The organism is Pseudomonas sp. Irchel 3E20, assembly GCF_900187645.1.
Taxonomy (GTDB): Bacteria; Pseudomonadota; Gammaproteobacteria; order Pseudomonadales; family Pseudomonadaceae; genus Aquipseudomonas.
On record NZ_FYEE01000001.1, the window covers coordinates 57,672 to 114,775 of the forward strand.

At 58.0% G+C, this 57,104-nt stretch carries 49 protein-coding genes, 2 tRNA genes and 1 other RNA gene (2 of these 52 cut by a window edge); 31 read left to right on the top strand and 21 right to left on the bottom strand.

Going from position 1 to position 57,104, the window contains the following annotated elements:
- The 4 genes from CKW13_RS00215 to CKW13_RS00230 form a co-directional block, all read left to right on the top strand.
- A protein-coding gene (locus CKW13_RS00215; protein WP_095105815.1) for an ATP-NAD kinase family protein crosses the window boundary here: on the top strand, positions 1-181 show its final stretch. It extends 986 nt beyond the left edge of the window; 181 of the gene's 1,167 nt are visible here — the last part of the coding sequence; its start codon lies off the left edge, out of view; its stop codon occupies positions 179-181.
- Positions 182-217: 36 nt separating this feature from the next.
- Positions 218-1,621, top strand: coding sequence for an aminomethyl-transferring glycine dehydrogenase subunit GcvPA (gcvPA, locus tag CKW13_RS00220; RefSeq protein WP_095105817.1), 1,404 nt, complete (start codon positions 218-220; stop codon positions 1,619-1,621).
- On the top strand, positions 1,618-3,174 hold the full coding sequence (gene gcvPB, locus CKW13_RS00225; RefSeq protein ID WP_095105820.1) for an aminomethyl-transferring glycine dehydrogenase subunit GcvPB: 1,557 nt from the start codon (positions 1,618-1,620) through the stop codon (positions 3,172-3,174). The genes gcvPA and gcvPB overlap by 4 nt, the downstream gene beginning before the upstream one ends.
- 123 nt (positions 3,175-3,297) lie before the next feature.
- Positions 3,298-4,920, top strand: a complete 1,623-nt coding sequence (locus CKW13_RS00230) for an acyl-CoA synthetase (RefSeq protein ID WP_095105823.1) — start codon at positions 3,298-3,300, stop codon at positions 4,918-4,920.
- Positions 4,921-5,460: 540 nt separating this feature from the next.
- Here the strand turns inward: CKW13_RS00230 and CKW13_RS00235 are convergent.
- A complete protein-coding gene (locus CKW13_RS00235) occupies positions 5,461-5,898 on the bottom strand; it encodes a nuclear transport factor 2 family protein (protein WP_176465019.1) in 438 nt (145 codons plus the stop codon).
- A gap of 687 nt (positions 5,899-6,585) precedes the next feature.
- Between CKW13_RS00235 and CKW13_RS00240 the strand changes: the two genes are divergently transcribed.
- Both CKW13_RS00240 and mobI read left to right on the top strand, forming a co-directional pair.
- Entirely contained in the window at positions 6,586-7,320 is a 735-nt protein-coding gene (locus tag CKW13_RS00240; RefSeq protein ID WP_305886491.1) for an alpha/beta fold hydrolase, read from the top strand.
- A 426-nt stretch (positions 7,321-7,746) separates the two neighbouring features.
- Positions 7,747-8,208 carry a conjugative transfer protein MobI(A/C) gene (gene mobI, locus CKW13_RS00245; protein ID WP_023446194.1) on the top strand — a complete coding sequence of 154 codons (462 nt, stop codon included), beginning with the start codon at positions 7,747-7,749 and terminating at the stop codon, positions 8,206-8,208.
- Between the two features lie 386 nt (positions 8,209-8,594).
- Here mobI and CKW13_RS00250 read toward each other — a convergent pair whose 3' ends face one another.
- Entirely contained in the window at positions 8,595-8,954 is a 360-nt protein-coding gene (locus CKW13_RS00250) for a hypothetical protein (protein ID WP_095105827.1), read from the bottom strand.
- A gap of 542 nt (positions 8,955-9,496) precedes the next feature.
- Entirely contained in the window at positions 9,497-10,465 is a 969-nt protein-coding gene (locus tag CKW13_RS00255; RefSeq protein ID WP_095105829.1) for an integrase, read from the bottom strand.
- 226 nt (positions 10,466-10,691) lie between these two features.
- Here CKW13_RS00255 and CKW13_RS00260 point away from each other — a divergent pair, with 226 nt between their 5' ends.
- Positions 10,692-11,276: a recombinase family protein gene (locus CKW13_RS00260; RefSeq protein ID WP_095105831.1), complete on the top strand. Its 585-nt coding sequence runs from the start codon at positions 10,692-10,694 to the stop codon at positions 11,274-11,276.
- A 185-nt stretch (positions 11,277-11,461) separates the two neighbouring features.
- Here the strand turns inward: CKW13_RS00260 and CKW13_RS00265 are convergent, their stop codons facing one another.
- From CKW13_RS00265 to CKW13_RS00330, 14 genes are all read right to left on the bottom strand, one after another.
- Positions 11,462-11,947, bottom strand: coding sequence for a hypothetical protein (locus CKW13_RS00265; protein WP_095105833.1), 486 nt, complete (start codon positions 11,945-11,947; stop codon positions 11,462-11,464).
- On the bottom strand, positions 11,944-12,651 hold the full coding sequence (locus CKW13_RS00270) for a DUF3800 domain-containing protein (RefSeq protein ID WP_095105835.1): 708 nt from the start codon (positions 12,649-12,651) through the stop codon (positions 11,944-11,946). The genes CKW13_RS00265 and CKW13_RS00270 overlap by 4 nt, the downstream gene beginning before the upstream one ends.
- Positions 12,648-14,321 (bottom strand): hypothetical protein, encoded by a 1,674-nt coding sequence (locus CKW13_RS24110; RefSeq protein WP_122586295.1) that lies wholly within the window; start codon positions 14,319-14,321, stop codon positions 12,648-12,650. The genes CKW13_RS00270 and CKW13_RS24110 overlap by 4 nt, the downstream gene beginning before the upstream one ends.
- Positions 14,302-16,518, bottom strand: coding sequence for an RNA-directed DNA polymerase (locus CKW13_RS00280; RefSeq protein ID WP_176465020.1), 2,217 nt, complete (start codon positions 16,516-16,518; stop codon positions 14,302-14,304). Before CKW13_RS00280 ends, CKW13_RS24110 begins: the two co-directional genes overlap by 20 nt.
- Positions 16,519-16,958: 440 nt before the next feature.
- Positions 16,959-17,549, bottom strand: a complete 591-nt coding sequence (locus CKW13_RS00285; RefSeq protein WP_256576482.1) for a helix-turn-helix domain-containing protein — start codon at positions 17,547-17,549, stop codon at positions 16,959-16,961.
- A complete protein-coding gene (locus CKW13_RS00290) occupies positions 17,542-17,781 on the bottom strand; it encodes an AlpA family transcriptional regulator (RefSeq protein ID WP_034115130.1) in 240 nt (79 codons plus the stop codon). The genes CKW13_RS00285 and CKW13_RS00290 overlap by 8 nt, the downstream gene beginning before the upstream one ends.
- A 451-nt stretch (positions 17,782-18,232) precedes the next feature.
- Complete coding sequence (locus CKW13_RS00295; protein ID WP_095105844.1) at positions 18,233-19,438, bottom strand: integrase arm-type DNA-binding domain-containing protein; 1,206 nt, start codon at positions 19,436-19,438, stop codon at positions 18,233-18,235.
- A gap of 173 nt (positions 19,439-19,611) precedes the next feature.
- Positions 19,612-20,005, bottom strand: a transfer-messenger RNA (tmRNA) gene (gene ssrA / locus CKW13_RS00300).
- Positions 20,006-20,107: 102 nt separating this feature from the next.
- On the bottom strand, positions 20,108-20,380 hold the full coding sequence (locus CKW13_RS00305) for a hypothetical protein (protein WP_095105846.1): 273 nt from the start codon (positions 20,378-20,380) through the stop codon (positions 20,108-20,110).
- 190 nt (positions 20,381-20,570) lie between these two features.
- Positions 20,571-23,381: an FAD-binding and (Fe-S)-binding domain-containing protein gene (locus CKW13_RS00310; RefSeq protein WP_095105847.1), complete on the bottom strand. Its 2,811-nt coding sequence runs from the start codon at positions 23,379-23,381 to the stop codon at positions 20,571-20,573.
- Entirely contained in the window at positions 23,378-24,049 is a 672-nt protein-coding gene (locus tag CKW13_RS00315; protein WP_095105849.1) for a lactate utilization protein, read from the bottom strand. Before CKW13_RS00315 ends, CKW13_RS00310 begins: the two co-directional genes overlap by 4 nt.
- Positions 24,049-25,503 (bottom strand): LutB/LldF family L-lactate oxidation iron-sulfur protein, encoded by a 1,455-nt coding sequence (locus CKW13_RS00320; protein WP_095105851.1) that lies wholly within the window; start codon positions 25,501-25,503, stop codon positions 24,049-24,051. Before CKW13_RS00320 ends, CKW13_RS00315 begins: the two co-directional genes overlap by 1 nt.
- Positions 25,500-26,324, bottom strand: a complete 825-nt coding sequence (locus tag CKW13_RS00325; protein ID WP_095105852.1) for a (Fe-S)-binding protein — start codon at positions 26,322-26,324, stop codon at positions 25,500-25,502. Before CKW13_RS00325 ends, CKW13_RS00320 begins: the two co-directional genes overlap by 4 nt.
- Before the next feature lie 154 nt (positions 26,325-26,478).
- Positions 26,479-28,173 carry a lactate permease LctP family transporter gene (locus CKW13_RS00330; RefSeq protein WP_095105854.1) on the bottom strand — a complete coding sequence of 565 codons (1,695 nt, stop codon included), beginning with the start codon at positions 28,171-28,173 and terminating at the stop codon, positions 26,479-26,481.
- Positions 28,174-28,435: 262 nt separating this feature from the next.
- Here CKW13_RS00330 and CKW13_RS00335 point away from each other — a divergent pair, with 262 nt between their 5' ends.
- Positions 28,436-29,206, top strand: coding sequence for a GntR family transcriptional regulator (locus CKW13_RS00335; RefSeq protein ID WP_095105856.1), 771 nt, complete (start codon positions 28,436-28,438; stop codon positions 29,204-29,206).
- A gap of 45 nt (positions 29,207-29,251) precedes the next feature.
- On the opposite strand, the gene smpB is transcribed toward CKW13_RS00335, so the two are convergent.
- The gene (smpB, locus tag CKW13_RS00340; RefSeq protein ID WP_095105858.1) at positions 29,252-29,734 is read right to left on the bottom strand and encodes an SsrA-binding protein SmpB; all 483 of its coding nucleotides are present in this window, start codon (positions 29,732-29,734) and stop codon (positions 29,252-29,254) included.
- A 115-nt stretch (positions 29,735-29,849) separates the two neighbouring features.
- Between smpB and CKW13_RS00345 the strand changes: the two genes are divergently transcribed.
- Genes CKW13_RS00345 through CKW13_RS00355 form a run of 3 tightly spaced genes read left to right on the top strand, consistent with a single transcriptional unit; the run spans position 29,850 to position 32,002 of the window.
- The gene (locus CKW13_RS00345) at positions 29,850-31,253 is read left to right on the top strand and encodes a sodium-dependent transporter (protein WP_095105860.1); all 1,404 of its coding nucleotides are present in this window, start codon (positions 29,850-29,852) and stop codon (positions 31,251-31,253) included.
- Positions 31,254-31,260: 7 nt separating this feature from the next.
- Positions 31,261-31,695 (top strand): type II toxin-antitoxin system RatA family toxin, encoded by a 435-nt coding sequence (locus tag CKW13_RS00350; protein ID WP_095105862.1) that lies wholly within the window; start codon positions 31,261-31,263, stop codon positions 31,693-31,695.
- Positions 31,688-32,002 (top strand): RnfH family protein, encoded by a 315-nt coding sequence (locus CKW13_RS00355; protein ID WP_095105864.1) that lies wholly within the window; start codon positions 31,688-31,690, stop codon positions 32,000-32,002. The genes CKW13_RS00350 and CKW13_RS00355 overlap by 8 nt, the downstream gene beginning before the upstream one ends.
- 55 nt (positions 32,003-32,057) lie before the next feature.
- Here the strand turns inward: CKW13_RS00355 and CKW13_RS00360 are convergent, their stop codons facing one another.
- Positions 32,058-32,585: an outer membrane protein assembly factor BamE gene (locus tag CKW13_RS00360; protein ID WP_095105866.1), complete on the bottom strand. Its 528-nt coding sequence runs from the start codon at positions 32,583-32,585 to the stop codon at positions 32,058-32,060.
- A 97-nt stretch (positions 32,586-32,682) separates the two neighbouring features.
- On the opposite strand from CKW13_RS00360, the gene fur reads away from it, so the two are divergent.
- The gene (gene fur / locus CKW13_RS00365; protein WP_003197684.1) at positions 32,683-33,087 is read left to right on the top strand and encodes a ferric iron uptake transcriptional regulator; all 405 of its coding nucleotides are present in this window, start codon (positions 32,683-32,685) and stop codon (positions 33,085-33,087) included.
- Between the two features lie 72 nt (positions 33,088-33,159).
- On the opposite strand, the gene recN is transcribed toward fur, so the two are convergent.
- Positions 33,160-34,833, bottom strand: coding sequence for a DNA repair protein RecN (gene recN / locus CKW13_RS00370; protein ID WP_095105868.1), 1,674 nt, complete (start codon positions 34,831-34,833; stop codon positions 33,160-33,162).
- Positions 34,834-35,081: 248 nt separating this feature from the next.
- Here recN and grpE point away from each other — a divergent pair, with 248 nt between their 5' ends.
- The 8 genes from grpE to CKW13_RS00410 all read left to right on the top strand — a co-directional run bounded on the left by grpE (position 35,082) and on the right by CKW13_RS00410 (position 45,603).
- Positions 35,082-35,651 carry a nucleotide exchange factor GrpE gene (grpE, locus tag CKW13_RS00375; RefSeq protein ID WP_095105870.1) on the top strand — a complete coding sequence of 190 codons (570 nt, stop codon included), beginning with the start codon at positions 35,082-35,084 and terminating at the stop codon, positions 35,649-35,651.
- A 102-nt stretch (positions 35,652-35,753) separates the two neighbouring features.
- Positions 35,754-37,673, top strand: a complete 1,920-nt coding sequence (dnaK, locus tag CKW13_RS00380; RefSeq protein ID WP_095105872.1) for a molecular chaperone DnaK — start codon at positions 35,754-35,756, stop codon at positions 37,671-37,673.
- Between the two features lie 323 nt (positions 37,674-37,996).
- Positions 37,997-39,121, top strand: a complete 1,125-nt coding sequence (dnaJ, locus tag CKW13_RS00385) for a molecular chaperone DnaJ (protein ID WP_095105874.1) — start codon at positions 37,997-37,999, stop codon at positions 39,119-39,121.
- Positions 39,122-39,131: 10 nt separating this feature from the next.
- Positions 39,132-39,938 carry a 4-hydroxy-tetrahydrodipicolinate reductase gene (gene dapB / locus CKW13_RS00390; RefSeq protein ID WP_095105876.1) on the top strand — a complete coding sequence of 269 codons (807 nt, stop codon included), beginning with the start codon at positions 39,132-39,134 and terminating at the stop codon, positions 39,936-39,938.
- Between the two features lie 259 nt (positions 39,939-40,197).
- Complete coding sequence (gene carA / locus CKW13_RS00395) at positions 40,198-41,334, top strand: glutamine-hydrolyzing carbamoyl-phosphate synthase small subunit (protein ID WP_095105878.1); 1,137 nt, start codon at positions 40,198-40,200, stop codon at positions 41,332-41,334.
- 135 nt (positions 41,335-41,469) lie between these two features.
- Entirely contained in the window at positions 41,470-44,691 is a 3,222-nt protein-coding gene (gene carB, locus CKW13_RS00400) for a carbamoyl-phosphate synthase large subunit (RefSeq protein ID WP_095105880.1), read from the top strand.
- A 2-nt stretch (positions 44,692-44,693) separates the two neighbouring features.
- Entirely contained in the window at positions 44,694-45,170 is a 477-nt protein-coding gene (gene greA, locus CKW13_RS00405) for a transcription elongation factor GreA (RefSeq protein WP_095106997.1), read from the top strand.
- 28 nt (positions 45,171-45,198) lie between these two features.
- Positions 45,199-45,603, top strand: coding sequence for an MFS transporter (locus CKW13_RS00410; RefSeq protein WP_095105882.1), 405 nt, complete (start codon positions 45,199-45,201; stop codon positions 45,601-45,603).
- Positions 45,604-45,610: 7 nt separating this feature from the next.
- On the opposite strand, the gene CKW13_RS00415 is transcribed toward CKW13_RS00410, so the two are convergent.
- Positions 45,611-45,919 (bottom strand): YhbY family RNA-binding protein, encoded by a 309-nt coding sequence (locus CKW13_RS00415; RefSeq protein ID WP_095105884.1) that lies wholly within the window; start codon positions 45,917-45,919, stop codon positions 45,611-45,613.
- 106 nt (positions 45,920-46,025) lie between these two features.
- Here CKW13_RS00415 and rlmE point away from each other — a divergent pair, with 106 nt between their 5' ends.
- The 11 genes from rlmE to infB form a co-directional block, all read left to right on the top strand.
- Positions 46,026-46,676 carry a 23S rRNA (uridine(2552)-2'-O)-methyltransferase RlmE gene (gene rlmE / locus CKW13_RS00420; protein WP_095105886.1) on the top strand — a complete coding sequence of 217 codons (651 nt, stop codon included), beginning with the start codon at positions 46,026-46,028 and terminating at the stop codon, positions 46,674-46,676.
- Between the two features lie 191 nt (positions 46,677-46,867).
- Positions 46,868-48,778 (top strand): ATP-dependent zinc metalloprotease FtsH, encoded by a 1,911-nt coding sequence (gene ftsH, locus CKW13_RS00425; protein ID WP_095105888.1) that lies wholly within the window; start codon positions 46,868-46,870, stop codon positions 48,776-48,778.
- 8 nt (positions 48,779-48,786) lie between these two features.
- Positions 48,787-49,638: a dihydropteroate synthase gene (gene folP, locus CKW13_RS00430; protein WP_095105890.1), complete on the top strand. Its 852-nt coding sequence runs from the start codon at positions 48,787-48,789 to the stop codon at positions 49,636-49,638.
- Positions 49,639-49,654: 16 nt separating this feature from the next.
- On the top strand, positions 49,655-50,992 hold the full coding sequence (glmM, locus tag CKW13_RS00435; protein ID WP_095105892.1) for a phosphoglucosamine mutase: 1,338 nt from the start codon (positions 49,655-49,657) through the stop codon (positions 50,990-50,992).
- Positions 50,993-51,058: 66 nt separating this feature from the next.
- Positions 51,059-51,814, top strand: coding sequence for a triose-phosphate isomerase (gene tpiA / locus CKW13_RS00440; RefSeq protein WP_095105894.1), 756 nt, complete (start codon positions 51,059-51,061; stop codon positions 51,812-51,814).
- 4 nt (positions 51,815-51,818) lie between these two features.
- Positions 51,819-52,202: a preprotein translocase subunit SecG gene (gene secG, locus CKW13_RS00445; protein ID WP_095105896.1), complete on the top strand. Its 384-nt coding sequence runs from the start codon at positions 51,819-51,821 to the stop codon at positions 52,200-52,202.
- Between the two features lie 28 nt (positions 52,203-52,230).
- Positions 52,231-52,316: transfer RNA gene (locus tag CKW13_RS00450), tRNA-Leu, on the top strand.
- A gap of 96 nt (positions 52,317-52,412) precedes the next feature.
- Positions 52,413-52,489, top strand: a tRNA-Met gene (locus tag CKW13_RS00455).
- A gap of 140 nt (positions 52,490-52,629) precedes the next feature.
- The gene (gene rimP, locus CKW13_RS00460; protein ID WP_176465021.1) at positions 52,630-53,088 is read left to right on the top strand and encodes a ribosome maturation factor RimP; all 459 of its coding nucleotides are present in this window, start codon (positions 52,630-52,632) and stop codon (positions 53,086-53,088) included.
- Positions 53,089-53,135: 47 nt separating this feature from the next.
- Positions 53,136-54,617, top strand: coding sequence for a transcription termination factor NusA (gene nusA / locus CKW13_RS00465; protein WP_095105900.1), 1,482 nt, complete (start codon positions 53,136-53,138; stop codon positions 54,615-54,617).
- Between the two features lie 27 nt (positions 54,618-54,644).
- Positions 54,645-57,104: the 5' portion of a translation initiation factor IF-2 gene (gene infB / locus CKW13_RS00470; RefSeq protein WP_095105902.1), read on the top strand. It continues 57 nt past the right edge of the window; 2,460 of the gene's 2,517 nt are visible here — the first part of the coding sequence; it begins with the start codon at positions 54,645-54,647; its stop codon lies beyond the right edge, outside the window.

Below are 57,104 nucleotides of genomic sequence, written 5' to 3' on the forward strand. Positions count from 1 at the left end.
GATCCGCCGCACCGGGCGCGAAAGCATCATCGTGATCACCTCGATGGACAAGCTCATTTCCCTCGACGCCGGCTGCTTGCGCGTCGACACCGGTGACGCTGAAGTCGACGCCATGCTCAGTGGCCATATACGCGTGCACACAGGACCCGACCGGTCCGTCTTTTTCAGGGTTCGATCCTGATCATTTGTTCCATCCGAAAAAACGAGGATAACCCCCATGAGTAATCATGTCGCCCACCCCTACATGGCGAACTCTGTTCCCGCACTCAAGCAGGAGATGCTCGACTCGATCGGTGTCGACAGCATCGAGGATCTGTTCCAGCAAATTCCCGAAGGCCATCGCCTGCAACGTCCGATCAACCTGCCGCCGGCACTGAACGAGAGCGAGCTGCGTCGGCACCTGGTCAGTACCCTGTCGAAGAACAAAACGTGCGAGCAAAACCTTAACTTCCTGGGCGCCGGCTGCTGGCAGCACCACGTCCCGGCAGCGTGCGACGAGGTGGTACGCCGCAACGAGTGGCTGACGTCGGTATTCGGCGAGCCAAGCTCCGACCATGGCCGCAACCAAGCCTGGTTTGAATTCTGCAGCCAGCTCGGCGAGCTGCTGAACATGGACCTGGTGGGTCTGCCGGTGCGCAGCTGGGGCTGCGCCGCGGGCCACGCCATTCGCATGGCCACGCGCATCACCGGGCGCAACGAGGTGGCGGTGGTCCGCGTCATTGACCCGGAGCGGCTTTCGATCATTCGCAACTACTGCGAACCGGTCGACATGCCGAGCCAAATCGTCGTACGCCTCGTCGACTATGTCCCGGCAACCGGCTTGCTCGATCTTGATCACCTTCGCGCCTCGATCGGTGCGCAAACGGCTGCCGTTTATTTCGAAACGCCGTCCTACTTCGGTGTGATCGAACAGCAAGGCGCCGAGATTGCCGCCATTGCCCATGCGGCTGGCGCCGAAGTGATTGTCGGTGTCGACCCGATCTCGCTGGGCGTGCTGGCCGCGCCGATCGATTTCGGAGCGGACATCGTGGTCGGCACCACGCAGCCGCTCGGGGTACATATGAATTGCGGTGGCGGCGTCAGCGGCTTCATTGCCACCCGCGATGAAGAACTCTACGCCCACCAGTACCCGACGCTGTTCATCAGCATCGCCGAAACCACCAAGCCCGGCGAATACGGTTTTGGCCTCAGCCTGTTCGAGCAATCGTCCTACGGCCTGCGTGACAAGGGTAACGATTGGACCGGCCACTCGGTTTACATGTGGGCCATCGCCAATGCCGTGTACATGGCAATGATGGGGCCCCAGGGCTTTGAAGACGTGGGCAATGTCATCCTGCAACGGGCTCACTATGCCGCGAAACTGCTGACCGAAATTCCAGGCGTGCGCGTGACGTTTCCAAGCGGTTTCTTCAAGGAATTCGTGGTGAATTTCGACGCGACCGGACTCAGCGTGAAGGACATCAACAAGCGGCTTCTCGCGGCCGGTATCTTCGGCGGCAAAGACCTGACACAGGACTTCCCGGAGCTGGGCGCTAGCGCCCTTTACTGCGTCACCGAGATTCACACCCAGGCAGACCTTGAGCGTCTGACCGCCGCACTCAAAAAGGTAATCGCACAATGAACACAACACTCAAGGAATACCACGCTCCCGTCTGGAGCGAACCGGTCATTCTGGAGATGGGCTACCCCGGCCGTCGCGGAGTGATTTTTTCTGACGTGGAAGCCGAGGTGCAAGCCGCTATCGGCAGTGCCGACGGCTTGATCCCCGCGAACATGCGCCGCACGCGCAAACCGGCGTTGCCGGAAATGTCCGAGCCCGAGGTGCTGTACCACTACCTGCGTTTGTCGCAACAGACCCTGGGCATGATGAACATCAGTCTGTTCGGAACCTGCACCATGAAGTACAACGCGCAGATCAACGAGGCGATGGCCTGGCGCCCGGAAGTCACTCACGTACATCCGTATCAGGACGAAGATACCCTGCAAGGTGCGCTGGAAGTGGTGCATGGCATGGACACGATCCTGCGTGAATTGTCCGGGATGGATCAGTTCATTTTCCAGGCGGGTGGCGGTGCCGACGCGGCTTACACCAACTGCGCCGTGACCCGTGCCTACCACGCCTCCCGTGACGAACTGGCGCAGCGTGACGAGATCATCACCACGATCCAGACTCACCCGAGCAGTGCGGCGACTGCCGCTGCGGCCGGGTTCAAGGTGATCACGTTGATGATCGAGGAGAACGGTTACCCGTCGCTGGAATCCCTCAAAGCCGCCGTGTCTAATCGCACCGCAGCGCTGATGGTGAACAATCCCGATGACATGGGCGTCTACAATCCGGAAATCCGCGAGTGGGTGCGGGTGGTGCACGAGGCGGGTGGTCTGTGCTTCTACGACCACGCTAACTTCAACGGCGCGATGACCAAGATCCGTGCCCGCGAACTCGGTTTCGATGCGTGCATGTTCATGTTGCACAAGACTTTTGGCGCACCGAAAAGCGGGGTCGGCGGCCCGGCGGTGGGTGCATATGGTTGTTCGGCGGAACTGGCGCCGTTCCTGCCGGCGCCGGTGGTGGCGTTCGACGGTGAGCGCTACAGCCTTGATTACGATCGGCCGCAGAGCGCCGGCAAGATACGTGAATTCTGGGGCAACGTTCCCGTCATCCTCAAGGCCTACGCGTGGTCGCGCGCCATGGGCGCGGAAGGCATGGCCGAAGCGTCCGATATCTCGGTTCTGGCCAACAACTACATGGAAAAAGGTTTGCTGGCGATACGCGGCGTAACCCGTTCACACCCCGAGGCCACAAGTCCGCGGATGGAGATGACGCGCTACAGCCTTGAGCAACTCAAGGAAGACACCGGTGTCGACGTTCACGACGTGCAGAATCGCATGAGCGATTTCGGCATTGATCCGATGTGGAGCAGCCATCACCCGTGGTTGGTGCCGGAGCCTTTTACGCCCGAAGCGGGCGAGATGTATGGCAAGGAGGCGCTGGATACCTGGATCGCCGTGCTCGCGCACATTTCCGATGAGGCCTACTCGAACCCGGAGATCGTCAAGACGTCGCCGCATAACCAGGCGATCCACCGGTTGAAGGTCGAACCGCTGGAAGACCCGCTACGCTGGGCGATGACCTGGCGCTCGTACCTGCGCAAAAACAACAAGCAGACTGCCTGAGCCGTTGCAGCGTCCCCGTCGATGAGGCGGGGACGTTATCGAAACCTGATCAGAGCTAACAATCAGCCATCGGAGGTTGCCAGCATCGCTACACGACTGGCGACTTCCCCACAGGAAAACGTCATGTCGATTTTCGAAACGGGCCTGGCGCCCTCGTCAGTCAACCATATTGCCCTCTCGCCGCTGAGCTTCATCGAGCGTACGGCCTCTGTCTACGGTCAGTATCCGGCGGTGGTCCACGGCGCTGTAAGGCGCAACTGGCAACAAACCTATGAACGCTGCCGACGCCTGGCCAGCGCGCTCAGTGGGCGAGGCATCGGCAAGGGCGATACGGTGGCGGTCATGCTGCCCAACATCCCGGCGATGCTCGAAGCGCACTTCGGTGTGCCGATGATCGGCGCGGTTCTCAATACCCTGAATATACGCCTGGATGCGCAGGCCATTGCCTTCATGCTGGAGCACGGCGAGGCCAAAGTGTTGATCACCGACCGTGAGTTCCACGCGGCGATCCGTGAGGCCTTGAGCGGACTTTCCAATCCGCCGCTGGTGGTGGATGTGAACGATCCGGAGTACGGCGAAGGCAGTGCCGTCAGCGCGCTGGACTACGAAGCGTTCCTCGCTGAGGGCGACCCGCAGTTCGCCTGGCAATGGCCCGAGGACGAGTGGCAAGCTATTTCCCTCAGCTACACCTCCGGCACCACCGGTAACCCCAAGGGCGTGATTTATCACCACCGTGGCGCCTACCTCAATTCCTTGGGCAATCAGATGACCTGGGCCATGGGCAACCACCCGGTGTACCTCTGGACGTTGCCGATGTTCCACTGCAATGGTTGGTGCTATCCGTGGACCGTCACCGCGTTGGCCGGGACTCATGTGTTCCTGCGTCGGGTCGACCCGCAAAAAATTCTCACACTGATTCACGAGCACCAGGTCAGCCATTTGTGTGGTGCGCCGATTGTCCTCAATGCGCTGGTCAACCTGCCGGACTCGGTCAAGACCGCCATCGATCATCCGGTCAATGCCATGGTGGCGGGCGCGGCGCCACCGGCCAAGGTCATTGGTGCGGTCGAGCAAATGGGCATCAAGATCACGCACGTCTATGGCCTGACCGAGGTTTACGGCCCGGTGACGGTTTGCGCCTGGTATGCGCACTGGGATGAGCAGCCGCTGAACGAGCGCGCGAAGATCAAGTCACGCCAGGGCGTACGCTACCCGACCCTCGAAGGGCTGATGGTCGCCGACCCGCAAACCCTGGAACCCGTGCCTTGCGACGGCACCAGCATGGGTGAGATTTTCATGCGCGGTAATACGGTAATGAAGGGTTATCTGAAAAACGCCGAAGCTACAGCCGAAGCCTTCAAGGGCGGCTGGTTCCATACCGGCGACCTGGCGGTTCGGCACCCCGACGGCTATGTCGAAATCAAGGATCGCCTCAAGGACATCATCATCTCGGGCGGCGAGAACATTTCCACCATCGAAGTCGAAGACGTCCTCTATCGCCACCCGGCGGTACTGGAAGCGGCAGTGGTTGCGCGCCCGGATGACAAATGGGGCGAAACACCCTGCGCGTTTATCACGCTTAAAGTCGGGCATGAGGACACGCGCGAGGCCGACGTCATTCAGTTCTGCCGTGAGCATCTGGCGGGTTTCAAGCTACCCAAAACCGTGGTGTTCGGCGAGTTACCGAAAACCTCGACGGGCAAGATTCAGAAGTATTTGCTGCGCGACTCGGCGAAGGCACTCTGACAAGAGCGCCCCTTGGAAACACCTGCGTGGATCGTATGTTGCACATAGGCGGGATCAGCCCACCCCCGTTATGGCAACGGAGGAGGGCCGGGGACATGCCGACTCGGTCCACAGGGTTCCACCGAGTGTCCGGAACATCCCGCTATCGTTCACTAGCAATCAGGTGACGCCACTGGTAGACCTTGTTGTGGTCGAGCAGGGGATGTCGGTAATTCGCGGAGTTCATTGGACTCCGTAGCGTCAGGCGCGCCGGCATCCTTTTGCATCAAGGTATCGCAGGCAAAAAAATCGGCGGGTCGACAATGCTTCTCGAGAGAAGCATTGTCGAGATGAAAGGCATATGTTCTGAAAAAAGGCATCTGTGGCCTCCGGTGCAATCCCGATGGCGGGTTGATAAACAGGGGCGGGAAATCAAGATCGGTAATTGATTGACCCGTTGGCTGCAATCCATTCGATTGATGACGACTGAGGACAGCGATCAACAACGGACTGGCTGCATCAAAGGGCTTGGGGACGTTTTGGACCGGCAGATCTGGCTGACTACAGCCGGGCAACTTTCTGCGGTTCGCTACCGCCCCAATACAGCCAAGTCCAGCCGTCAACATTGCGCTGAAAGACCCCGGTCGCAACATATTGGACGATCGTTGGCTCTTCGTTTTCAATCGTGTGACCGTCGATGCGGATCTGTGCCCAGGCAATGTCTCCGCGCATCCAGGACACCACGAGCCGTGGTTCCCAGCGGATGTTTAAGGTGGTCACCCAAGTCACTCCATGCTGCACTGCCTCGGCCCCCATGAAGTACTCGTCCAGGCCGGAGCCGGCGATCGCGACGTCCGGATCGGCGAAGTACTTGGCGACGTCCGAGCCAGGGGTGGAAAACCCCTGCAGAACCTTCGTGATAAACGCATTGAGAGATTCCCGGGTTGCCGTGTCGGTAATCATGGACGGCGACTGGTATCCAGCGAGACTGTCGATCATAAATACTCCTGATTGCTTGCGCGTTGGGTGGGGTTGTCTTCGGTTGACGATGTCTGTCCGTGCGGCAGGTAGTTCATACGCGCCGTATGTGTTTATATTATTTGGCATACGTTCCGCATGTCAAGTTGCATGCATGCCGTATGTCTCTGCGTAAACCGCAGCCGGGGAAGGTGGGAAGTGGATGGAGCAAAGTGTTCAGAACCAGCAGAAGGTTGAACGCGATCAGTCTCGCAATGACAAAAAATGCATCCAGCAGCTTGAACGTGAACTGCTGTGCAGTGCCTTGAGCGTGATCGAACGGCAAGCTATCGTGACGCTGTGCAACAGCCCGGCGTACGCCCATTTACATCGAAGATATTTACAGCCGCAAGGCCGTGGGTTGGGAGGTTTACGAAGGCCTTCTGCGCTCAGCTAAGAGATTCAGAACATCGCTGGTCAGTTTTCTTCCAACTCTGGCTCGTCGCCAGATGACTCGATGAGTGCCTGGGCGCTGGCCATATTGGTTTCCAGTTCGTCCAGAGCTTCCTGGTGCTCCTCTCAAGTGGCAGAGTTTCCAGTTCCAGCGGGATTCAAGAGTGAATTCAAAACCATAGACGGCGTCAAGCTCCACTATGTGAAGGGCGGTTCCGGGCCTTTGGTTACCTGGTCCACGGATTTGGTCAAGCCTGGTATGAGTGGCACAGCTTGATGCCCGAACTGGCGAAGACTCACACCGTAGTTGCGGTGGATTTGCCGGGCCTGGGCGAGTCGGAACCGCCCAAGACCAGTTACACCGGCACTGACGTCTCGAAATATCTGTTCGCCCTCGCGACTCAGCTAAGCGGCAACCAGCCGTTTGACTTGGTTGCGCATGACATCGGTATCTGGAACACCTATCCCATGGCAGTAAACCACCAAAGTCAGATAAGGAAACTGGTGTACATGGAGGCACCGATTCCCGACAAGCGCATTTACGATTTCCCGGCATTCTCACCACAGGGTGAGTCGCTGGTCTGGCATTTCAGCTTCTTTGCCGCTGGCAACCAATTGGCCGAAAAGTTGATCACAGGGCATGAAAAGTTGTTCCTCTCGCACTTCATCAAAGAACACGCGACCAACAAGGAGGCCTTTACGCCTGAGCTGCTCGATCTTTACGCCAAGTCATACGCCAAGCCCCATACACTGAACGCGTCGTTCGAATACTACCGAGCGCTTAACCAATCGGTCACTGAAAACGTCGAGCTGTCAAAGACTCCCCTGAACATGCCCGTACTGGCAATCGGCGGTGGAGGGCACGGTGGAATGGGGCAACTTCAAGTGGATCAGATGAAGGAGTACGCGACCAATGTAGAAGGCCAAGTCTTGCCCAATTGTGGGCACTGGTTGCCGGAGGAGTGCTCCGCTGAATTGAATCCTCTGGTGGTCAAATTCTTGAAAAACTGACGGATGTTCTTGATGCGTAAGGTGGCTGCTATTTGAAACGCGGTGGCCACCGATGTGAGCTGAGTCCGGGGCTTGGCCAATGTCGGCTTTTGGCCGATTTCTGCCTGTCGTAACTGGCAGAAGTCGGCCAGTTGCAGCTAGGCAGGGTTACACGCCCGCTCGCTATCATCTGCTTTTAACATGTTGATCCTGTTCCGCTCAGGGTAAAGGCTGTCGTCGTCATTTATTGTGCATCCTTTGCACGTTATGTTTTTCTGCGACTGACATGTCGTCATCCGTCGATCATCTGACGCGAGGTAGGATGACAGTGTGAGCCAGTCCACCCATTTTCGGTAGATTTCAGACGGTAGAACGGTCTGAAATCGAATTCCGGGGGCTCAGCGATCGGTCACCATTTTGGCTCTTACAGCGAAGAGAGCCTTGGTCATGAGTAAAGAAGCACAAACGATAGTCACCCTGCTGGATCAGCAGTACGAGCAGTTGCTTACGGACGCGAGATGCTTGGTAGCAAGCTATGTGGATGCGTCCATGAAGCTGTACAAAAAGACCGGGGTCAAATCTGTTGTGGCCGGCGTATCAATTAAGCAGGTGAGCCCGAACGCGTATTCGATCTACTGGTGCAAACTGGTGCCGCTGCAAGGACAAAAAAACAAATTCGCGCCCCTGACTATTGCCAAGGGGAATGGCAAACATAAATATCCGGCTTCCTCGTTTGAGTTTGTTGAATATCCATACCGTCACCTCGTTCTGCAAGTTGAGGGGCGGCTTGCAGAGATTCGCCGCGTTGCGAGCGAGAATCGTCAGCTACGTCGGACGTTGGTCGCTTATGAGAAGAAGCTGTCTAGATACCAAGCGCTTAATCATGGCGACCTCTATTCGGCAGGGTAGCGGCTGAGAACCTATAAGCAGTGCCGAACAGATTTGACCCGATTGTAAATCCCGAAAGCCCCGTGCAGCTTGGTCTGGCGGGGCTTTCTCTTATCAGCAGTGAACTACGGCGAGATATATTGCTGCGCTTTATCAGGGAAGGCGACGGGTTCGGGCTATAAGCAGTGTAGGGCGCTAAATCTACTCGCTGTCAGCCAGCAGGCCCATGCAGGCGGGGGCGGAGGCCGTATTTGCTATTAGCAGTGACGCTTAAGACCAAGTCAGCCGGCCAGCTTTGATCTGTATTAGTAGTGAAAGGCTTCACTTTCATAAAATAAACATTGGTAGGTGCCGGCCTAGCTGGTACCCGTGTCGCGTAGCGGGTGGCGACGGTGACGCGCTACTCCTCAGTGCCCCCGCTGCTTTGCGAACTCAATACGGTTCATTACGCACATGGGGATGGGATAGCCCTGGATGTGGGTCGTGAGTGCCTCGTTGCCAGCTATCACCATGATGCAGGATAGGCCTCTGCGGAAGCGCATTCCTCGCCCCGAGTAATTGCGCGGGATGATTTCCCATGATTCGTCGTCGTAGTAAAAACCAACGATTTCTGACCAGTTCGATTTTATGCCCGCGCCCATGATGCCCAATGGTGTCAGGCAGAAAATCTCTACCTGGGTTTCCTGCCCAAGAGGTACAGCATAAACCCGACCGTTGGGCGCAATAGGTGGGAAGTACAGACCGTTACCGAGGTGACGAAATTCCATGCTTGTGCTCCGGATAGATGAGGTCGCTAGACACTCTCCGGTAGCTTTTGGAAAACCCAAGATCAGATGTTGCCAGCGAGTCGGCGTACGAGTTTTAGCGTACTGGGCAAACTAGCTCGCCACCTGGCGGGCGTGCATGTTGCTGATCTAAACGCCTCGGAGCTTTATTTACTTTCGCTAGGGGCGGAAATTGACAGCCCTTCCGAAGTCATCCCATGACCTCATAGGCTTGAGAAAATACTGCGTATTGCAGCGGTAGGGTGCCTTGCCGATGGATTTGGGTCAGCGCCCGCTGCCAAGAGGCAGCGGGCAGTTTGTTGCAGGTAGCTGGCCGTACCGCTGAAGACTCAGTCGTCGCCACGCTTTTTGTCCAGACGCGCTGCGACCATGTAGCCAATAGCGCCTGCGATGGTCAGCGCACTGATGACGGCAAGCACGGCATATACAAGCAATTCAAAACGATCCATATCCTGACTCCTTTAATTCGAGCTCTGCCAAGGTTAAGGGCGTCTGATCTAATCCCAAATCTGCTGTAGGATGGCTTAGCGACTGGTACCGGCGGCTTCCTTCCTCAGGTCGGCTCGGGCACCGACGTACGCATCAGTTTCCCAGATACGCATATTCCCGAGCTCGTAGGCGACGTGTTTCCGGGCCTCCAGATCCTCATCGTTGGGAGCTTTGCCCCTAAGAATCGGGGCGTGGTGACCAGACAATCGCCGGTAGAGCTCGCAGGCATATGCCGCGCGACAATCATCAATGTTTAATCCGTGAGAAAGTAATAGCTCTTGAGCTGCAGGTAGGTTCTTTAATTTCCATGTACGCCAACCTGCTGGCGTCGCGTGACTGCTACCCTGAAGTTTTTGAAATGCTGCGGCCTTCTCCAAAATTACAATTTGCTCAGGGGCAGAAATATTAACGATCCGATGCTCATGCTTATCTTTGCTGAACACATAAAAGATGTTTTCTTCTTTGGCGTCCCTGTGAGCATCTTCTGCGTCGAAGAAAAAAGCCTCAAGCAATGACATGCCGAGGTATCGAACTAGACTGATTAATATTGCTAGCTGCTCTGAGTAGAGAGCCTGAATATCCACCATCGCGACTTCAAACTGAGTTCGGTCAAGGCTGCGCGGCACGGTAATGCGTGCGTGGCTTGGGAAACCAAGACAGCTACCGACGTTAGCCGCTGCGCCCTTCCAACGGCCATCAGTTGCGAAGCCCATCACTGCATATACAGTCTCAAGCAGGACTGACACGCTTTGCAGCGGAAGATTCCCTTGGTAGGCCTGGATATAGAGCTCTTCCCCATACTTCCTTAGCAGTTTTTTATTGACGAGTTCCAGGATATCCACCTCATGGGACTCCCAGGCATAAACACTAAACTGTGCCCATTGCTGGTCGTGGATCATGGCCTTGTGCTGACTGAGTAGCCCGCGCCGGACTGCCTCCCCGAGTATTGCCGAGCCGGCCTTGGTCAAGTCCCGATCAAAATGTGAGTGGAAACTCTGCTTCATGGTCATTCCTCCATTCAGCTCAAGTGCTGAGCTGCTAAAGGAAATGTTGAGCGAAAAAAAATATCCTGGGCTTCGTTTTCGGTCGCATTCAGCGCCTGAAATTGACGAGCGCATCCATCCCGTAAACGGTCGTTTATAGGACACCTATTACAGATGATCTTATGGGCTTGGGATTTACCGCTTTCCTGCCACTTTTCCCGTACCGAAATCAGTGTGAGAAAAATGTATGGGAAAGCGGATTGGGTACGCCCGAGTTTCGACTGATGATCAGAATCTCGACCTGCAGCGAGATGCACTTGCCCTGGCTGGGTGCTCCGTGGTTTACGAAGAGACCATGAGTGGGAAGTCAGCGGATAGACCGGAGCTGGGGCATTGCCTCAAAGCTCTGCGTAGTGGCGACACTCTGGTTGTCTGGCGACTGGACCGTCTCGGTCGTTCTCTGCCCGACTTGGTTGGGATTGTCGGTAGCTTGGAGCGGGAACGGGTGGCATTCGAGTCCATTACCGAACGAATCGAAACCACCAGCGCTGCCGGCAAGTTGATCTTTCACGTGTTCGCTGCCCTGGCGGAGTTCGAGCGCAACCTCATTCGAGAGCGAACTCGTGCAGGATTGGCTGCGGCTCGTGCCCGTGGGAGAAAAGGCGGGCGCAAGCCTGCGCTGGATGATCGCCAGATACGTGAGATACGGGCGCTTCTCAGAGATCCGGAGATACAGGCTGGAGACGTGGCTCGCCGCTATGGGATTTCGCGGACTACTTTGTATCGTTATATCCGCTCATACAATGCGCTGGGGGCGGGTTGCGGACCCTAGGGCATCTGCTTGAGCACCGGCAGAGGTGGCAGTCGCAGCCTAGGCGACAGTCGTCTGAATTAACGTAACGTTACTTGAAATCGAGGCCGGTAAGACTTACTGTTCGCATCAGCTCATCTACCAGCCTTCGGGTGTAAGCGTAGAAGGAGTAACGGCCCCGTCCTCCTGCGGATGGCGCGGCCAGCCTAATTCCCCTCGTTATACCGCTCCCAGCGCCGTTCCAGTTTTCTTTGCTGATGCTCCCGCTCAACCGGGTATGCCGTCCACGGCAGGATATAGTCCTCGCGCTCGTCCAAGACCACCAAGTATTCAGCTTCGGCAAACCAGATCAGCACGCGATGACCTGAACCCTTCGGTTCGCGCCAGATCTTAAGCGCGGCGTCGGCAGCATTTTCGATAATCGGCCTTGGCCAGCGAATGCGCTCACAACGTCGCAAGTCGGGTAGGCGTTCCGCCTCGTCGTTGCCTTCGGAAATCATGTGCCAGAAGGTAGCTTCTTTGCCCTGTATAACCGGGTGACGCTTCAAGCCCAGACGCTTGCCCGCGAACACAGGTTTTGACTCAACGAAGTCGGCACAAAAGATCTGGTAGATAGCTTCCAAGTAACGAGAGAAATCGCCTCCATAAGCCTTCAGTTCCTCCAGAGCCGGCAGCCATCTTGGCAAGCTCATAGCCCGCTGCTCCCGCTCCAGAGGAATAGGTTGAACTTGGACTCACGTAACAACGTGTTCTGCTTTAGGTTATAGCGGCTGCGCTCGCGGATACGTTCGATCAGGCGCTGTTTGGCTTCGCTGCCGGTAAGCCCGCGATGTAGGTAGGACAGCGCGCCGATCAGCAAGTCGGTCAACTGCAGTTGCTCGGCTTCATGGGAGTGGATGCGTTGTACCCGGCGAATCATCCTGCGCGAGAAGTCATAGGCGTTGTGGGCCAGCACCTCATGGAGCTTGGCGACCTTCTCATGCCCTAGGGTGTCTTTGATGTCGATGTAAACGTGATATCCGGCATCCGGTTCGAATATGGTCTTGAGCATCGAGAAGTACATTTTGTAGTACCAGTCATCATGGCTCTGCCGGTACTGCTGATGATTGAGGCGGACCTTGTCAGCCACGATCAGCGCGCGGAAATGCAGGTCGTCGTCATCGAAGAAATAGTCAATGCAGTCTAAGTAGAACTGCAGCTTAGTCGCCCCTACCTTGGTCCACTTGATCTCGAAGTCCGCCGACAACCGATGTCTGACCTTGATTTCACGCAGGCGTTGTGCGATCTCTAGGCGCTTGGCCTCAGGGCACCAGACCGCACCTAGCACCATAGCCTTCTGGCCATCGTTCTCCAGATGGCAGGACTCATCGCAGTAAATATTAAAGGTTTCGCTCACGAAACAGCCCCTAAATTGCGCCCCTTGAATCCGGCCGGTGCTGCCTTTTTCTCTTTTTGCGGCTCAATTTTACGAGTGTTCTGGAATGCCAGCAGATCCACCTCAAAGATGCTGATCACTGCCTGGTTGTTACCATGCACGTGGGCAATCTGCCGCTCATAGTGCTCCTTGAACGGGGCTTGAGCACTTGAGCCTCCAAACTGGCCAGTGTTGGCAAGCATAACCGGCTGATACATATGGAACTGCAAGGCGGTTGTCATGGAGTCAAACGTCCCTATGTCTCTATTCAAAGCGCTGATGACGAATCCATCACTTATGTCGCGCATATCTGCGCCCAGTTTGAGGTCTGTTGCGTCGTAGCAGACTGCCCCAGTCAGTTTGGCTTCGGCACCTGAATGATCCTTGAGCTGAACAATGACTTGATAGGGGCGGTGCCCTGCCACCCCAGAAGATAGCTCCCAGGGGATGCCGTGCTGCTTGCCCTGATATGCACGGATGATCTGCCTACCGGCAGCACTTTCTTGTCGCAGCAGCCATACCGCACGGTTAATAGGCTTTTTCAGGTAGGGATGTTCGACAAATGTTTGCCCCGCGAATATTAAGGCTCCCGTGCTGTCTGACAGCCGATGAAGCAGCCACATGTCGTCCGGATGAATAGCAAGTTCTGGAAAGACGATGAGATCGAGCTGGTTTTTCTGCTTATCTGAGGTCTTACGCTTTGCGAAGCGGCTTGCTGCCAGTTGCTGTCCAAGCAAGCGGCACATGGCAGCGAGGTGTGCTCTATGCCTAGCCCGGTAGGAGGCAGTCCACATCAGTGGGTCGCCACTTGAGAAGTCGTTGTCCCGAGGCATTAGCGTCTGCACCAACGCGACCTTGAACTCACGTAAGTTGGATTTGGGGGAGCAGTCAACAGGCAACAGGTAGGCTGGAAGATTAGATTGACTGCCGTATATGCGGCCCTGCTCAGCCAAGCGAGCTTTGACTAGTTTGAGCAAGTCCGACGGCTGACGAAAAGCAGCAAAGCCCTCAATATCCGTCCTGTTGATCTCCAAGCCGGGCCACTGCAAAAGACGCATAACCAGCTCATTGAGCCATGGCGAGATTGGAGTTGGTTCCTCACCTAAACCGCGGCTCAGCGGCATCAGCCCCATGCGTCGTTTATACCAGCTGCTTTGTAGGCCGCGATAACGATCAAACTGCTCTTCTCGCACTGGGAAAAAACGAGTGGTGAAGTCACTTTCGCCGATGATGGCTGAGCGTAACAGACGTCCTAAACGGTAGGCCCAAGCCATTTCCTCTGAACACCATGATGGGGTCTTATTCCATGGGGGCACTATCGTGTTAGGTTCTTTGACGATCAAAGCCAGTGGCGTATCTGGATGCTGAATCTTGTTCCAGTCACTACAGTCGATTGATAGCCAATCCAAGCCCAGCCCATCGTTATCAAGGCAGTCGGAGTGCTCAGCTTTTAACAGCTCAGCGGCCAGTTTGAGTAGTGCGTTTTCTTGAACAAATGGGTTTTCTGGATGGGACACGATGTTTAATAACGAACGCCTACCCTTGGGCCAGTCTTTTAATCGTATAGATATGTCCTGTGCATGGTCTTTAGGCAAGTAGCGTTCTAGGTATTTGAGCCAACCTGCCTTCCCTTTACTCACGCCATGCACCATGTAACTCTCCAAGGATTCGTATATCTATCATTGCGATATCATCAATCAGTTTTCGGGCCTCTTTGGCCTTCAGCTTTTGCAGCCAATTACCCAGCCAAATAATGAACTTATCCCGCTGGCCGGTAATTCGCATCACAAGCAGCCCTGCTGTAAGTGAATTGGATACTTCTGCGGTCGTTGGCGGAGTGAGGCGTAAAGCGTCATGCAGTGCTCTGTAGGAAGCCAGTTCTCTAGTCAGCGGCAAAGGTACTGGATACTGCATGACAGCCAGAAAGAGTGCAGCCTGTTGATGCAGATACCACGGAAGTTTTTCGTTCTCGATTGCCTCTAGGGCTGCCTGCAGTAACTCCTTACGATAGCCAGTTATGTCCGCCGAATCTGGATAACTTTCTGGACGGTGCAACCCTGTTTCTACTGCGCCGGCCCTGAGTAGATCAGCAAGCACAAACAATGCGACTTCCCGCTCAGTTTTAGGGACGGCAGGCTCTAACTTTAGCATCAATGCCTGAAGAACTGGTCGCAGGAGCTTGGCTGAGGGGAATATGTCCAAGCCGCAGCGCAACACGCTGGCCAAGGCAGGGTTGCGTGACCAGCAAGCGATCAACTTACGGGCAATCGTTTCCATTTCATGATCAAGTGCCTGGCGCTCACTGACTTCAGTATTGGTCAGCACATCCTCGGCGGGCAGCTCTGGATCGCTCATGCTGCGGCGCATGCGTAGCACTTGGCGTAATCGATTGGCCGCAAAGCGTTTGACAGTATCGTCCCGCACGTCCGCTCGCGGCAGGGATATACGTGCTAGCGACAAGGGGTTCTCATCGACATCGTTGGCATCATCCAGTGCGTCAGCAAGCCAAAGTAAGTGATCTAGGCTGCCAGTAGCTTGCAGCAAAGCTGCGGGGTCGGGGGCTGTGCTGATTTGCCCATTCACGCCTCGCATAAAGCGGGAGGTACTACCCTGAACGGCGAAGTCTTCCCAAGCGACTGCTTCAGATTTTTCTTGTTTTATTGCCAAACCATTGTATGCGCCCTTGAAACACTCTTTAATAAGTTTGTTAGTCCAGTTACTTATACTTTTCGCAAGTGCTTCAAGTGCTAAGTCTTGTGCTGATTCATTCGAGATTGCCACGACTAAGCGCATATCATCAACATAGCGGCAGTAGTCAAGCAGCTTAATCCGAACACCAGTGGACTTCATGCGGATGTGAGTTTTTTTGCGTATTCGTGCAGCGACTAACTGGTCGAAATCATGCATATAAGCATTGGCAAAGAAGCCGCTCGCCACCAAACCCTGAGGTAAGCCTAATTTGAGATCGCTGCGGCTATCTGAATCGCTGTCTTGCCATTGCCAACTAAGAATCTTCTCAGTTGCTTCCCAGAACGGTGTAGCCTCGTCCTCGGAGTAAGGGATAGCAAATTCTTTGGCATAACGCTGATACAGTCTCTTTAATAGGTCCACCACCGCAGATTGTTCAACACAATCATAAAACTTAGCCAGATCAAGCTTGACCACAAACAGACGCTCGTCATGCAGGCTGGGCAGTACTTCGCGACAAGCCTCTGCGGGGCGCTCCAAGAAGCGCTCATAGTCCACGAAAAACTGCGAATAGGTGGTGGAGTTGCCCCAGCGAAAGCGTGCTTGCTGCTTGCCATCAGACTCTTCAGTCCAGTCGCAGAACAGCCGATTGCCGTAGCTGCAAACTCGCTGTCTGGCTTGTGCATTACTGCCGTAGCTCGCGGGGTCGGTATTACCTTGCAGTGTTTCTACAGCGTCAGCGAGACATAGCATGACGGCAGAGGCTAAAACCTGCTCACGAATGCTGACATGTGCTAGTGGACGCAAGTCGGGCTCTGCTTGTTGAACTTCGCCATTTTTATTGACTATGGCTTTAAATTTCCAGTCCCCGCCTTCAGCTTCAGCCTTCGATGGAAAGTACCACTTGCCATTTTTTGGAGCTGGCACCAGGCGCAGAGGGCTTGCTGCCCTATGGTCGCTAGTGGAAATCTGTTGCTGCCATTGTTTTAGTGTTTGCGGTAGCAGCAGAGAAACCTGCTCCAGCTCCAGAATGTCGGCATACCAATTATGTCGGCGAATGTAGGCATCAGACTTTTTCCAAGCCTGAGCCAGAACTGCCTCATCGGCCAGTAGGTCTAGCGATGGCATCAACCTTTCATAGCGGGCGTCAACAATGCTCATGCCGCGGCCCGCTGGACCTGGGCTTCGGTCAGCTGTGCATGCACCTGACCGGGCTGGATTACTTGCTTGCGTATTCTCCAGCAGGCCCGCTGAATCTCGGGGGCGATGTACCTGCTGCAGATATCCCATTCGGAAAGCGACTTTTTGTTCATACCCTCAATTCCCTTTCAAGCCGGCCTGGTCGCCCCAATCCGGCAATGTTAATCGTGCTCGATAGGTGTAAATGTACCGCGTTTGGTATCGGCTCGGTGGTTGATCTGGTTTCGGTAGCTCAAGGCATAGGCGAAAACGGCATCGCGGTTTTCTCGTGCCGAGTCATCTAGCTGTCCTCTTGATTTTTAATTCTTTCTTTTTAGGAGCTCAGCCTGAGCCGAATTCTGATGTGGACAGAGCTCTAGGTGAGCCCTATCCGGGACCATTACAGCTCAGAGCGATACGTATCACTCTGAGCTGTGTATAAGATCGCTACGGCGATTGAGGTGTCTGCGCAGCGTTTCTCGAATGCCGGCTGGCAGTCGATCTAGGTCGGTGTGCAATGAGCCTAAATCGATCTGGGAATTACCACCTGCCAGATTGATTTGTATATTCAGACGCTCGATATTCAGTGTTCGCGTACTTGCGAGATCGCCAGCGATCATGGCTTTTTTAAGCTCATTAACGGTCTGCTGGGCGCGGTCCGGCACGTAATCCCAGGTTACTACGGTATGTGGTAAGCCGGCCTCTGTGACCTGGACCTTTTCGCGTAGCATGTAGTGATTGGATCGGCCGAACTTTTTCTTTGCAATGAAACCTGCTTTTTCGAGAACCCCTAACGCCCGTTTGACCTGTGCCTGACTGACTCCAGACTGTTCGGAAATCCGTTGGATGCCCGGTTTCGATAATCCATGGTCGAAATTGGCATGTGCCTTGATGACGGCATAAACCGTAAACGCATGGGGCCCAATTCGGGCGACATCGCCCTGATCAATCATTGCCCTGAAAACATGGAACCACTGGGTCTGCGCTCGCAGTGGGGCTGAGACGTTAGTCATTGTTGTACCCTCCGCGGAGCTGTACGCGCGGCCTACTCAGGATCCAGGCAGATATCTCCGTGCTGAGCCAGCCAACCGATCTGCTGCTGCCTAGATCATATGGAGCAGGGAATTTTCCTGCGGCTATGTCGCGATAGATCGTGGATCTCTTTTTCCCGACAACGAGCTCAACCTCGGGCAGGCGAAGGAAGCGCGGTTCCTCTGGGCTGGGTGCAATAGTTCGTGCTGACATTTGATCGGTGCTCACGCGATGGCGTTGCAGCAATCCTCAGGTGCTGCAATACGCATATGTGTTGGGAGTGGCGCTCGGACTGTCCTACTGCAAAGCAGGGGCATTTGTCGGGCCTCGAGTTACGGGCCTCCGAGATTTCTCGCCGGCGGCAGCTGTGCGCATGACAGCTGGAGCTATGTTTTTGGCATGGGGGAGAGGAATACCCAGCTGGTACGGAATAGGGAGCCGTACGTTTCTTTAGCAGCCTTGCTGAAGGCGTAAAAGGCGCTGCGAGATGCTGGCGATTCCCCGATGAGGTAGCCAGAAAGTCCATTTGCTAACAGCAGATGGACTTCGGATTTTTAACGCCGTAACCGGAGCAGCGTGACGATCCCACGGAGTCCTAGGAGCGTCCAGGGAATGCCAGATTTTTACCGAGCGGAGATTGGTATTGCAAGCCCAAGTTGTGAGCTCAGGCCTTGAGGGCATCTAGGTAATCTGACCAGCGCTGCATCATGTCGCGGCGCTCAGGCAGAAATGATGTTCGGTCGTATGCGCGCCCCAGTGGATTTTTTACCGTGTGAGCAAGCTGATGCTCCAAGAGATCGGGGCGAAACCCCAACACCTCAGCACCTATGGTTCTCGCTGTCGCACGAAAGCCGTGCCCAGTCATTTCGTCGCCGCTGATGTCCATGCGGCGTAACGCACTGAGTACGGCATTGTTGGACATCGGCCGGTCGCCTCCTCGTGCCGAGGGGAAGGTGTATCGATGTCTGCCGGTGAGTGGTTTCAGCTCGCGCAGAACAGCGATTGCTTGCTGGCTGAGAGGAACCAAATGATCCGGCCGATCCTGTTTGGTGACAGTGAGCCCTTTCATCTTGTGACCAGGAATCAACCATTCGCCAGCATCCAGATTGACCTCCGACCACTCCATGTGTCGAAGGTCTCCGGGTCGGCAGAACAGCAACGGGGCCAGTTTTAAGGCACAACAGACCGGCATCGTTCCGCTATAGCTATCCAGTGCTTTGAGCAGTGCGCCGAGCTTTTCAGGGTCGGTCACGGCAGCAAAGTGTTTCACCCGCTTGGCTGGGAGAGTACGCGAGAGATTCCCGATCTGGTTGGGTGAGGTGATGCCGGCAGCTTCGGCGAACTCGAAAATCTGTTTGTAGATCTGGGCAACACGACGCGCCGTCTCGCGAGCGCCGCGCTTGATGATGCGCTGCAGGTTTTCGACCAGCATGGGCGTGCTGATGCTGCTGATCGGGAGTTTTCCCAGCCAGGGGTAGGCATTGAGCTCAAGGCGCTGCCGCACCGTGCGGGTGTATTCCGGATCCCAGGATGACTCGCGAATACTCAGCCACTGCGTGGCAACCGACTCAAAGGTGTGCTGGTGATCAAGCTGGCTGACCACCTTGGCCATGCGCCGTTGCAGCGAAGGGTCTTGGCCGCCGGCAAGCTGAACACGAGCGTCATCACGCTTGCGCCGGGCCTCCTGCAGGCCGACCTCAGGATAAACACCAAGCGCCAGGCGCTTTTCCTTTCCCAGAAAGCGGTACTTCAAGCGCCAGTAACGGCCTCCGTTGGGCTGCACCTCAAGGTACAAACCTTGTTCGTCGTACAGGCGGTATGGCTTGTCCTGGGGCTTGGCGTTACGGCAGTTGGTATCTTTCAGGGGCATTGGGGGCACATCCTCTCCGAGCGAGCTGATGAGCGTTTTATGCCCCCATATATGCCCCCGTCAACCGTGGGATGCCCTGGGATTAGGTGGGAAAAAGTGGGCAATAAAAAAGCCGTAAAGCTTTGATTTCTCTAGGCTTTACGGCTTTTCTGGGTCTTCCTGGGAAGACAAAATGGTGGAGCCGGGGGGATTTGAACCCCCGTCCGCCAGTACTCCGCTGTCGGTACTACATGCTTAGCCGTGTCTATTGAGTTAACCCTCAGCCGCCCGACGGGCAGGGTGCATTGGGCGAGTTGTGTAAGTTTTAGCCGCTTCGTCCACAACGTACTGCACGGCGATTCTGTTCTATATGACAATCACTTTGGGTTTACAGACATCCCCTGATGATTGCTGGACCCGAAGGTACCAGAAGGGAAGGGCTAAGGCTGCTTACGCAGCGAGAGCGTATTCCCCGTAGGTTTCGTCATTGGCAACTATAGAAAGTTGCAACAGTGGATTTACGAGTTCTGTTACCAACTCGGCATGCACCTAAAGGTTCGCAACCGGCGTCGAATCCTAAACGGCCCCGAACCTGCTGCCCTGTGGATCTGTTAGGGCAGCAAGTAGCGGCAGTGTACGCCAACGCGGGACAGAAGGCCAACCCGAAGGTTGGCCTAGAGCGTGCCGGGCTTATTTACCGCCCTTGTTGTTGTTGGCAATTTCCTGGATCGCCTGGGTGGTGAGCGAAATGCACTCATCCTTGTTGCCGGCAGCTTGAGCTGCCTTAGCCTCGCTTTCGGCTTTGTCGATGGTGTTTTTCAGGTCTTCGGGCATTTCGCCGGTACTGACCTTGGCATCGCTGATTTTCTGCAGGTTGATCGCGCACAAATCTTCGGCAGCAAACACCGGTGAGGCCAGCATCGCAGCAGTAATGAACAGTCCAGCCAGTGCGGAACGCTTCATGGGTATCTCCTTGAGCTGAGGGTCTCGGTGCTGCCGATGGGGGCGGTCAGCCGAGTTGGTATAGGCCCCTGTCAAAGGGGTCTAAGCAAGTGACTATAGACATGCTCAGGAATTCGTTTTTTTTTCGCGTGGGTCAAAGCGCTTTAGGAGAGAGCCGCCCCGGCCCTCTCCCAACGTTTTTGGCGGTGGGTCAGGTTGCCCGCGGCTGGGTGACACGGTCCACCAGGTAGACCAAACCGTGGTAGTCGATGCCGCCGTGCAGGCTCAGGCCGATTTCGCAGGTGCGGCTGGTGGAGATGCCTTCGTCGCAGTGCTGTACGGCGTCCTTGAGGCTGCGTAGGGCGTGGGCGTTGAGTTCGGGGGTGGTGAAGCCCTTGTCGCCGGCGAAGCCGCAGCAGTGGATGCCCTCGGGGATGACCACGTTGTTACTGCACCGGCGCGCCAGGTCGATCAGCGCCTGGCTTTCGCCCAGGTGCTGGGTGCTGCAGGTGACATGCACGGCGATGGGGGCGTCCTGGGGGGTGAAGTCCAGGCGTTCCATCAGGTGAGTGCGGATGAAGCGCACCGGGTCGTAGAGGTCCAGGCGTGTGTCGCCCAGGTCTTGGATCAGGCGCAGGGTGCAGGGGCTGGTGTCGCAGTAGATCGGGTCGAGGCCGCCACGGCTGGCGTGCAGTAACGCGCCGATGAGTTCCTGGCGCTTGTGCTCGGCCTGTTCGGCGTAGCCCTTGGAGGCGAAAGGTTGGCCGCAGCACAGGCTGTCCTGGTTTTCGGGGGCGACCACTTGGTAGCCGGCCTTTTCCAGCAGGCCTCGGGTCTTGTCGTACAGCGACATTTGCTCGCGGTCGCTCGCCGCCGGGCCCATCACCCGCGACACGCAGGCCGCCAGGTACACCACCCGCGGCCGCGCATCGGTGAGTGGCGGGCTGAAGCGCACCGCCCGTTCCGGTTGGGGCATGGCACCGCTCCATTGCGGCACTTTGCCTTTGGACAGCCGCGTCAGCGCCGCCGAGAACTTCGCCAGGCGCGGCGCCCCCAGCAGCATGCGCGCGCCGTTGGCGGCATGCAGGGTGAAGCGCACGCCTTGTAGGGTCGTGGCGAAGTGATTGCCCAGCCAATCGGCGGTCTTGCCGTGATCGGCATCGCGGGCGCGCAGCTTTTTCACCAGGTCGCCGGTGTTGATGCCCACCGGGCAGCGTTGCGCGCACAAACCGGTGGCGGCGCAAGTGTCGAGGCCGTGGTAGCGGTAGGCCGCTTCCAGCTCCGTGGTGTCGACGCCGGCGCGCTTTTTCGCCTGGATATCGCGCCAAATGACGATGCGTTGGCGCGGGCTGAGGGTCAGCCCTTTGGACGGGCACACTGGCTCGCAGAAGCCGCACTCGATGCACTTATCCACAAGCTCGTCGGCCGCCGGTAGCGGTTTGAGGTGCTTGAGGTGGATTTGCGGATCGTCGCTGAGCACCACGTCCGGGTTGAGGATGGCGTGGGGGTCGAGCAGGCGTTTGAGTTGCCACATCAGTTGATAGGCGTCGCTGCCCCATTCCAGCTCGACGAACGGCGCCATGTTGCGCCCGGTGCCGTGTTCGGCCTTGAGTGAGCCGCCGAATTCCACGGCCACCAGTTGCGCCACGTCGTCCATAAAGGCCTGGTAGCGGGCCACTTCCTCGGCGCTGTTAAAACCCTGGGTGAAGACGAAGTGCAGGTTGCCCTCCAGGGCATGGCCAAACAGGATCGCCTCGTCGTAGTGGTGTTTGTCGAACAGCTCGATCAGGCGATTCACGCCGATGGCCAGTTGTTCCACCGGGAAGGTCACGTCTTCGATGATGACCGTGGTGCCGGTTTTACGCACCGCGCCGACGGCGGGGAAGGTGTCTTTGCGGATGGCCCACAGGCGAGCGTTTTCCACCGGGTCTTCAGTGAAATCGACTTGCTTCTCCACGGCGAAACCGGCCAGGGAGGCCATGATCTGCGCCAGCTGCTCGTGGAGCAGGGTAGAGGACGCGGCGCGCGATTCGATCAGCAGCGCGCAGGCGTTGGCCGACAGTTGCTGCACGAACGCCGGCATGCCGGGCTTGTCCTGCACTGAGCGCAGGCTGCGGCGGTCGAGCAGCTCCACCGCCGAAACCGGTTGCTGCTTGAGCACGGTGACGGCGTTGCAGCAGGTCTCCACATCGGGGAACACGATCAGCGCCGAGGCCTTGTTCGGGTGGTCGACTACGGTGTCGTAGGTCACCGCGCTGATAAAGCCCAGGGTGCCTTCGGAACCCACCAGCAGGTGGCTCAAGATATCCACAGGCTCGTCGAAATCCACCAGGGCATTGAGGGACAGGCCGGTGGTGTTCTTGAGGCGGTATTTGTGGCGGATCTTGGCCGCCAGTTGCGGGTTGGCGCGGGTCTCGCGGCCCAGGGTGGCCAGGCGTTCGAGCAGTTCGGCGTGGCTATGGCGGAACGCGGCGACGCTGTTGGCGTCCTCGGTGTCGAGGCGGCTGCCGTCGGCCAGCACCAGGCGAATGCCGGCCAGGGTGTGGTAGGTGTTTTGCGCGGTGCCACAGCACATGCCGCTGGCGTTGTTGGCGACGATGCCGCCGATCTTGCAAGCGTTGATCGACGCCGGGTCCGGGCCGATCTTGCGCCCGTAGGGTGCCAGCCAGGCGTTGGCCTGGGCGCCGATCACCCCTGGTTGCAGGCGGATTTGCGTGCCTTGGCCACGGATCTCGCGGCCATTCCAGTTATCCCCCAGCACGATCAGCACCGAGGCGCTGATGGCTTGGCCCGAGAGGCTGGTGCCGGCCGCGCGGAAGGTCACCGGCACTTGGTCACGGCGCGCCAATTGCAGCAGGGCGACCACTTCGTCTTCGGACTCGACGCGCACCACCAGTTTGGGGATCAAGCGATAGAAACTGGCGTCGGTGCCGAAGGCCAGGGTGGAGAGCGGGTCGTCGAAGCGGCGCTCAGGCGGGATCAGTTGCTGCGCATCGCGCAGGAAAGCGGCCGGTAGGCTCATTGGTCCTCCAGGATCAGTACCACCAGGTCTTTGGGGCCATGGGCGCCGTAGGCCAGTACTTGTTCGATGTCAGCGGTTTTCGACGGGCCGGAGACCAGTAGCGCATTGGTCGGCATGCCGGCGGCCCAGTTGAATTCGCGTTGTACCTGATAGAAGTTGTCGCGGATTTGGCTGGCCTTGAGCAGGGCGAAATGCACCGGCGGCACCAGGCTCATCAACCGCGGTTCTTCGCGGGTGGGCCACAGGATCAGGCTACCGGTGGCGGCAATCGCCCCCAGGGTGGAGGTGAGGCTGGCCGGGGTGTTGTTGAACAGTTCGGCTTTCCACGCTTCCACCGGGCGGTCGTAGGCCTTGAGGGTCGGCAGCCCCGGGTTTTGCGCCCAGTGCGCGGTCACGCGCTGGCCATGGGGCGTAGTCGGGGCGATCAGCAGGCTGGGCAACTGGCGGTTGTGCAGCAGGCGCGCCAGCAGCGTGGGCCAATCCTGCTCGGTGCTGAGGTGGATTTCGGTGTGCACCGCTTCCATCAACTTGCGCAACTGCGGGATGCGCTGCTCCGGCGCGTAGGTGTAGGGCTCGGTCACCAGGGCTTCGTCGAAGTTGTCGGCCACAGGCGTGGTGCCGGTGAGGCTGTGGCGTAACTTGGCGAGGATGTTCTGTTTGGCGCTCATCAACGGTCTCCCTGCTTGGCCAGGTGTTCGCGGGCCAGGTCGTGCAGTGAACGGGCGGCGGGTTTCGGCGCGCTGTGGTTTTGCGTCCAGGGGCCGACGTTGGCGGGCACCAGGGCACGCAGGCGCGTGGCGCCGAAGCTGAACAAGCGGTACAGGGCCGGTGAGCTGTGCAGCCGCGCCCAGGTGTTCCAGATAAAGCGTTCCTTGCGCGAATACTTGCTGCCCTGGCCGCGCATCACTTGCCCGGGGGCGTTCGGGGCCTTGACGTTTTCTTCGCGCAGGCGCCGCAGTAGCGCCGGGATCGGGATCTTCACCGGGCACACTTCGCCGCAGGCGCCGCACAGCGACGAGGCGCTGGGGTGGTCGGGGACTTTCGCCAGGCCGACCATGTGCGGAGTGATGATCTTGCCGATCGGGCCGGGGTAGACCTCGCCATAGGCGTGGCCGCCGATGCGGGTGTACACCGGGCAGTGGTTCATGCACGCGCCGCAGCGGATGCAGTTGAGGGTCTGGCGCAGTTCGCTGTCGGCAAAGGCCTGGCTGCGGCCGTTGTCCAGCAGCACCAGGTGCACTTCTTGCGGGCCGTCCAGTTCGTGGGCCTGGCGCGTGCCGGAGATCATGTTGACGTAGGTGGTGATCGGCTGGCCCAGGGCCGAGCGGGTCAACAGCGACAGCAGCGGCACTACGTCGCGCAGGTTTTCCACGACTTTTTCGATACCGGTCACGGCAATGTGCACGGGCGGCACGGTGGTGGACATGCGGCCGTTGCCTTCGTTTTCCACCAGCAGCAGGGTGCCGGTTTCGGCCACGGCGAAGTTGACGCCGGAGACGCCGATGTCCGCTTCGAAGAACTTCTGGCGCAAGACCTTGCGCCCGATCTGAATAAGTTGGTCAACGTCCTTGGTGTATTCCACGCCAAGTTTGTCGTGGAACAAGGACGCGACCTGACCGGCGTTCTTGTGGATCGCCGGCATAATGATGTGGGAAGGCTTCTCGTGGTCGAGCTGGACGATGAACTCGCCCATGTCCGATTCCAGGCATTCAATGCCCTGTTCAGCCAAGACATGGTTCATTTCCATTTCTTCGCTGACCATCGATTTGCCCTTGATCACTTGCCGCGCCTCGTGAGCGCGGATGATCGAGAGAACGAGGTCGTTGGCCTCGTCCACCGTTTCCGCCCAGTGCACTGTCACACCGTTGCGGGTCAGGTTCTGTTCCAGTTGCTCGAGCAAATCGGGCAACTTGGACAATGCCCGGGCGCGGATCGCGTTGCCCAGGGCGCGTAAGTGTTCGCGTTCGTGGGCATCGCTGAACGAGGCCGCACGCTTGTGCATCAGTGAGTCCATGGCGCTGCGAAAATTGCCGCGCAGTTGCGCATCGCCCAGGGCCTGGTGGGCCCTTGCGCGAAAATCCTCTTCCACGGCGACGGTGGGGATCAGTGTTGGCGCGCTCATTGGCCACCTCCGGTGCGTTGCCAGAGGAAACTCGCCAGGTGTTGCCCGCGCAGCGCCGCTTGCTGTTTTTCCAGCGCGCCGTTGATGTTCATCAGGCAACCGCAATCGGCGCTGAGCACCTGGTGCGCGCCGGACTCCTGCAAGGCGCGGGTCTTGTCCGCGACCATGGCGCCGCTGATGTCTGGCATCCGCACGCTGAAAGTCCCGCCAAAGCCACAGCACTCGCTTTCGTGGCTGTGTTCTACCCGTTCCACATTGCCCAGTTGCGCCAACAGCGCGCGCCCGTGCAGGTGGGTGTTCATTTCCCGGCGTGCCGAGCACGAGGTGTGCAGCGCCACTTTCACCGGCTCGCCGCTGTCCGTGAGGCGCACCTTGCAGACGAACAGCAGGAACTCCGCCAGTTCATAAGTGCGCGCTGCCAGGGCTTGCACTTGTTCAAGGGTGTCCGGCTCGTCCTTGAACAGGTCGGCATAGTGTTCGCGCAGCATCCCGGCGCAGGAACCCGACGGCACCACCACCGGGTAATCCCCGGCAAACAGCGCCAGTTGCGCCCGTGCCACTTGCCGCGCCTGCTCGGTGTAACCCGAGGTATAGGCCGGTTGCCCGCAGCAGCTTTGCCCTTGCGGGTACTCGACGCGAATGCCTTCGCGTTCAAGCAGGTGGATCGCGTCCATCCCGGCCTCGGGGTAGAACAGATCCACCACACAGGTGCCGAACAGGTAGACCCGCGCCGGTTTCTCGCTAGGGTACTGGCGTGGTTCGGCCGGGGGCGGGGCGACGCGTGTCGCGTTCGGCACGGCGTTGTAGAAAAGATCGCTCATCAGGCGTGTCTCCGGGGGGGCCCGGTTATCCGTCTGGCGCAGCCGCTGAAAGATAGAGGGTCAAGCTTTCAGCAGCCTTGCAGACCGGGTTGTGAATTGCTGACGCCGGGAGCGCTGCCCGGCGTCGTTCTTGCTTACCCTAAGCGCGGTGCGCTTAGTGCACCAGCATGCCCGTGAACCAGTACGCCTGGGCCAGGGTAATCAGGCCGACGATGGTGGCGAAGAACAGGCTGTGTTTGAGGGTGAAGCGGAACAGATCCGACTCTTTGCCCACCAGGCCGGTGGCGGCGCAGGCAACGGCGATGGACTGCGGCGAAATCATCTTGCCGGTCACGCCGCCGCTGGTGTTGGCGGCTACCAGCAAGGTGTCGCTGACGCCGATCTGATGCGCGGTGGTGGCCTGCAACGAGCTGAACAGCGCGTTGGAGGAGGTATCGGAACCGGTGAGGAACACGCCCAGCCAACCGAGGAACGGCGAGAAGAACGGGAACGCGGCGCCTGTACCGGCCAGCACCAAGGCCATGGTCGAAGACATGCCGGAGTAGTTGGTCACGAACGCGAAGGCCAGCACCATGCCGATGGACAGGATCGGCCAGCGCAGTTCGTAGAAGGTTTCTTTCAAAGTGGTAAGACCAGTTTTGAAATTGATCTTCAGCACCAGCATCGAAATCAACGCGGAGAAGAAAATCGCCGTGCCGGTCGCGGAAATCGGGTCGAGCTTGAACACCGCCGGGAGGGCGGTCGGCGCGGCCACGATGGGCGCAACCTTGACCACCATCTGGTCCAGGTGCGGGATGGCGAAGTTGAACACCCAGCTGTACATCGAACCGCCGGCGGCAAACATGGCCTTGAAGGGTTTCAGGGTCCAGATCGTAACGAGCACGGTGAGGATCAGGAACGGCGACCATGCCTTGAAGATTTCTCCCAGGCTGTAGGGCGATGCCACGGTGCTGCGCTTCTGGCCGAAACCACCGGCGCTGGCGGTGACGGCGACACTGGAGGTGGCGCCAGCGATCTGTGCGCCTGCGGTGCGCTTGGGCTGCCAGACTTTCAGGAATAGTGTCAGGGAGATCAGGCTGGCCAGGGCCGAAGTGATGTCCGGCAGTTCCGGGCCAATGAAGTTGGACGTGAAGTACTGGGTGATGGCGAAGCTCAAGCCAGCCACCAGGGCGGCAGGCCAGGTCTCTTTGACGCCGCGCAGGCCGTCCATCATGAACACCAGCCAGAACGGCACGAACAGCGACAGCAGCGGGAGCTGGCGGCCGGTCATGGCGCCGATCTTGAACGCGTCGATGCCCGTTACCTGGCCGGCGACGATGATCGGAATCCCCAGGGCGCCGAAGGCCACGGGTGCGGTGTTGGCGATCAGGCACAGGCCCGCCGCGTACAACGGGTTGAAGCCTAGGCCCACCAGCAATGCCGCGGTGATGGCCACCGGCGCACCGAAACCGGCCGCGCCTTCGAGGAACGCGCCGAAGCAGAAGCCGATCAACAGCACTTGCAGGCGTTGGTCATCGGTGATCGACAGCACGGAGCTGCGGATCACTTCAAACTGGCCGCTCTTGACCGTGAGTTTGTAGAGGAACACCGCCGCGACGATGATCCACGCGATGGGCCACAAGCCATAGGCAAAACCATAACCGGCGGCGGCAAACGCCATGTCGACCGGCATCTGGAACGCGAAGATCGCCACCAGGATCGACAGCGCCAAGGTGATGCTGCCGGCGACGTGTCCTTTGAGGCGGAACACGGCCAGGGCCAGGAAGAAGAAAACGATGGGAATCACGGCCGCGAGGGCGGACAGCCCGAGGCTGCCAAGCGGACTGTACAGCTGTTGCCAGGTTTGCATATGGGGTGGCCCCTAATTGTTGTTGGTCAGGCACTGATTAGCGGCATTGGATAATTGGTCATACCAATTTACAATGGCTAGGCGCTAGGTTAAAAGCCTTATGCTGGGCGTGTCAATTTGTCGCCCTAAAACTTTTGTCCAATGCCGGCCCGCACGGGCGTCTGCACGGGTAAATCAGAGGGTGTCTGCCAGGTGTCGGCGCCGCGCCAATAGGCCAGAATAGACACCCCGGCGAGTGGTCGGGATCGTGGAGAAGTGAGTTATGGGGTTTGATCAGATTCGTCAGCGCCGTTTGTCTGACGATATTGTCGAGCAGCTTGAGGAGATGATTCTGGAGGGCACGCTCAAGTCCGGCGAGCGATTGCCGGCCGAGCGCGCATTGGCCGAGCAATTTGGCGTGTCGCGCCCGTCGTTGCGTGAGGCAATCCAGAAGTTGTCGGCCAAGGGCTTGCTGGTCAGTCGCCAGGGTGGTGGCAATTATGTGGTTGATTCCCTGGGCTCGACGTTCAGTGACCCGTTACTGCATTTGTTGGAGAGCAACCCCGAAGCTCAGCGCGATCTCCTGGAATTTCGCCACACTTTGGAGGCTTCTTGCGCCTATTACGCAGCATTGCGTGCCACCCAAGTTGACCGCGAGCGCCTGACGGGCGCGTTTGAAGAGCTACAGAATTGCTACGCCCGGTGCGACGATGTCAGCCGTTTGGAGGAGGGGGCGGCGGATGCAAAATTCCATCTGGCGATTGCCGAGGCCAGCCATAACGCGGTGTTGCTGCACACCATCCGCGGGCTGTTCGACCTGCTCAAGCGCAACGTAGTGACCAACATCGGCGGCATGTACAAGCAGCGTACAGAAACCCGCGACATGCTGATTAGCCAGCACCGGGAGCTGTACCTGGCGATTATTGAAGGGCGAGCCGAAGACGCGCGCGAGGTGTCGAGCCGCCACATCCTGTATGTGCAGGAAGTGTTGGAAGAGGTGCGTCAGGAAGTACAGCGCATGGCTCGGGCCGAGCGGCGCAAGGGAATGGAGTGACGGCTACCGCGGGTTGCCCGCGATAGCCGGCTCAGGCCAGGAGAATCAGTCTTCCTTGCCTTTGTTGCGCACCGCGCGCTGCAATTCGCGATTGGAATCGCGTTCGCGCTCGGTATCACGCTTGTCGTATTCCTTCTTGCCTTTGCCCAGGGCTATTTCGCACTTGACCAGGTGCTTGCTCCAGTACCACGACAGGCACACGCAGGCGTAGCCTTTCTGCTGCACGGCGGCGGCCAGCTTCTCCAGCTCGCGCGCGTTGAGCAGCAGCTTGCGCGTGCGTACCGGGTCGGCAATGACATGGGTGCTGGCGGTGGTCAGCGGCGTGATGTGGCTGCCCAGCAGCCAGGCTTCGCCATCCTTGAGCAGCACATAGCTGTCGACCAGTTGGAGCTTGCTCGCCCGCAGACTTTTTACTTCCCAGCCGGCCAGGACCAGACCAGCCTCGAACCGTTGTTCGATGAAGTAATCGTGACGCGCCTTTTTATTCTGCGCGATGGTCCCTGTTGGGTGTTTCTTCTGTTTAGCCATAGGGGCGGCATTATAGGCAGTTGCGCGCGAGTCGGCTACGGTGAAGCTGCGTGCTTGAGCACCTTGTGTGAATCCCGGACAATGCGGCCACTTTTTTTGACGCTGGACGTGTTGGATGTCGACAGACAAGGTTTCTGTCCATGGCGGTTGGGCCAGTCGCTGGGTGTTTATCTTCGCGGCAACGGGCGCGGCGGTAGGCCTGGGCAGTATCTGGAAATTCCCCTACATGGTCGGGGTGTACGGAGGCGGTGCCTTTGTCTTGGCCTTTCTGGCCTGTATCGCGTTGATCGGGGTTCCGGTGATGTTGGCCGAAACCCTTATCGGGCGCCGTGCGCGGCAGAGTCCGGCCAATGCCTTGAAGGTCTTGGCCCTTGAGGCGGGGCACAGTGCCCGTTGGTCCTGGGGCGCATTTGCCGGGATGATAACGGCGCTGCTGATTCTGTCCTTCTATAGCGTGGTGGGCGGTTGGTCCCTGGATTACATCATCGATATGGGCCGCGGTGATTTTCAGGGCGCGACGCCAGAGCAGGTGGGGACGCATTTCGCCGAGGTCATCGCCGATCCGTGGCGCCTGACGCTGTGGCACACGTTGTTTATGCTGCTCTCGGCCGTGGTCATCGCCAAGGGCGTGGTCGCGGGCCTGGAGCGCAGCCTGCGGATCATGATGCCGTTGCTGTTTGTGATGCTGGTGATTCTGCTGGTGTACAGCTTGACCACCGGGCATTTCATGGACGGTGTGCATTTTATGTTTGACTTTCGCCCGGAAAAACTCCTCGATGGTTTGTTGCCCGCCATGGGCCATGCGTTCTTTTCCCTGAGCGTGGGCGTTGGCTCGATCATGATTTACGGCGCCTATATGCCGAAACAATCTTCAATCTCGGCGACCATCGTTGGTGTTGCCTTGCTGGACACCTTTGTGTCGCTGCTGGCCGGGTTGGCGCTGTTCCCGATCGTATTCGCCGCGGGCTTGAACCCCAGCGAAGGGCCGGGGCTGATGTTTGTCAGCCTGCCGTTCGCCTTCGGCAATGTCCTGTTCGGCCAATTAATGGGGCTGGTGTTTTTCGTTCTCGTGGCGGTAGCGGCCTGGAGTTCGGCCATTTCCCTGCTCGAACCCATGGTGGCGTACCTGGTGGAGCGCAGCGGGGTTCGCCGTGGCTGGGTCACGTTCTGGCTGTCATTCAGTTGCTGGTTCGTCGGTTTGGGGACGGTGTTTTCTTTCAATATCTGGAAGCAGGCCAAGTTTTTCGTGAACGATGGCGCCGGCTTTCATCTCTACCAATGGGGTGCGGCAAATGGTCTGGACTTCTTTGGGGTGATCGATTTCTTTACATCGCGCATCATGTTGCCCCTTGGCGGACTCTGTTTCGTGATGTTTGCCGGGTGGGTGATGGGGCGCGAGGCCGTGCGTGATGAATTGTCGATGCGCAGCCCGGCCCTGTTTGCCCTGACCTTGTTTTTGATGCGCTATGTGGCGCCCATCGGCATCCTCGTAGTATTTGCCGCCCAGCTGTGGAAGTGACGCTGACATGACGACCCATATCCAACGTTCGGCCCTGTTGCCCTATCCGGCACAAGCCCTCTATGACCTGGTCAATGATGTGACGCGTTACCCGGAGTTTTTACCCTGGTGCTCGTCTGCCCAGGTGCTTGAAGCCAGTGACGAGCATATGCGCGCCAGTGTCGGCGTGGCTAAGGGCGGGCTCAGCCAGCACTTCGTCACCAAGAACACCCTGGTGCCGGGGCATTCGATTGAAATGAACCTGGAAGAAGGGCCGTTCAACCAGCTCCACGGCATCTGGGTGTTCAAGCCGCTGGGGGAGAAAGCCTGCAAGATCAGCCTGGACCTGTCTTTTGATTACGCCGGGCCCATCGTGCGTGCCACGCTGGGGCCTTTGTTCAATCAGGCGGCTAACACCCTGGTGGACGCGTTTTGCCAGCGCGCCAAGCAGATGCATGGTTGAGCCATTGATCGAGTACGAGGTGGTCTATGCCGAGCCCGAGCGTCAGGTTTTGCTCAAGGCTCGCGTTGCGCATGGCACGAGTGTGCGGGCAGCGTTGCGTGAGTCGGGTGTTGCGGCGCAGTTTCCGAAGTTGGATCTGGAGCATTGCCAAGTCGGGATCTTTGGCAAAGTGGTGGCAGACCCGCAGGCCCGCTTGATCGAGGAGGGCGATCGGATCGAAATTTATCGCCCGCTTCTGGCCGATCCTAAAGAGGTGCGACGCTTGAGGGCGGCCAAAGCTGCGCAGGCCAAGGCGATGGGGCTCTAGCTTTTTGGTGTGCAACAAAAAACCCGGCATGCCGGGTTTTTTGTTATCTGGCCGATTATTGCGGCGAGGTATCCAGTGGCTCTGGCGTCGGGACTGGAACAGTTTCTACACCGTCGACATCCTTCTGGATCTTATCCAGCAGAGAACCCGGCTTGACCGGTTTTTCTGGTTTTGCCTTCTCGGCGTTCTGCGCCGGATCGGTCACGGTCGTGGCGCTGTCTTTGCCCAGGATCGCTTCGTCACGGCTCACGCCCGGCATGAAGTCACCGGAAAGGCTCACGAGTTGATCGTTGGCGTTGAAGATAACGCTGACGCGCTCCTGTTGGCGCTCACCGCCTCCGGGCTGCAGGCTATACAAGTAATCCCAGCGATCGGCATGGAATGTGTCTGTCAGCAGAGGGTTGCCCATAATAAACCGTACTTGCCGGCGGGTCATTCCCGGGCGTAACTGGTCTATCATGTCCTGCGTGACGACATTGCCCTGCTGGATGTCGATTTTGTAAACCCCGGGGAATGAACAACCGGCGAGTGCGAGCAGTCCCACAAAGGTGAAACTGGTTAGCAAGAGCTTGGTGTTTTGCATCGGTGGGCGACTTCCACTATCTTGGCTGGGACAACGTAAACGCCGATCATACCCGTATTAAGAGAAGCTGCGAAGCAGCATCGCGAGAAAGCTGACCATGGTTGAAAATAGCGAACTACGTAAAGCCGGCCTTAAAGTGACCCTGCCACGGGTCAAAATTCTACAAATGCTCGATTCCGCCGAGCAGCGTCACATGAGTGCCGAAGATGTTTACAAGGCGCTGATGGAAGCTGGAGAGGATGTCGGTCTGGCCACGGTTTACCGTGTACTGACCCAATTCGAAGCGGCAGGCCTGGTGGTCCGTCATAACTTCGATGGCGGCCACGCGGTATTTGAACTCGATGACGGCAAGCATCACGACCATATGGTCAACGTCGAGACCAGTGAAGTCATCGAATTCTTCGACGAAGAAATCGAGAGGCTGCAAAAAGCCATCGTCGATAAGTACGGTTTCGAGATGGTTGACCACAATCTGGTGCTGTACGTACGCAAGAAAAAGTAAGCATGTCGCGCGGTGTTGTCCGCGAAACGAGCGAAGGCGACCCAAGGGTCGCCTTCGTGCTTTGTGGCGTACTCAGTTTTTTGCAGTGACTACCATTTTCTTGGCGTGAGCCAGGGATTCCTTGGTCAGGTCGATGCCGCCGAGCATCCGCGCAACTTCTTCTACGCGTTCATTTTTGCTTAGTTTGGATACGGCGGTGTGGGTCGCATCGTCGCCGCGCACCTTGTGGACAAATAGGTGCTGATGGCCCTGGGAGGCCACTTGTGGCAGGTGCGTCACTGTCAGCACCTGGCCGCGTTCACCCAGGCGCCGCAGCAATTGCCCGACGATTTCCGCCGTGGGGCCGCCGATACCCACGTCGACTTCATCGAACACCAGTGTCGGTACACGGGAGGTTTGGGCGGTAATCACCTGAATGGCCAGGCTGATCCGTGACAACTCCCCACCCGAGGCCACTTTAGCCAGGGCCTTGAGAGGCTGCCCGGGGTTGGCGCTGACCAGTAGTTCGACTTGCTCCAGGCCATGGGGCAACAGCTCGGTGCCGGTATTGGGTCGCAGTTCAATGATGAAGCGCCCACCGGGCATGCCCAGACGCTGGATTTCTGCTTCTACTGCGCACGCCAGGCCAGAGGCTGCACCTTGGCGTAGATCGCTCAGGTCGCGGGCTTTTTCTTGGTAGTGGCGGGCATAGGACGTCAGTTCTTCGCGCAACCGTTCGATAGATTCATCGTTGGCGTTCAGGGTTTCGATTTCATCCAGAAGTTTTTGCTGCATTTGCGCCACGTCTGCGGGCTGGATGCGGTGTTTGCGCGCCAGGGTGTAGATCGCGTCCAAGCGCTCCTCAAGGTACTGGAGGCGTGCCGGGTCGGCATCGAAATGATCGAGGAAACGATTGAGTTCGCCAACAGCCTCTTCCACTTGGATTTGTGCGCTGGTCAGCAGGCTGGTGGCCTCGCCCAGAGCGCCGCTGCTGTTGTTTACGCTGGAGAGACGGTTGAGGCTGGCGGTGAGTGCGTTGAGCACATTGCCGGAATCGCTTTCGCTGCATTGCTCCACGACCTGCCGGCAGATCCCCAGCACCGTCTCGGCGTTGGTCAGGTTTTTGTGTTCCTGCTCCAATTGCTCCAGTTCGTTCTCGCCAAGGCCCAGATTTTCCAGCTCTTCGAGTTGGTAGCTGAGCAGTTGATGGCGTGCACGCTGTTCGTCGCCGGAGTTGGAAAGGTGTTCCAGCTCTTGGCGGGTCTGGCGCCAGCGCTGGGCGGCAAGGTGTACCTGACGGGCCAGGTCGGTGGCGCCCGCGTATTCGTCGAGCAAGCGACGGTGGGTGTCGGTTTTCAGCAGGGATTGATGTTCATGCTGGCTATGAATGTCGATCAGCAGTTCGCCGAGGGCCTTGAGGTCGCCCAAAGGGCAGGGCGTGCCGTTGATGTAGCCGCGTGAGCGGCCTTCGGCGGTAATGACCCGGCGCAGGATGCAGGGGCCGTCGCAGTCCAGGTCGCGCTCGGCCAGCCAGGCGCTGGCTTCCGGGATGTCGCTCAGGTCGAAGGTTGCGAGGATGTCGGCTTTGTCCGCGCCTGGACGAACCACGCCGCTATCGGCGCGGTCGCCCAGAGTCAGGCCCAGGGCATCGAGCATGATCGATTTCCCGGCACCGGTTTCGCCTGTGATTACGCTCATCCCACGATCGAGTTCTAGATCGAGATGTTCAACGATGGCGTAGTTATGGACAGACAGGTGGACCAGCATAGGGAGGCTCCCGGGTGTTTTGTCTGGTTATTTATACAGTGTTTTGTTCGGGTGTGACAATCCCGGCGCTTAGCTCGTTTTTCTCGTTATCGACGCATCTTTAGTGCGAGTAGGAATTTGAATAGCCTGATATTTCGCAGGGAAATGGGTTTTGCCGGCCCGCGGCCCTTGAACCTGGAAAATGCGGCCCCATATACCGGGACAGAAGTGCGAGTCGAGCTCGCAGACGAAATTGAGAGGAGAAATCTATGGCTGACGAACAGACGCTGGATACGCAAAATCCAGATGCCAATCAGGCTTCCCAGGATTCCAACGAGGATCTCGGGGCTCGTGTGCAAGCGCTCGAGGAGCAACTGGCCGGTGCGCAGGATCAAACCAAGCGCACCGCCGCCGAGCTGCAGAATGTTCTGCGTCGCGCCGATCTGGATGTAGAAAAGGCCCACAAGTTTGCGCTGGAGAAGTTTGCGCGCGACCTGTTGCCGATCATCGACAGCCTGGAGCGTGGCCTGCAGTTGTCTAATCCGGACGACGAGAGCATCCGTCCGATGCGCGAAGGCATTGAGCTGACCCTGAAAATGTTCGAGGACACCCTCAAGCGTTATCAGTTGGAAGCCATCGACCCGCAGTGCGGCGAGCCGTTCAATGCCGATTGCCACCAGGCGATGTCGATTCAAGAGAATGCCGACCTTGAGCCTAACAGCGTGGTCGCCGCATTCCAGAAGGGTTACCAGCTCAACGGCCGCTTGTTGCGTCCGGCAATGGTCGTGGTCAGCAAGGCGCCTGCCGCTGTTGCACCCTCGATTGACGAGCAGGCTTGAAATTAGCCGTAAGGCCCCCATTTATAAGTCAAGCGTTTAAGTGCTACCGCAGATAGCCACCACTGCTGCGGCAACCAAATCCAAAGTTTCGGGAGAGTGAACATGGGCAAAATTATCGGTATCGACCTGGGGACCACCAACTCCTGCGTCTCCGTGCTGGAAAACGGCAAGGCTAAAGTTATTGAGAACGCCGAAGGCGCGCGCACCACGCCGTCGATCGTTGCCTACGCCAACGACGGTGAAATCCTGGTCGGCCAATCGGCCAAGCGTCAGGCCGTGACCAATCCGCACAACACCCTCTATGCGGTGAAGCGTCTGATCGGTCGTCGTTTCGACGAAGAAGTTGTACAGAAAGATATTCAGATGGTCCCTTACAAGATCGTCAAGGCTGACAACGCCGACGCCTGGGTTGAAGTGAACGGCCAGAAAATGGCACCGCCACAAATCTCGGCTGAAATCTTGAAAAAGATGAAGAAAACCGCTGAAGACTATCTTGGCGAAGCGGTGACCGAAGCGGTTATCACCGTTCCGGCGTACTTCAACGACAGCCAGCGTCAGGCCACTAAAGACGCCGGCCGCATCGCGGGCCTGGACGTTAAACGGATCATCAACGAGCCTACCGCGGCCGCTCTGGCCTACGGTATGGATAAGGCAAAAGGCGATCACACCGTGATCGTTTATGACCTGGGCGGCGGTACTTTCGACGTTTCCGTGATCGAAATCGCCGAAGTCGATGGCGAGCACCAATTCGAAGTACTGGCTACCAACGGCGACACGTTCCTGGGTGGTGAAGACTTTGACATTCGTCTGATCGACTACCTCGTCGACGAATTCAAGAAAGAAAGCGGCATGAACCTTAAAGGTGACCCGCTGGCGATGCAGCGCCTGAAAGAGGCTGCGGAAAAAGCCAAGATCGAGCTGTCTTCGAGCCAGTCGACCGACGTCAACCTGCCGTACATCACGGCAGACGCCACCGGTCCTAAGCACTTGAACGTGAAGATTTCTCGCGCCAAGTTGGAAGCCTTGGTCGAAGACCTGGTGCAGCGCACTATCGAGCCTTGCCGCATTGCTCTGAAAGACGCCGGTATCGACGTTGGTGCGATCAACGACGTGATCCTGGTCGGCGGCCAGACCCGTATGCCGTTGGTACAGAAACTGGTAACCGACTTCTTCGGCAAAGAAGCACGCAAGGACGTGAATCCGGACGAAGCCGTTGCCATGGGCGCTGCAATCCAGGGTGCGGTACTGGCCGGTGACGTGAAAGACGTGCTGCTGCTCGACGTCAGCCCGCTGACCCTGGGTATCGAAACCATGGGTGGCGTGATGACCGCGCTGATTGAGAAAAACACCACGATTCCTACCAAGAAATCGCAAGTGTTCTCGACGGCCGACGACAACCAGGGCGCAGTGACCATTCACGTGCTGCAAGGCGAGCGTAAGCAAGCGGCGCAGAACAAGTCGCTGGGCAAGTTCGACCTGGCCGAGATTCCGCCAGCACCCCGTGGCGTGCCGCAAATCGAAGTGACCTTCGACATCGACGCCAACGGCATCCTGCACGTAGGTGCCAAGGACAAGGCGACCGGCAAGACTCAGTCGATCGTCATCAAGGCCAACTCGGGTCTGTCCGAGGACGAGATTCAGCAAATGGTTCGTGATGCTGAAATCAACGCCGAAGAAGACCGTAAGTTTGAGGAGCTGGCCAGTGCCCGCAACCAGGGCGATGCGTTGGTTCACTCCACGCGCAAAATGATCGCTGACGCCGGCGACAAGGTGACTGACGAAGAGAAGACAGCCATCGAAGCGGCAGTGGTTGCCCTGGAAGCCGCCGTCAAAGGCGACGACAAGGCTGCCATCGAAGCCAAGGTTGAAGAACTGTCGAAGGTCTCTGCGCCAGTGGCCCAGAAGATGTACGCCGAACAAGCCAAGCCAGCTGATGGCGCGGCACAGCAAGGCGAGCCGGCGGCTGAAAAAGCTGACGACGTTGTCGACGCTGAGTTTGAAGAAGTAAAAGACCACAAGTAATTAGTTGTTGGTCGGCCGGTTAACTGCATTCAAGCGGTGGCTGGTAGGATGGCGCCGCGCGGGAGCTTGCTCCCGCGTTGGCGTGTCTGGAGCAAGTGAATTTTCACGGTATGCGACTTCGTTCGGATGCTGGCGGTGCGATCGGGAATGCTCCTGCTTTCCGGGCGGCAGTCATCGCGTTTTTGGCCGGGTTCCTGGCTGAAAAATCCAAAGACCAGGATCGTTGAATTGACGTGAGTTGGGTCCGGGCCTGTATTGGGGCTCAACGAGTTTGGCGAAGCTCAGGAGGGGTTTGCCGAACGTCCTTAAGAGTGCAAAGACTTATGGCAAAACGTGACTATTACGAAGTATTGGGTGTGGAGCGCGGCTCCAGCGAAGCGGAGCTGAAAAAGGCTTACCGCCGTCTGGCGATGAAGCACCACCCGGACCGTAATCCGGATAGCAAAGAATCCGAAGATCTGTTCAAAGAGGCCAACGAGGCCTATGAATGCCTGTGTGATCCCAACAAGCGCGCCGCGTATGACCAGTACGGCCATGCGGGCGTCGATCCGAGCATGGGCGGCGGCGGTGCTGGTTTTGGCGGCCAGAATTTCTCCGACATCTTCGGTGATGTGTTCAGCGATTTCTTTGGTGGCGCTCGCGGCGGTTCCCGTGGCGGCGCCCAGCGCGGCAGTGACCTGCGCTACACCCTGGAGCTGAACCTGGAAGAGGCGGTGCGCGGTACCACCGTCAACATCCGTGTGCCCACGCTGGTTAACTGCAAGCCATGCGACGGCTCGGGTGCGAAGAAAGGTTCTTCGCCAATCACCTGCCCGACCTGCGGCGGCATCGGCCAGGTTCGCATGCAGCAGGGTTTCTTCTCGGTGCAGCAGACCTGCCCGCGTTGCCATGGTCAGGGCAAGATCATTTCTGATCCGTGTGACTCCTGCCACGGCGAAGGCCGCGTCGAAGAGTACAAGACGTTGTCGGTCAAGGTGCCCGCGGGTGTCGATACCGGCGACCGCATCCGCCTCTCCGGCGAAGGCGAGGCGGGCGCCCAGGGCGGGCCGACGGGTGACCTGTATGTGGTCATCAATGTCTGCGAACACGCAATTTTCCAGCGCGACGGCAAGCACCTGTTCTGTGAAGTGCCGATCAGTTTTGTCGATGCGGCCCTGGGTGGCGAATTGGAGATCCCGACTCTTGACGGCCGGGTGAAGCTGAAAATCCCGGAAGGTACGCAAACCGGCAAGCAGTTCCGTGTGCGCGGCAAAGGCGTGGCGCCGGTGCGTGGTGGTGGCGCGGGTGACTTGATGTGCCGTGTCGCGGTCGAGACGCCGGTCAACCTGAGCCGCCGTCAGCGCGAATTGCTCGAAGAGCTGCGTAGTTCCCTTGCGGATGACAACACCCACTCGCCCAAAACCACAGGCTGGTTCGAAGGCGTGAAGCGCTTCTTCGGTGATCTGTAAGGAGCGGCGCATGCGACGTATAGCTGTAATGGGCGCTGCCGGGCGCATGGGCAAGAACCTGATCGAAGCGGTGCAGCAGCGCGCGCCACAGTGCGGCTTGACGGCCGCCATCGTGCGCCCGGGCGGTTCGCTGGTCGGCGCCGATGCTGGTGAGCTGGTTTCCCTTGGCCGCATCGGCGTACCACTGTGCGGCAACTTGGAAAGCGTGGTAGACGAATTCGACGTCCTGATCGACTTCACGCTGCCCTCGGTGATGCTGAAAAACCTGGAAGTCTGCCGTCAGGCAGGTAAAGCCATGGTGATCGGCACTACAGGCTTGGACGCAGCGCAGAAGCAAGTACTGGCCGAGGCGGGCAAGGACATTGCGATTGTGTTCGCCGCCAACTTCAGTGTTGGCGTCAACCTGTCGTTGAAGTTGCTCGACATGGCGGCGCGAGTCATGGGTGACGATGCGGATATCGAGATCATCGAAGCCCATCACCGGCATAAGATCGACGCGCCTTCAGGTACCGCGTTACGCATGGGCGAAGTGATCGCCGATGCGCTGGGGCGTGACCTTGCCAAGGTGGCGGTGTACGGCCGCGAAGGCCACACCGGCGAGCGCGAGCGCGAAACCATCGGTTTCGCCACGGTGCGTGGAGGTGATGTGGTGGGGGATCACACGGTGCTGTTCGCCACTGAGGGCGAGCGTCTGGAAATCACCCACAAGGCGTCGAGCCGTATGACCTTCGCCAAGGGCGCCGTACGTGCGGCGTTGTGGCTGCAAGGGCGCGAGGCTGGCCTATATGACATGCAGGATGTGCTCGAACTTCGTTGAGATGTAGCTAAAACGGGGCTCTACCTTTAGGCTTGGGCCCCGTTTTCAACCGCTAAGCGATGTTCTGTCGCATTCCTCTGCCTTTAAGGCTCTTTAGCGGTGGACCAAAAAGGCCTTTTTCTGTAAGCTACAGCTTTAGTGTGTCCACTAAAAGCGCGCAGAATAATTCAGTGAAAAAGCGGGGTGACGTGTCCATACGTCACTCCGCTTTTTTGCAACCTGCGATCGCCCTTTCAGGCTTTATTTACGGGAGGTCTTCTTGACTAAGCCAGCCATACTCGCCCTTGCTGATGGCAGCATTTTTCGCGGCGAAGCCATTGGAGCCGACGGTCAAACCGTTGGTGAGGTGGTGTTCAACACCGCAATGACCGGCTATCAGGAAATCCTTACCGATCCTTCCTATGCCCAACAGATCGTTACCCTGACCTACCCGCACATCGGCAACACGGGCACCACGCCTGAAGATGCCGAGTCGGATCGCGTCTGGTCGGCTGGCCTGGTGATCCGCGATTTGCCGCTGGTTGCGAGCAACTGGCGTAGCACGATGCCCCTGTCCGATTACCTGAAAGCCAACAACGTGGTGGCAATCGCCGGTATCGACACCCGCCGCCTGACCCGCATCCTGCGTGAGAAAGGCGCACAGAACGGCTGCATCATGGCCGGCGACAATATCAGTGAAGAAGCCGCCATCGCTGCGGCCCGGGGTTTCCCTGGTCTCAAGGGCATGGACCTGGCGAAAGTCGTCAGCACCACCAAGCAGTACGAGTGGCGCTCCACGGTCTGGGATCTGAAAACCGACAGCCACGCCACCATCGAGGCCTCCGAGTTGCCTTACCACGTTGTGGCCTACGACTACGGCGTCAAGGTGAACATCCTGCGCATGCTGGTCGAGCGCGGTTGCCGCGTGACCGTGGTACCGGCCCAAACCCCTGCGGCCGATGTGCTGGCGCTTAACCCGGATGGCGTGTTCCTGTCCAACGGCCCGGGTGATCCTGAGCCTTGCGACTACGCGATCACTGCGATCAAGGCTGTGCTGGAAACCGATATCCCGGTCTTCGGCATCTGCCTCGGCCACCAACTGCTGGCCCTGGCGTCTGGCGCCAAGACTCTGAAAATGGGCCATGGTCATCACGGTGCCAACCACCCGGTCCAGGACCTGGACACGGGCGTGGTGATGATTACCAGCCAGAACCACGGCTTCGCGGTGGATGAAACCACGCTGCCGGCCAATGTCCGGGCGATCCACAAGTCGTTGTTCGACGGCACCCTTCAAGGCATCGAGCGCACTGACAAGAGCGCGTTCAGCTTCCAGGGGCACCCTGAAGCCAGCCCGGGTCCGAATGATGTGGCGCCGTTGTTCGACCGCTTCATCAACGAAATGGCCAAGCGCCGCTAACGGCTGGCCTTGATGTAGCGAAGCGCCTGCGGGCGGCCCCGGTGCAACCGGCGGCCCCGGCAGGTTCTTCAAAGACTGTTTAAGGCGGTTCCTCCTTCGGGAATGCCGTCGGACCTGCGGATTGAGTGACAACCCATGCCAAAACGTACAGACATAAAAAGCATCCTGATTCTCGGTGCTGGCCCGATCGTTATCGGCCAGGCCTGTGAATTCGACTACTCCGGCGCCCAGGCCTGCAAGGCCCTGCGCGAAGAGGGTTACCGCGTCATCCTGGTGAACTCCAACCCGGCCACCATCATGACCGACCCGGACATGGCCGATGCCACCTACATTGAGCCGATCAAGTGGCAAACCGTCGCCAAGATCATCGAAAAGGAACGCCCGGACGCACTGCTGCCGACCATGGGCGGTCAGACTGCGTTGAACTGTGCCCTGGATCTGGAGCGCGAAGGCGTCCTGGCGAAGTTCGGTGTGGAAATGATCGGCGCCAATGCCGACACCATCGACAAGGCTGAAGACCGTTCGCGCTTTGACAAGGCCATGAAATCCATCGGCCTGGCCTGCCCGCGCTCCGGCATCGCCCACACCATGGAAGAGGCCAACGCGGTGCTGGAGAAGCTTGGCTTCCCGTGCATCATCCGTCCGTCCTTCACCATGGGCGGCACCGGCGGCGGCATCGCGTACAACCGCGAAGAGTTCGAAGAAATCTGCACCCGTGGCCTGGACCTGTCGCCCACCAAGGAACTGCTGATCGACGAATCGCTGATCGGTTGGAAAGAGTACGAAATGGAAGTTGTCCGCGATAAAAAGGACAACTGCATCATCGTCTGCTCAATCGAAAACTTCGATCCGATGGGCGTGCACACCGGTGACTCGATCACCGTGGCACCGGCCCAGACCCTGACGGACAAGGAATACCAGATCCTGCGTAACGCCTCCCTGGCGGTACTGCGCGAGATCGGCGTGGAAACCGGCGGCTCCAACGTCCAGTTCGGCATTTGCCCGACCACTGGCCGCATGGTCGTGATCGAGATGAACCCGCGGGTATCCCGCTCTTCGGCCCTGGCCTCCAAGGCCACTGGTTTCCCGATTGCCCGGGTCGCCGCCAAGCTGGCCATCGGCTACACCCTCGATGAGTTGCAGAACGAAATCACCGGCGGCAAGACTCCGGCGTCCTTCGAGCCGTCCATCGACTACGTCGTTACCAAGTTGCCGCGCTTTGCCTTCGAGAAATTCCCTAAGGCTGACGCTCGCCTGACCACGCAAATGAAGTCGGTGGGCGAAGTCATGGCCATCGGCCGGACCTTCCAGGAATCCCTGCAGAAAGCCCTGCGCGGCCTTGAAGTTGGCGTCTGTGGCCTCGATCCGAAGCTCGACCTGAGCAATCCGGAAAGCATGGCGGTGCTCAAGCGCGAACTGACCGTGCCGGGCGCCGAGCGTATCTGGTACGTGGCGGATGCCTTCCGTGCGGGTATGAGCGTCGAAGACATCTTCGCCATGAACATGATCGACCCTTGGTTCCTGGTGCAGATCGAAGATCTGATTAAGGACGAAGAGCGCGTCAAGACCCTGGGCCTGGCCAGCATCGACCGTGACACCATGTACCGCCTCAAGCGCAAGGGTTTCTCCGACATGCGCCTGGCCAAGCTGCTGGGTGTGACCGAGAAGAGCCTGCGCCGCCACCGCCACAAACTCGAGGTCTACCCGGTCTACAAGCGCGTTGACACCTGCGCGGCCGAGTTCGCCACTGACACCGCTTACATGTACTCCACCTACGAGGAGGAGTGCGAAGCCAACCCATCGACCCGTGACAAGATCATGATCCTCGGTGGCGGGCCGAACCGTATCGGCCAGGGTATCGAGTTCGACTACTGCTGTGTGCACGCGGCTCTGGCCCTGCGCCAGGACGGGTACGAGACCATCATGGTCAACTGCAACCCGGAAACCGTTTCCACCGACTACGACACGTCCGATCGCCTGTACTTTGAATCGGTCACCCTGGAAGACGTGCTGGAAATCGTCCGGGTCGAGAAGCCCAAGGGTGTGATCGTGCAATATGGCGGCCAGACGCCATTGAAATTGGCCCGTGCCCTGGAAGAAGCCGGCGTGCCGATTATCGGTACCAGCCCGGATGCCATCGACCGTGCCGAAGACCGCGAGCGTTTCCAGCAAATGGTTGAACGCCTGAACCTACGCCAGCCGCCGAATGCCACCGTGCGCAGCGAAGACGAAGCCATCCGTGCAGCCAGCAAGATCGGCTACCCGCTGGTGGTGCGTCCGTCCTACGTATTGGGCGGTCGGGCGATGGAAATCGTCTACGAAGAAGAAGAACTCAAGCGTTACCTGCGCGAAGCGGTACAAGTGTCCAACGACAGCCCGGTGCTGCTGGATCACTTCCTCAATTGCGCCATCGAAATGGACGTAGACGCTGTCTGCGACGGCACCGACGTGGTGATCGGCGCGATCATGCAGCACATCGAACAGGCGGGCGTTCACTCCGGTGACTCCGCCTGCTCGCTGCCTCCGTACTCGCTGCCCGCCCACATCCAGGACGAAATGCGCGAGCAGGTCAAGAAAATGGCCCTGGAACTAGGCGTTGTCGGCCTGATGAACGTGCAATTGGCGCTGCAGGGCGAAGACATCTACGTCATCGAAGTCAACCCGCGCGCCTCGCGTACCGTGCCGTTTGTGTCCAAGTGCATCGGTGTTTCCCTGGCCATGATCGCCGCTCGTGTGATGGCAGGTAAAACCCTGAAGGAAATCGGCTTCACCAAGGAAATCATTCCGAACTTCTACAGTGTGAAAGAGGCGGTGTTCCCATTCGCCAAATTCCCTGGAGTCGATCCGATCCTCGGCCCAGAGATGAAGTCCACCGGTGAAGTGATGGGCGTTGGCGATACCTTCGGCGAAGCCTTCGCCAAGGCCCAGATGGGCGCCAGTGAAGTGTTGCCCACTGGTGGTACTGCCTTCATCAGTGTGCGTGACGACGACAAGCCGCTGGTGGCGGGTGTGGCCCGTGACCTTATCAGCCTGGGCTTCGATGTAGTCGCTACCGCCGGTACTGCCAAGTTGATCGAGGCGGCCGGCCTGAAAGTGCGCCGCGTGAACAAGGTGACCGAAGGTCGTCCGCACGTGGTCGACATGATTAAGAACGACGAAGTGACCCTGATTATCAACACCACAGAAGGGCGTCAGTCGATTGCTGACTCCTATTCCATTCGTCGCAACGCTCTGCAGCACAAGATCTACTGCACCACCACCATTGCTGCTGGCGAAGCCATCTGCGAAGCGCTCAAGTTCGGTCCGGAAAAGACCGTGCGTCGCTTGCAGGATCTACACGCAGGATTGAAGGCATGAGCATAACCAAGTACCCCATGACTGTTCAGGGCGCTCGCGCCCTGGAAGAAGAGCACGCTCACCTGACCAAGGTCGTCCGTCCCAAGCTCAGCCAGGACATCGGTACGGCCCGCGAGTTGGGTGACCTGAAGGAAAACGCTGAGTACCACGCTGCCCGCGAGCAGCAGGGGATGGTCGAGGCGCGGATTCGTGACATCGAAGGTCGTATGCAGAATGCGGTCATCATCGACGTTACGACCATTCCTCACACCGGCAAGGTGATTTTCGGTACAACTGTCGAAATCGCCAACGTCGAGACTGACGAACGCGTCACCTACCAGATCGTTGGTGAAGATGAAGCGGACTTCAAGCTCGGCAAGATCTCTGTCGGATCGCCTCTGGCTCGGGCGTTGATCGCCAAGGAAGAGGGCGATGTAGTCGCTGTCAAAACACCCAGTGGTGTGATCGAGTACGAGATTGTCGAAGTTCGTCACATCTGAAGGCGGGCGCCTGCTCCAGGCCGGCGCCATGCTTTGGCAATTGACCCAGATGCTATGGGTCGGTGGCCTCTGGCTGCTTTATCTTGGCGTGCTGCCGGTGCTGGATCGAGTCGGCCTGGCACCGCTGCTGATAGATGAAATCTCACGTTCCCTGAGCACGCTGCTGGTTGGTTTTTCAGCGGCGTGCGTGTGTTTCCAGATTTTGGTGCTGACGCAAGTGCTGGGGCTGCCGGGCTTGTGGCGGGATGTTCGCGGGCAAATGCTGCTGGTCGCTGTTTATGCGAGCGTGATGTACTTCATTGTGCAGTTGATGCTGCCGGATGCATTGCGCTGGCAGTTATTGAACTATCTTGTGCTTGGCATCAGCGGGCTGGTACTGGTGATGCAACCCGTGCCTGGGTGGAGTGGCAGGGTGCGCGAAGCACACCCTTGACTCTTTTTTACTTGAAGCGATGCACGTTCGACAGCTGCTTGTTGGCGCTGAAGTTCTTGCGATAAATCAACGCCATCTTGCCGATGACCTGGACCAGGTCAGCCTTGCCGGCCTTGCAGAGTTCTGCAATGGCAGCCAGGCGCGCTTCGCGATCCAGGATGTTGAGTTTGATCTTGATTAACTCGTGATCGCCTAGGGCGCGTTCGAGTTCGGCTAACACACCTTCAGTCAAACCGTTGTCAGCCACAGTCAAAACTGGTTTCAGATGGTGGCCAATGGATTTGTACTGTTTCTTCTGCTCTTGAGTGAGCGGCATAATCTGACCCCTGCGTCTGATCTTGTAAAAAGCGGCGGCCAGTTTACCCGAGCGAGTCCGGGACCGCCCAGTTAATCACGACCCGATTTATTTTTAGAGGTGGCCCGTGGCCCGTTCCAAGACTAGCCATAACTGGCTGAAAGAGCATTTCAACGATCCCTACGTCAAAATGGCGCAAAAAGATGGATACCGTTCCCGCGCAAGCTACAAATTGCTGGAGATCCAGGAGCGAGACCGCTTGATCCGCCCAGGCATGACCGTTATTGATCTGGGGGCGGCGCCCGGCGGTTGGTCCCAGGTGACCAGTCGTCTGATTGGCGGTCAGGGCCGCTTGATCGCCTCCGACATCCTGGAAATGGACAGTATTCCCGATGTGACCTTCATTCAGGGCGACTTCACCGAAGATGCGGTGCTGGCGCAAATCCTGGAAGCGGTCGGAAATACGCAGGTAGACCTTGTGATTTCCGATATGGCCCCCAATATGAGTGGATTGGCTGCTGTAGATATGCCGCGTGCGATGTTCCTCTGCGAATTGGCATTGGACTTGGCGGGGCGGGTACTGCGTCCAGGTGGTGATTTTTTAATCAAGGTTTTCCAAGGTGAAGGCTTCGATCAATACCACAAGGACATCCGCAAACTGTTCGACAAGGTTCAGATGCGCAAGCCGATCTCATCGCGTGACCGTTCCCGCGAGCAGTATTTGCTGGGGCGCGGTTTTCGTGGGATAGAAGGCGCTGCCAGCGATGAGCGTCTTTGAGTGAGCCGATAGGTTTTTTTGTGTCGCTTTCGTCACGAAGCTTTACGAATATCTTGTAGTCAAAGTTTCACAAAGGGTTACAGACAGCGCCTGCCAGAGCTGTAGGTAATGTAGTAAGTTAGGCCGGTGAATATCATGCGAAGCGCGCGCCAGTAGCGGAGCTTGCTTCAGAGGGTAGTTAATTGAACGATATGGCAAAGAATCTGATCCTGTGGTTGATCATCGCAGCTGTCCTCGTGACGGTGATGAACAACTTCTCCAGTCCTAACGAGCCGCAAACCCTCAACTATTCCGACTTCATCCAGCAGGTCAAGGATGGCAAGGTCGAGCGCGTAGCGGTTGATGGCTACGTGATTACCGGCAAGCGCACCGATGGCGACAGCTTCAAGACCATCCGTCCGGCGATCCAAGACAATGGCCTGATTGGCGATCTGGTGGACAACCATGTAGTTGTCGAGGGCAAGCAGCCCGAACAGCAAAGTATCTGGACTCAACTTCTGGTCGCTAGCTTCCCGATCCTGGTGATAATCGCGGTCTTCATGTTTTTTATGCGGCAGATGCAGGGCGGGGCCGGTGGCAAGGGCGGGCCGATGAGTTTCGGCAAGAGTAAGGCGCGCCTACTATCTGAAGATCAGGTGAAAACCACCCTGGCCGACGTCGCAGGTTGCGACGAGGCCAAGGAAGAAGTCGGCGAACTGGTCGAGTTCCTTCGCGATCCAGGCAAGTTCCAGCGTTTGGGTGGCCGTATTCCTCGTGGCGTATTGATGGTCGGTCCGCCAGGTACCGGTAAAACCCTGCTGGCCAAGGCTATCGCTGGTGAAGCCAAGGTTCCATTCTTCACCATTTCCGGTTCCGATTTCGTCGAGATGTTCGTCGGTGTGGGCGCCAGCCGTGTTCGCGACATGTTTGAGCAGGCGAAAAAGCACGCACCGTGCATCATCTTCATCGACGAGATCGATGCCGTTGGTCGCCATCGTGGTGCGGGCATGGGCGGTGGTCATGATGAGCGTGAGCAGACGCTCAACCAGTTGCTGGTGGAAATGGATGGTTTCGAGATGAATGACGGCATCATCGTCATCGCCGCAACCAACCGCCCCGACGTGCTCGACCCGGCGCTGTTGCGTCCAGGCCGTTTCGACCGTCAGGTCGTGGTGGGCTTGCCCGATATTCGGGGGCGTGAGCAGATCCTCAAGGTTCACATGCGCAAGGTGCCGATGGGCGACGACGTTGCTCCTGCGGTAATTGCCCGCGGTACTCCTGGTTTTTCGGGTGCTGACCTGGCAAACCTGGTCAACGAAGCCTCGCTGTTCGCTGCTCGTACAGGCAAGCGTGTAGTTGAGATGAAAGAATTCGAGCTGGCCAAGGACAAGATCATGATGGGCGCAGAGCGCAAATCCATGGTCATGTCGGAGAAAGAGAAGCAGAACACCGCTTATCACGAGGCTGGTCACGCCATTGTCGGGCGCGTCGTGCCGGAGCACGATCCTGTCTACAAAGTTTCGATCATTCCTCGCGGCAGAGCCCTGGGCGTGACGATGTTTCTGCCGGAAGAGGATCGCTACAGCCTCTCCAAGCGTGCGCTCATCAGCCAGATCTGCTCGCTTTACGGTGGGCGTATTGCCGAAGAGATGACCTTGGGCTTTGACGGTGTGACGACAGGTGCGTCCAACGACATCATGCGTGCCAGCCAGATAGCGCGGAATATGGTTACCAAATGGGGTTTGTCCGAGAAGCTTGGCCCCTTGATGTACGCAGAAGAAGAGGGTGAAGTGTTCCTCGGTCGTGGCGGCGGTGGTCAGCATGCTAGCTTCTCCGGTGAAACCGCTAAGCTGATCGATTCCGAGGTGCGCAGCATCATCGATCAGTGCTATGGCACGGCTAAACAAATCCTCACGGATAACCGCGACAAGCTGGATGCGATGGCTGATGCCTTGATGAAGTACGAAACCATTGATGCCGAACAGATTGACGACATCATGGCGGGGCGCCCGCCACGCGAGCCTCGTGATTGGTCGGGTGGCGCCGGTACTTCGGGTACTCCGCCGGTTGTGCAGGATGAGCGTCCGGAAACACCTATTGGCGGCCCTGCTGCTGACGTTTAAGGCTTGAAATGACTTTTGTTCCCTCCTCCACCCGATTGCCTTGCGGCAATCGGGTTCTTGATTTGGCCCATACGCATGTTATGGGTATCCTTAATGTCACTCCTGACTCCTTTTCCGATGGCGGCAGATTCAGCCAGTTGGATGCAGCCTTGCGTCATGCGCGAGCGATGGTCGACGCTGGCGCCACGCTGATTGATGTAGGCGGAGAATCGACCCGTCCTGGTGCGCGGATGGTATCGCCTCTTGAGGAGTTGGAGCGCGTCGCGCCTATTGTCGAACTCATTCATCGTGAGCTAGATGTCATTATCTCGGTGGATACCTCCACGCCTGCGGTGATGCGTGAGGTTGCCCGTTTGGGGGCTGGGCTGATAAACGATGTTCGATCCCTGCGACGGGAGGGTGCTTTGGATGCAGCTGCGGCAACAGGGCTACCAGTGTGTTTGATGCATATGCTTGGTGAGCCGGGTGACATGCAGGACAACCCGCAGTACCGCGATATTGTTGGTGACGTCGGAGAGTTCCTGGTTGAGCGCGTTGCCCAATGCGCCGCTGTGGGAATCACGCCTGATCGCATCATTCTCGATCCGGGATTCGGGTTCGCTAAAAACCTGCAGCACAATCTAAGTCTTTTTAAACATATGGACGCCTTGCATGCTCTTGGTCGACCGCTGTTGGTCGGTGTTTCGCGCAAGAGCATGATAGGCCTGGCGTTGAATCGCCCCGTAGGAGAGCGCCTTCACGGCAGTCTCGCGCTCGCTGCATTGGCAATTGTGAAAGGTGCACGGATTTTGCGAGTTCATGATGTCGCCGAAACGGTCGATGTGGTGCGCATGCTCGCTGCGGTGGAATCGGCCGAATAGGAATGATGGAGCACTTATGACTAAAAAATATTTTGGGACCGACGGCATTCGTGGTCGTGTCGGCGTTTACCCGATCACACCGGATTTTATGCTCAAGCTCGGATGGGCCGCAGGTATGGCCTTCCGCAGCATGGGCGCTTGCAAAGTGCTTGTTGGTAAAGACACGCGAATCTCTGGCTACATGTTCGAGTCGGCTCTAGAGGCTGGCCTGACATCTGCCGGCGCCGATGTCATGTTGCTTGGCCCTATGCCTACGCCAGCCATTGCTTACCTCACGCGCACGTTTCAGGCTCAGGCCGGTATTGTCATCAGTGCGTCGCACAATCCCCATGATGACAACGGCATCAAGTTCTTCTCCGGGCAGGGGACCAAGCTGCCGGACGAAATCGAACTGATGATCGAAGAGTTGCTTGAGACGCCGATGACGGTGGTCGAGTCCAGCAAGATAGGCAAGGTTTCGCGGATCAACGATGCGTCGGGCCGCTACATCGAATTCTGTAAAAGCAGTGTGCCTACCAGTACGAGTTTCTCCGGGCTCAAGGTTGTACTTGATTGTGCCCATGGTGCGACCTACAAGGTTGCACCCAGTGTGTTCCGCGAGCTCGGCGCCGAGGTTACTGTGCTGTCCGCACAGCCCAATGGGCTGAACATCAATGACAATTGTGGCTCCACTCACATGGCCTCATTGCAGGCGGCAGTGTTGGCTGAGCATGCTGATCTTGGGATAGCTTTTGATGGTGACGGCGACCGGGTGCTCATGGTCGATCACACCGGAGCGATAGTTGATGGCGACGAACTTTTGTTCATCATCGCGCGCGATTTGCATGAGCGTAAGCAGCTGCAGGGCGGTGTGGTCGGTACGCTGATGAGCAATCTGGGGCTGGAGTTGGCCCTGGCTGATCTGGGCATTCCATTTGTTCGCGCCAATGTAGGTGATCGCTACGTCATTGCGGATCTGCTGGAGCGCAACTGGCAGGTTGGTGGTGAAAACTCCGGACATATCGTCTGCTTCCAGCACACTACGACGGGCGATGCGATCATCGCCGCGTTGCAGGTCTTGATGGCCTTGAAGCGGCGTAATGAAAGCCTTGCCCAGTCTCGTCAGGCGCTGCGCAAGTGCCCCCAGGTCTTACTGAACGTGCGCTTCTCGGGTGGGGTAAACCCGGTCGAGCATGATGCCGTCAAAGAGGCGTGCGCCCGTGTCACTGCTGCGATGGCTGGTCGTGGGCGCGTGTTGTTGCGTAAGTCGGGCACTGAGCCTTTGGTTCGTGTCATGGTCGAAGGTGATGACGAGGCTCAGGTTCGCGGCTATGCAGAGGAGCTGGCAAAACTGGTTGCTGAAGTTTCTGCCTGATTTCGGCTTGCCAGTGTTGAAAGGGTTGGGTAACATCTGCGCCCACTTTGACCGACGAGGTACAGCATGCGTCGCCCTATGGTAGCTGGTAACTGGAAGATGCACGGTACCCGCGCCAGCGTCGCTGAGCTGATAAATGGCCTTCGTCATCTGGCCTTGTCGAGCGGTGTTGATGTCGCGGTTTTCCCGCCTTGCTTGTATATCAACCAAGTGGTTGATGGCTTGAAAGGTAAGTCGATTTCAGTCGGCGCGCAGAACTCTGCGGTGGAACCGATGCAAGGTGCGTTGACGGGTGAGGTTGCGCCTAGTCAGTTGGTGGATGCAGGTTGTTCCCTTGTGCTTGTCGGGCACTCCGAGCGTCGTCAAATCATGGGCGAGCTTGATGGGGCACTGAATCGGAAATTCGCAGCGGCACAGGCTTGTGGCTTGACTCCGGTGTTGTGTGTAGGGGAAACCCTTGCGCAACGCGAAGCCGGGAAAACTCTTGAGGTTGTCGGGCGTCAGCTAGGCAGCATCATCGAGGAGCTGGGAGTCGGTGCCTTTGCCAAGGCAGTTATAGCTTACGAGCCGGTCTGGGCCATTGGTACCGGGCTGACTGCTTCGCCGCAACAAGCGCAGGATGTGCACGCAGCCATTCGCGCACAGTTGGCGGCAGAGAATTCTGAGGTCGCACGAGGTGTGCGGCTTCTATACGGCGGCAGCGTGAAGGCGGCCAATGCGGTCGAACTGTTCGGCATGCCGGATATCGATGGGGGGCTCATTGGTGGGGCTTCCCTGAATGCAGATGAGTTCGGTGCGATATGTCGCGCCGCGGGAAACTGAGAAAATGCTGGAAACAGTCGTAGTCGTTTTTCATCTGCTGGGTGCGTTGGGCGTAGTTGCTCTGGTATTGCTTCAGCAGGGCAAGGGTGCGGACGCTGGTGCGTCTTTCGGGGCAGGTGCTTCAAATACTGTCTTCGGAAGCCAAGGTTCCTCTACCTTTCTTAGTAAGTTTACTGCTATACTTGCCGCAGGTTTCTTCATAACCAGCTTGGGGTTAGGTTACTTTGCTAAAGAGAAAGCTCAAGAGCTGACTCAGGTAGGTTTGCCTAATCCAGCGGTGTTGGAAGTTCCAAAGCAAAAGCCGGCTTCTGATGATGTACCGGTGCTTCAAGAGCAAAAGTCGGCAACTGATGCGACTGACGTACCTCCAGCTCAAGAGCAAAAGTAAGAAGGGTTTCATGCAGTAACGTTGTATTGCCGAGGTGGTGGAATTGGTAGACACGCAACCTTGAGGTGGTTGTGCCCATAGGGTGTAGGGGTTCGAGTCCCCTTCTCGGTACCAATTATCAGGAGAGCCCGCTGTTGCGGGCTTTCTTGTAGGTGGAAGGTTACATTGACCCTGCAAGGGATCGGTCGTATACTTCCGCCCCAGCTTTGTCGCGGGGTGGAGCAGTCTGGTAGCTCGTCGGGCTCATAACCCGAAGGTCGTCGGTTCAAATCCGGCCCCCGCAACCAGTTTCAAGGGCCCCTTTTAAGGGGCTTTTTGTTAGCTGGACACTTTATAACGCCGCTATTCGACGGCGTTTCAGGGATGGGCGCTTCGCCCATTTTTTTTTATTTACACAGCATGCACAAACATGCACGAGGGGGTTCAGGTGTCGAGCAAGCTAGAACAGTTGCAGGCCTTGCTGGCCCCGGTGGTCGTGGCCCTTGGCTATGAATGCTGGGGTATTGAGTTTTCGGCTCAAGGTCGCCACTCACTGTTGCGCGTTTATATCGATAAAGAAGGCGGCGTTTTGGTGGATGACTGCGCCATTGTCAGCCGTCAGATCAGCGGTGTTCTGGACGTTGAAGATCCAATATCCGTTGAATACACCCTGGAAGTTTCTTCTCCTGGCATGGAACGCCCGCTGTTCACGCTTGAACAGTTTGCCCAGTTTGCCGGTGAGCAAGTGAAGATCAAATTGCGCTCTCCTTTCGAAGGTCGACGCAATTTTCAAGGCCTTCTGCGTGGTGTAGAGGATCAGGACGTCGTGGTGCAGGTTGAAGACCACGAGTTCCTGTTGCCGATCGATATGGTCGACAAGGCCAATATAATTCCCAGTTTTGACTGAGACGCGGATCCCGCGGATCCAATGGCTTGCGAAAGGCGAGGCGTACGATGAGCAAAGAAGTACTGCTGGTTGTTGAGTCGGTATCCAATGAAAAGGGCGTACCGGCAAACGTGATTTTTGAAGCGCTGGAGCTGGCCCTGGCCACTGCTACCAAGAAGCGTTTTGAAGACGAAGTTGACTTGCGTGTGGAAATCAATCGCCACACGGGTGCCTATGAGACTTTCCGTCGCTGGACGGTGGTCGAAGAAGCCGATCTGGATGATCCGGCAATCGAAACCTGGCCGAGCAAGGTTGCGCAAACGCATCCTGGCGCCAAGGTTGGCGATGTCGTTGAAGAGAAGATCGAGTCCATCGAGTTTGGCCGCATCGCTGCACAGACTGCAAAGCAAGTCATCGTGCAGAAGGTTCGCGAAGCCGAGCGTGCTCAGGTTGTCGATGCCTATCGCGAGCGTCTGGGTGAAATCATCTCGGGCACCGTGAAGAAAGTGACCCGCGATAACGTGATTGTCGATCTGGGCAACAACGCTGAAGCGTTGCTGGCTCGTGAAGACATCATTTCTCGCGAAACCTTCCGTGTTGGCGTGCGCTTGCGTGCGCTGCTCAAGGAAATTCGCACCGAGAACCGCGGCCCGCAGTTGATCCTGTCGCGTACCGCGCCGGAAATGCTGATCGAGTTGTTCCGCATCGAAGTGCCGGAAATCGCCGAAGGCCTGATCGAAGTCATGGCAGCGTCCCGCGATCCGGGTTCGCGCGCCAAGATCGCGGTCCGCTCCAAGGACAAGCGTATCGACCCGCAAGGTGCCTGCATTGGCATGCGCGGTTCGCGCGTCCAGGCAGTATCGGGCGAGTTGGGCGGCGAGCGTGTGGATATCGTTCTGTGGGACGACAACCCGGCGCAGTTCGTGATTAACGCCATGTCCCCGGCGGAAGTCGCGGCAATTATTGTTGACGAAGATGCCCACGCCATGGACATCGCCGTCGGCGCAGACAATCTGGCTCAGGCCATCGGTCGCGGTGGTCAGAACGTACGTCTGGCTAGCCAATTGACCGGTTGGACCTTGAACGTGATGACCGAATCGGACATCCAGGCTAAGCAGCAAGCGGAAACCGGCGATATTCTGCGCAACTTCATCGACGAGCTGGAAGTCGACGAAGACCTGGCGCAGGTACTGGTTGACGAAGGCTTCACCAGCCTGGAAGAGATTGCCTACGTACCGGTGGAGGAAATGCTCAACATCGACGGCTTTGACGAAGATACCGTCAACGAGCTTCGCGCTCGCGCCAAGGATCGTTTGTTGACCAAAGCCATCGCTACTGAGGAAAAGCTGGCAGACGCCCATCCGGCCGAAGACCTGCTCTCGCTTGAGGGTATGGACAAGGATTTGGCGATGGAACTGGCGGTGCGCGGCGTAATTACCCGCGAAGACCTGGCCGAGCAGTCTATTGACGACCTGCTCGACATCGACGGCATTGACGATGATCGTGCCGGCAAGTTGATCATGGCCGCCCGAGCCCATTGGTTCGAGTAATTAGGCGCGGCCTGAGGAGAGAAGTGCATGACGCAAGTCACGGTGAAACAACTGGCCGATGAGGTCAAAACACCGGTAGAGCGCCTGTTGCAGCAGATGCGTGAGGCAGGTCTGCCGCACACCGCCGCCGATGAAGGTGTGAGCGATAGTGAGAAGCAGTCCCTGCTGACTCACTTGAAGAGCAGCCACAAGGCGAAAGTGGAAGAACCGCGCAAGATCACTTTGCAGCGTAAAACCACCAGCACCCTGCGTGTTGCTGGCAGCAAAAGCATCAGTGTTGAAGTGCGCAAGAAAAAAGTTTTCGTGCAGCGTAGCCCGGAAGAAATCGAAGCCGAGCGCAAGCGTGAACTGGATGAACGTCGCGCAGTAGAAAATGCTGCCCGTCAGAAGGCTGAAGAAGAAGCCAAGCGTCGCGCCGAAGAAGAAGCGCCTCGCCAGCCTACTGCTGCGCAACCTGTCTCGACCCCTGCGGTTGCAGCACCTGTTGCAGCGGCCGAGCCTGTGCGTGAAGCCGCGGTTGCAGCACCTGCCCCAGCGGCGGATGCACGCAAGCGTGAGGAGCCACGTCGCCCCGACAAACCGCGTGCCGATGATAACAACCGTCGCGGCAGTGGCGATGGCGAGCGTAAAAACGCTCCTCATCGTGCGACCGTCAAGGAAAAGGCTCCGGCGCCACGGGTTGCGCCACGTACTACCGACGAAGAAAGCGATGGCTTCCGTCGTGGTGGTCGCGGCAAGGCCAAGCTGAAGAAGCGCAACGCCCACGGTTTCCAGAGCCCAACCGGCCCTGTCGTGCGTGAAGTGAAGATCGGCGAGACCATCACTGTGGGCGATCTCGCCCAGCAGATGTCGGTCAAGGCAGCTGAAATCATCAAGTTCATGTTCAAGCTGGGTACCCCAGCGACCATCAACCAGGTACTGGATCAGGAAACTGCCCAACTGGTTGCTGAAGAACTGGGCCACAAAGTGACCCTGGTCAGTGACACCGCCCTGGAAGATTCCCTGGCCGAGTCCCTGAAGTTTGAAGGCGAGGCGTTCTCCCGTGCCCCTGTCGTGACCGTAATGGGCCACGTTGACCACGGTAAGACCTCCCTGCTCGACTATATCCGTCGTGCCAAGGTTGCAGCTGGCGAAGCCGGTGGCATCACCCAGCACATCGGTGCATACCACGTTGAAACCGAACGCGGCATGGTCACCTTCCTCGACACCCCAGGTCACGCCGCGTTTACCGCCATGCGTGCCCGTGGTGCCAAGGCTACCGACATCGTGATCCTGGTGGTTGCAGCGGACGACGGCGTAATGCCGCAGACCATTGAAGCCGTACAGCACGCCAAGGCTGCTGGTGTTCCACTGGTTGTTGCGGTGAACAAAATCGACAAGCCGGGCGCCGATCTCGATCGCATCCGTAGCGAACTGTCGGTTCACGGCGTGACATCCGAAGAGTGGGGCGGTGATACGCCATTCGTTTCCGTATCCGCAAAAATGGGTACCGGCGTTGACGACCTGCTCGAAGCGGTCCTGCTGCAAGCCGAAGTTCTGGAGCTCAAGGCAACGCCTTCGGCCCCGGGTCGCGGTGTTGTGGTCGAGTCCCGTCTGGACAAGGGGCGCGGCCCGGTAGCGACTGTTCTGGTTCAGGACGGTACGCTGCGTCAAGGCGACATGGTCCTGGTGGGCTCGAACTATGGCCGCGTGCGCGCCATGCTCGACGAGAACGGCAAGTCCATCAAGGAAGCCGGTCCTTCCATTCCTGTCGAGATCCTCGGCCTGGACGGTACACCGGACGCTGGCGACGAGATGAGCGTAGTGGCCGACGAGAAGAAGGCCCGTGAAGTGGCTCTGTTCCGTCAAGGCAAGTTCCGCGAAGTCAAATTGGCTCGCGCTCATGCTGGCAAGCTGGAAAACATCTTCGAGAACATGGGTCAGGAAGAGAAGAAGACGCTCAACATCGTCCTCAAATCCGATGTCCGTGGTTCGTTGGAAGCGTTGAACGGTGCCTTGAATGGCCTGGGCAACGACGAAGTGCAAGTGCGCGTGGTCGGTGGCGGTGTCGGTGGTATCACCGAGAGCGACGCCAACCTGGCACTGGCCTCCAACGCTGTACTGTTCGGCTTCAACGTGCGTGCCGATGCCGGTGCGCGCAAGATCGTCGAGCAGGAAGGTCTGGATATGCGTTACTACAACGTGATCTACGACATCATCGAAGACGTCAAGAAAGCCCTGACCGGCATGCTCGGCAGCGACGTGCGGGAGAACATCCTGGGCGTGGCCGAAGTGCGTGACGTGTTCCGTTCGCCGAAATTCGGCGCGATCGCCGGTTGCATGGTTATCGAAGGTGTTGTGCACCGTAACCGTCCAATCCGTGTACTGCGTGAAGATATCGTTATCTTCGAGGGCGAGCTGGAATCCCTGCGCCGCTTCAAGGATGACGCTTCCGAAGTACGTGCCGGCATGGAATGCGGTATCGGCGTGAAGAGCTACAACGACGTC

Excerpts from the sequence above, each read along its gene's own strand:
- CKW13_RS00260 (WP_095105831.1), top strand. The coding sequence starts at position 10,692 with ATGGGAAAGCGGATTGGGTACGCCCGAGTTTCGACTGATGATCAGAAT.
- CKW13_RS00255 (WP_095105829.1), bottom strand. The coding sequence starts at position 10,465 with ATGAAGCAGAGTTTCCACTCACATTTTGATCGGGACTTGACCAAGGCC.
- ftsH (WP_095105888.1), top strand. The coding sequence starts at position 46,868 with ATGGCAAAGAATCTGATCCTGTGGTTGATCATCGCAGCTGTCCTCGTG.
- CKW13_RS00295 (WP_095105844.1), bottom strand. The coding sequence starts at position 19,438 with ATGCCCCTGAAAGATACCAACTGCCGTAACGCCAAGCCCCAGGACAAG.
- CKW13_RS00305 (WP_095105846.1), bottom strand. The coding sequence starts at position 20,380 with ATGAAGCGTTCCGCACTGGCTGGACTGTTCATTACTGCTGCGATGCTG.
- carB (WP_095105880.1), top strand. The coding sequence starts at position 41,470 with ATGCCAAAACGTACAGACATAAAAAGCATCCTGATTCTCGGTGCTGGC.
- CKW13_RS24110 (WP_122586295.1), bottom strand. The coding sequence starts at position 14,321 with ATGGTGCATGGCGTGAGTAAAGGGAAGGCAGGTTGGCTCAAATACCTA.
- CKW13_RS00240 (WP_305886491.1), top strand. The coding sequence starts at position 6,586 with ATGCCCGAACTGGCGAAGACTCACACCGTAGTTGCGGTGGATTTGCCG.
- gcvPA (WP_095105817.1), top strand. The coding sequence starts at position 218 with ATGAGTAATCATGTCGCCCACCCCTACATGGCGAACTCTGTTCCCGCA.
- gcvPB (WP_095105820.1), top strand. The coding sequence starts at position 1,618 with ATGAACACAACACTCAAGGAATACCACGCTCCCGTCTGGAGCGAACCG.
- mobI (WP_023446194.1), top strand. The coding sequence starts at position 7,747 with ATGAGTAAAGAAGCACAAACGATAGTCACCCTGCTGGATCAGCAGTAC.
- fur (WP_003197684.1), top strand. The coding sequence starts at position 32,683 with ATGGTTGAAAATAGCGAACTACGTAAAGCCGGCCTTAAAGTGACCCTG.
- CKW13_RS00310 (WP_095105847.1), bottom strand. The coding sequence starts at position 23,381 with ATGAGCCTACCGGCCGCTTTCCTGCGCGATGCGCAGCAACTGATCCCG.
- CKW13_RS00355 (WP_095105864.1), top strand. The coding sequence starts at position 31,688 with ATGGTTGAGCCATTGATCGAGTACGAGGTGGTCTATGCCGAGCCCGAG.
- CKW13_RS00315 (WP_095105849.1), bottom strand. The coding sequence starts at position 24,049 with ATGAGCGCCAAACAGAACATCCTCGCCAAGTTACGCCACAGCCTCACC.
- CKW13_RS00360 (WP_095105866.1), bottom strand. The coding sequence starts at position 32,585 with ATGCAAAACACCAAGCTCTTGCTAACCAGTTTCACCTTTGTGGGACTG.
- CKW13_RS00265 (WP_095105833.1), bottom strand. The coding sequence starts at position 11,947 with ATGAGCTTGCCAAGATGGCTGCCGGCTCTGGAGGAACTGAAGGCTTAT.
- smpB (WP_095105858.1), bottom strand. The coding sequence starts at position 29,734 with ATGGCTAAACAGAAGAAACACCCAACAGGGACCATCGCGCAGAATAAA.
- CKW13_RS00230 (WP_095105823.1), top strand. The coding sequence starts at position 3,298 with ATGTCGATTTTCGAAACGGGCCTGGCGCCCTCGTCAGTCAACCATATT.
- grpE (WP_095105870.1), top strand. The coding sequence starts at position 35,082 with ATGGCTGACGAACAGACGCTGGATACGCAAAATCCAGATGCCAATCAG.
- CKW13_RS00335 (WP_095105856.1), top strand. The coding sequence starts at position 28,436 with ATGGGGTTTGATCAGATTCGTCAGCGCCGTTTGTCTGACGATATTGTC.
- CKW13_RS00320 (WP_095105851.1), bottom strand. The coding sequence starts at position 25,503 with ATGAGCGCGCCAACACTGATCCCCACCGTCGCCGTGGAAGAGGATTTT.
- secG (WP_095105896.1), top strand. The coding sequence starts at position 51,819 with ATGCTGGAAACAGTCGTAGTCGTTTTTCATCTGCTGGGTGCGTTGGGC.
- CKW13_RS00250 (WP_095105827.1), bottom strand. The coding sequence starts at position 8,954 with ATGGAATTTCGTCACCTCGGTAACGGTCTGTACTTCCCACCTATTGCG.
- nusA (WP_095105900.1), top strand. The coding sequence starts at position 53,136 with ATGAGCAAAGAAGTACTGCTGGTTGTTGAGTCGGTATCCAATGAAAAG.
- CKW13_RS00330 (WP_095105854.1), bottom strand. The coding sequence starts at position 28,173 with ATGCAAACCTGGCAACAGCTGTACAGTCCGCTTGGCAGCCTCGGGCTG.
- CKW13_RS00235 (WP_176465019.1), bottom strand. The coding sequence starts at position 5,898 with ATGATCGACAGTCTCGCTGGATACCAGTCGCCGTCCATGATTACCGAC.
- dnaK (WP_095105872.1), top strand. The coding sequence starts at position 35,754 with ATGGGCAAAATTATCGGTATCGACCTGGGGACCACCAACTCCTGCGTC.
- CKW13_RS00350 (WP_095105862.1), top strand. The coding sequence starts at position 31,261 with ATGACGACCCATATCCAACGTTCGGCCCTGTTGCCCTATCCGGCACAA.
- CKW13_RS00415 (WP_095105884.1), bottom strand. The coding sequence starts at position 45,919 with ATGCCGCTCACTCAAGAGCAGAAGAAACAGTACAAATCCATTGGCCAC.
- CKW13_RS00280 (WP_176465020.1), bottom strand. The coding sequence starts at position 16,518 with ATGAGCATTGTTGACGCCCGCTATGAAAGGTTGATGCCATCGCTAGAC.
- glmM (WP_095105892.1), top strand. The coding sequence starts at position 49,655 with ATGACTAAAAAATATTTTGGGACCGACGGCATTCGTGGTCGTGTCGGC.
- dapB (WP_095105876.1), top strand. The coding sequence starts at position 39,132 with ATGCGACGTATAGCTGTAATGGGCGCTGCCGGGCGCATGGGCAAGAAC.
- CKW13_RS00285 (WP_256576482.1), bottom strand. The coding sequence starts at position 17,549 with ATGACTAACGTCTCAGCCCCACTGCGAGCGCAGACCCAGTGGTTCCAT.
- recN (WP_095105868.1), bottom strand. The coding sequence starts at position 34,833 with ATGCTGGTCCACCTGTCTGTCCATAACTACGCCATCGTTGAACATCTC.
- CKW13_RS00325 (WP_095105852.1), bottom strand. The coding sequence starts at position 26,324 with ATGAGCGATCTTTTCTACAACGCCGTGCCGAACGCGACACGCGTCGCC.
- dnaJ (WP_095105874.1), top strand. The coding sequence starts at position 37,997 with ATGGCAAAACGTGACTATTACGAAGTATTGGGTGTGGAGCGCGGCTCC.
- CKW13_RS00410 (WP_095105882.1), top strand. The coding sequence starts at position 45,199 with ATGCTTTGGCAATTGACCCAGATGCTATGGGTCGGTGGCCTCTGGCTG.
- CKW13_RS00345 (WP_095105860.1), top strand. The coding sequence starts at position 29,850 with ATGTCGACAGACAAGGTTTCTGTCCATGGCGGTTGGGCCAGTCGCTGG.
- folP (WP_095105890.1), top strand. The coding sequence starts at position 48,787 with ATGACTTTTGTTCCCTCCTCCACCCGATTGCCTTGCGGCAATCGGGTT.
- CKW13_RS00290 (WP_034115130.1), bottom strand. The coding sequence starts at position 17,781 with ATGTCAGCACGAACTATTGCACCCAGCCCAGAGGAACCGCGCTTCCTT.
- tpiA (WP_095105894.1), top strand. The coding sequence starts at position 51,059 with ATGCGTCGCCCTATGGTAGCTGGTAACTGGAAGATGCACGGTACCCGC.